This window comes from Bacteroides gallinarum DSM 18171 = JCM 13658 (genome assembly GCF_000374365.1).
In the GTDB taxonomy this organism is placed as follows: domain Bacteria; phylum Bacteroidota; class Bacteroidia; order Bacteroidales; family Bacteroidaceae; genus Bacteroides; species Bacteroides gallinarum.
Genome location: NZ_KB894148.1, coordinates 1 through 42,907 on the forward strand (window position 1 = coordinate 1; position 42,907 = coordinate 42,907).

The window sequence follows — 42,907 nt, forward strand, 5'->3', positions numbered from 1 at the left end:
CAGAAGGTTCCGGCATGTGGGAGAAGACAAGGTGACAATGGACTTTGCCTTCTTTGCCATAGCTTTTAATATCAAAAAGATGTGTGCAAAAATGCGAAAAGCAGGAAAGGGACTTATTACATTTGCTAAATCTATGCTTATTGGGCTGTTTATAAACCGCTACAAGTGGAAGATGGCAACTTCTTACCAAATGAATGAGAAAAAAGCAGCATAAGCAAAAGAAAAGATAGTAGGACTATAAATCATAAAAAAAGGTTGTGCCAACGTTTTGACACAACCCCTTGCTTATTGTTTATTATCTGTATCCTTATCGGAATCATTTCACTTCCTCAAAATCCGCATCCTGTACATTATCGCCATGCTTGCCATTATTCTGAGCACCGCCTTGCTGTCCGGCATTCATGTCGGGACCAGCCTGTGCACCACCTTGAGCACCGCTTTGGGCATACATTTCAGCGCTTGCAGCCTGGAAGGCAGTATTCAGTTCGGCCATTGCAGCATCGACCGCAGCCAAATCCTGCGCCTTGTGAGCATCTTTCAGTTTCTGCAGGGCGGCTTCAATCGGCGCCTTCTTGTCGGCGGGCAGTTTATCGCCTAACTCCTTCAACTGGTTCTCGGTAGTGAAAATCATCGAGTCGGCCTGGTTCAGCTTATCAACTTTTTCACGTTCTTTCTTATCGGCTTCGGCATTAGCTTCGGCTTCCGCTTTCATCTTTTCGATTTCCTCCTTGCTCAAACCGCTGGAAGCCTCGATACGGATAGCCTGCTCCTTGCCGGTAGCCTTATCCTTGGCAGATACTTTCAGGATACCGTTGGCATCGATGTCGAATGTTACTTCAATCTGGGGAACACCGCGGCGTGCCGGAGCGATACCCGTCAAGTTGAACTGGCCGATTGACTTGTTCTGCGCAGCCATAGGGCGCTCGCCCTGCAACACATGGATAGTAACCTCCGTCTGGTTGTCGGCAGCAGTAGAGAACACCTCGCTCTTCTTGCAAGGAATAGTCGTGTTGGCGTCAATCAGCTTAGTCATCACACCACCCATAGTCTCGATACCCATAGACAGCGGAGTAACATCCAGCAATACAACACCCTTGATTTCGTCCGTCAAGACAGCGCCCTGCACAGCAGCGCCTACAGCTACCACCTCATCCGGATTTACACCCTTGGAAGGCACTTTGCCGAAGAAGTCTTCAACCAGTTTCTGCACAGCAGGTATACGGGAAGAACCACCTACGAGGATTACCTCGTCGATATCTGCATTGTTCAGGCCGGCATCGCTCATGGCCTTCTTACAAGGTTCGAGACAAGCCTGAATCAAATTGTGAGCCAAAGCCTCGAACTTGGCGCGCGTCAGCGTCTTTACCAAGTGCTTGGGCACACCGCCCACCGGCATGATGTACGGCAAGTTGATTTCAGTGCTGGTAGAAGAAGACAATTCGATTTTCGCCTTCTCGGCAGCCTCTTTCAGACGCTGCATAGCCATCGGGTCTTGAGTAAGGTCGGCTCCCTCGTCGTTCTTGAACTCCTGAACCAGCCAGTCGATGATTACCTGGTCGAAGTCGTCACCGCCCAAGTGGGTATCGCCGTTCGTAGACAATACCTCGAACACGCCACCGCCGAATTCAAGGATAGAAATATCGAATGTACCGCCACCGAGGTCGAATACGGCAACCTTCATATCTTTATGCGCCTTGTCGATACCATAAGCCAGCGCTGCGGCAGTAGGCTCGTTCACGATACGCTTTACCTCCAGGCCGGCAATCTGTCCGGCTTCTTTGGTAGCCTGGCGTTGAGAGTCGGAGAAGTAAGCCGGAACGGTGATAACGGCTTCCGTCACTTCCTGTCCCAGATAATCCTCGGCAGTCTTTTTCATCTTCTGCAGAATCATCGCAGAGATTTCCTGCGGAGTATAAAGACGTCCGTCGATATCCACACGCGGAGTATTGTTGTCGCCCTTTACTACCTTATAAGGTACGCGAAGAATTTCCTTTTGCACCTGGTCCCAGTTCTCGCCCATGAAACGTTTGATAGAGAATACCGTCCTGGTAGGGTTCGTGATAGCCTGACGCTTGGCAGGGTCGCCGATTTTACGCTCGCCGCCGTCCACAAAAGCCACTACCGAAGGAGTTGTGCGCTTGCCTTCGCTGTTTGCAATTACTACAGGTTCATTACCTTCGAACACTGATACGCAAGAGTTCGTTGTTCCTAAGTCAATACCAATAATTTTTCCCATGATTGTTATCTTTTTTATTTGTTATTATTCTGATTTCACTGTCCGCCTTGCAGGCAGACGCCAATAAAAAGACAAACGGCGTGCCAAATTGTTCAAAGGGGCAGCAGATTTATGAATGTGACAGTTTGTCTGTCAGTTTGTCAGAGCCTAATCATTTTTTTCTGTCGGAAATTACCATTTGTTAATTCCTATCCCGCCCAAAAGCCCTACTTTTGCCGGCTGAAAAGAAGATTGCCGCAGCGTGACGGAAATTATCCGCAGTTGCAGCACCCGTTTTCCTGCCTTGCAAGGACAGTATGTCCGACACCCGGGTGTCAGACATACCAACACCCGGATGTGGAGCATGCCGACATCCGGATGTGAGACGTGCCGACACCCGGGTGTCGGACATAGTGCAACAGCCAACACGGTTTTTCCGTATCGCACCGCAGCATCTTCTTCGTACTATCAAGTAGAAACAATAAATTAAGAAACAGAAGATTATGGAAAAGATGAGAGACAGCATCGACTTCAAGAACATGGACATTGCGGCACTGTTCCGCAAACTACTGCTCCCTACCGTACTGGGAATGATATTTTCCGCACTGTTCGTCATTACCGACGGTATCTTTGTGGGAAAAGGTATCGGCAGTGACGCCCTTGCTGCCGTCAATATCGTAGCGCCGTTATGGCTGTTTTCGACCGGCATCGGACTGATGTTCGGCGTGGGGGCATCCGTGGTTGCTTCTATCCATTTGTCACACAATAAGCCCAAGGTGGCACGTATCAACATTACCCAATCGGTAGTGGTATCCTCGCTATTGCTGATGTGCACTTCTACCCTATTCTGCCTATTTGCGCCGCAGGTGGTACATCTGTTGGGCGGCTCGGAACGGCTCGAGCCTCTGGCGGTAGAGTACATGCTTTGGTTCGTACCCTTCTCCGCCTTTACCGCACTGCTCAATTCGGGCATGTTTTTCCTGCGGCTGGACGGCTCGCCCAACTTCGCCATGCTGTGCAATATCGTTGCTGCCGTCCTGAACATCATACTCGACTATCTGTTCATCTTCCCTTTCGGCTGGGGTATGTTCGGTGCTGCTTTTGCAAGCGCCATAGGTACGATGACTGGTGCGCTGATGATTGTCGTTTACCTGTTGCGGCGCAACTGCGCACTGCGTTTCTATCCGGTGAAGCTCAGCCGCAACAGCATGAAACTGCTAAGACGTAATGTGGGTTATATGTGCCGGTTAGGTTCGTCTGCCTTCCTGTGCGAAGTGGCTATTGCCTGCATGATGTTCGTCGGCAACCTCGTATTTATCCGTTACCTGAAGGAGGACGGCGTGGCGGCATTCAGCATTGCCTGCTATTTCTTCCCGATTATATTCATGGTGTACAATGCCATTGCACAGTCGGCACAGCCCATTATCAGCTTCAATTACGGGCTCAACGAAACCATGCGTGTACGCCGCGCCTACCTGCTTGCCCTGAAAACCGCTATCGGCTGCGGAGCGTGCTTTGCCCTGGTTACGATATGTTGCAGCCGGGAAATCGTTGCCTTGTTCATAGACCGGAGTTATCCTGCCTACGACATTGCGGTGAAAGGATTACCGCTATATGCAACCGGCTTCGTATTTTTCGCAATCAACATCGTCTCTATCGGGTATTTCCAGAGTGTGGAGCGTGCCAGGTATGCCACGTTCATCACCCTGCTGCGCGGTTTTATCCTGTTGACGATTTGCTTCTTCGGACTCCCACTGTTGCTGGGCAACCCGGGAATCTGGCTTGCCACGCCGTTGGCGGAGCTGCTGACCGCTCTTTTCATACTCATTATTTATATGAACAGGAAAAGAAAGGAGAGGGAAAATTCCCTATCTTTGCAGCATGGAAATCATGCTAAAGAAATTTTGCAGGAAGTATAAGCTGCCTGAGAAAAGTTTATTCGAAATATTGTCCCACATGGAGGAGGTCGCTTTTTCCAAAGGGGAGCTCGTTATCAAGAAGGGGGAAAGAAACTCCAACTTCTACCTTATAAAGAAAGGTATATGGCGGGCATGCTACCTGGCGGACGGAACGGAGAATTCCCTACGGTTCGTCGGTCCCGGCGAAGCTGCTTTCTCCTCGTGGGGCTATGTGGACGGAAAGCCGTCGCAAATCAACCTCGAATCCGTAAACGACAGCGTGGCTTACTGCATAAGCAAGGCGAAGCTGGAAGCGCTGTTTTCGCACTCTATCGAAATGGCGAACTTCGGCAGAAAGATTTTTGAACGTGAAATTTTGTCAGTAGACACCTCGACGCTGGCTTACGGCGCACCGCCTACTGCCAAAGAGCGTTATCTGACCTTAATGGAGGAAAATCCGGAACTGCTACAAGATGTACCGCTGAAATACCTGGCTTCGTATCTGTACATCACTCCACAGTCATTGAGCCGGATACGTGCCGGATTGAGAAAAAAGAGGTAAAAAAGAGTTCACTACAAGAATACACGGATTAACACGAATTGATAATTCTCATTGTAGGGTCGATTATTTCCCCTCTATACCGGTTCGCTTCAATCTGCACCTCGGCGGTAAACGATAAGAGGAATAATTTAGCATAGTAAGAAAAAATCCGCGTTAATCCGTGTAGTCCGTAGTGAAACTTATTTCTTCACCAACACCATTACCAGGTTATTATCCGCATCGTAGAAGCCCATGCCGCCGCCTGCCAATTTACCAAAGGAGCGGACGGAGTTCAACGCTTTCAGTACCTTGCCTTCCACTTCCAAATCCGGACATGCCATCATAGTGCTGATAACACGTTTAAAGGAAATCGACGTGGGGTTGGCGTCGTCTACCTCGAAAGAGCCGTTAATGATATTGCATCCGGCATTACCGTGCATGCGCTTTTCGGCAATATCGAACTCGATAGCGGGCTGTTTCTCCATTCCCGACGGAATAGCTTCTCCACCGGCCTCGCTAATCATCCACCGGCCATTCAAGTCGGACAACTTAACAGCGGCTTCCTTCTTTTGCAACACGATAACCGGGCGGTTGGAGGCTCCGCACAGAGCCATATTCTCCTTGCCCAACGCTTTATACCTCTTTACTTGTCCCAATGCAGCCAGCACATTTTTCTCGACCGTCATATCGGGACACATCATACGCGTGCTTCCCAACGCACCAAGCTCTATATGGCCGGGCTTGGCATTGACATCGAACGAGCCCATGAGCCGGTTGCAACCGCTGTTTCCATATACTCTCCCCTCCTTCGTGTCGAAGCCGATGAAAGGGAACTCCTGCCCCGGAGCCGGTACGACGGCACTGCCGTTTATTTCAATAATATTCCACTCGCCGCCCAAAGAAGAGAGGGAGACGGTATTCTTAGTCGAAGCACAAGATGACATGCCCCATAAGGTAGCTGCCATACAAAGGGAAACAAATACTTTTTTCATTGCTATTTTTGTTTAAGTTAATTTTTACGGAACAAAGATATGTAAAATAACCCAAAAGCAAACCGTTTGTTTAGAATTAGCAATACTTTCCCTAAAGTATTTAGCAGGATTTTAATGTTTATCTAAGAATTAAGCCTTATATTTGCTCATCGAAAAAAGATAATCATATTTAAAACTTTTGCAAGTAGAAGAAATGGGTAAAGTTCTTATTATCGGTGCAGGCGGTGTAGGTACCGTTGTTGCGCACAAAGTGGCTCAAAATCCGGATGTGTTCACAGAAATCATGATTGCCAGCCGCACTAAATCCAAATGTGACGCCGTTGTAAAGGCTATCGGTAACCCTAACATCCGAACCGCCCGGGTAGATGCAGACAACGTGGACGAGCTGGTGGCACTCTTCAACAGTTTCAAACCCGAAATCGTTATCAACGTGGCACTGCCCTACCAAGACCTCACCATTATGGAGGCCTGCCTGAAAAGCGGTGTGAACTACCTGGATACTGCCAATTACGAACCGAAAGATGTCGCTCACTTCGAATATAGCTGGCAATGGGCATACAAGAAACGTTTCGAAGATGCCGGACTGACGGCTATCCTGGGCTGCGGTTTCGACCCGGGCGTAAGCGGTATATATACTGCCTATGCTGCCAAGCATCACTTCGACGAAATCCAATACCTGGATATAGTGGACTGCAACGCGGGAAATCACCACAAGGCGTTTGCAACCAATTTCAACCCGGAAATCAATATCCGCGAAATAACCCAGAACGGACGTTATTACGAAAACGGCGAATGGATTACTACCCGCCCGCTGGAAATACACAAGGCTCTTACGTATCCCAACATCGGCCCGCGCGATTCTTACCTGCTCTATCACGAGGAATTGGAATCCCTGGTAAAGAATTTCCCCACTATCAAGCGCGCACGTTTCTGGATGACCTTCGGACAGGAATACCTGACGCACCTGCGTGTTATCCAGAACATCGGCATGGCACGCATCGACGAGGTGGAATACAACGGCATGAAGATTGTTCCGCTGCAATTCCTGAAAGCCGTACTTCCCAACCCGCAGGATTTGGGCGAGAATTACGAAGGCGAAACCTCTATCGGCTGCCGTATCCGAGGCCTGAAAGACGGCAAGGAGCACACCTATTATATATATAATAATTGCAGCCACCAGGCAGCCTACAAGGAAACGGGTATGCAGGGCGTAAGCTACACCACCGGCGTGCCAGCCATGATTGGCGCCATGATGTTCCTCAAAGGCTTGTGGAAGAAGCCGGGAGTATGGAACGTAGAGGAGTTCGACCCCGACCCGTTCATGGAACAACTCAACAAGCAGGGATTGCCGTGGCATGAGATAATGAACGGAGAACTGGAAGTTTAGAGGGTTTCAGATTGATGATTTCAAATTTATCGGATAGTGTTTTGGGGAGAGGAGATAGTTATTAGAGGGATTCGTAAATCTAATATTTAACATCTAAAATCCTACATCCGATATCCAACATCCGATATCCGATTTCTTGAAATCTAAATCATAAATCCAATATCTAAAATCCAACGTTCAACATCTGAAATCATAAATCCGAAATCGACATTCGATATTCGTTATTCGATATTCGACATTCTAAAATTATTAATCAATTTTATCGTGAATATAGGAGATAAAGCACCCGAAATATTGGGTATTAATGAAAAAGGCGAAGAAATCCGCCTGAGCGATTATAAAGGGAAGAAAGTAGTTCTTTATTTTTATCCTAAAGACGCTACTTCCGGTTGTACGGCACAAGCCTGCAATTTGCGTGACAATTACGCCGAGCTGCGTAAAGCTGGTTACGAGGTTATCGGTGTCAGTGTAGACAATGAGAAGTCCCACCAGAAATTTATCGAGAAAAACAACCTGCCTTTCACGCTGATTGCCGATACGGACAAAAAGCTGGTAGAGCAATTCGGCGTATGGGGCGAAAAAAGCATGTACGGACGTAAATATATGGGGACTTTCCGCACTACCTTTATCATCGACGAAGAGGGAGTGATTGAGCGCATCATCACACCGAAGGAGGTAAAGACCAAAGACCACGCCGCACAAATCCTGTAAAGGACATCGACGGATGCCAGGCACGGAACGCATGCACAAGGCCGCTCTTTAGCGCAATCGCCGCAGCAGAAAACGGTATTGCATAACCCGTACCCGTACAACCGGCATCCGACAGTATAAACAAACTTATAACTTTCCAAAATGGCAAAGAAAGACGAACTTAATTTTGAAAACGGAAATAATATGGCAGCAAGCGAAAAACTGAAGGCACTACAAGCTGCCATGGATAAGATAGAAAAGAGTTTCGGCAAAGGTTCTATCATGAAAATGGGAGACGAAATCGTCGAACAAGTAGAAGTAATCCCCACCGGCTCTATCGGTCTGAACGTAGCATTGGGTGTAGGCGGTTATCCCCGCGGACGTATCATCGAAATCTACGGCCCCGAATCTTCCGGTAAGACGACACTGGCAATCCACGCCATTGCCGAGGCGCAAAAGGCGGGCGGCATCGCAGCATTCATCGATGCCGAGCATGCTTTCGACCGCTTCTACGCAGCCAAGCTCGGCGTAGATGTAGACAACCTCCTGATTTCGCAGCCCGACAATGGCGAGCAGGCACTGGAAATCGCAGAACAACTGATTCGCTCCTCCGCTATCGACATCATCGTAGTGGACTCCGTAGCTGCACTGACCCCGAAAGCGGAAATCGAAGGCGATATGGGCGACAACAAGGTGGGCTTGCAGGCACGCCTCATGTCCCAGGCTTTGCGCAAGCTGACGGCCGCCGTAAGTAAAACCCGTACCACCTGTATCTTCATCAACCAGCTACGCGAGAAAATCGGCGTCATGTTCGGCAATCCCGAAACGACTACCGGTGGCAACGCATTGAAGTTCTACGCCTCCGTCCGCCTCGACATCCGCGGCAGTCAGGCTATCAAGAACGGTGACGAAGTTATCGGCAAGCAGACCAAAGTGAAAGTAGTGAAGAACAAAGTAGCTCCCCCCTTCCGCAGGGCAGAGTTCGACATCATGTTCGGCGAAGGCATCTCACGTGCTGGAGAAATCATCGACCTGGGTGCAGACTTGGGCATCATCAAGAAAAGCGGTTCCTGGTTCAGCTACAACGACACCAAGATTGCACAAGGTCGCGATGCCGCCAAACAAGTCATCCTCGACAATCCGGAACTGGCAGAGGAACTGGAAGGGCTTATCTTTGCAGAGCTGAGGAAAGACAAATAATCTGTGTATCTTACAATTATTTTGGAGAGCGCAAATACGTAACAGATAAAATTAAAACTGTGCCAGCAAAGGAATAAATCACCAACCTTACTGGCACAGTTTTTATTTAAAAATATTTAAAACAGGACAACTCATACATATACCATAGAACATAACATTTAGCTATCCTATTTCTTAGGTCGATACCCCCCAGTACTGTACAAAAACAGTCTTACTGCTCATATCTTACCTATATAAACACGGTCATCACTATCATCATAACTTGATTTATGTACGAAAATGTACTCTGTCTGTACTATTATAGAGGAAACCTTTGCTTTAATATTTATAATTTTGCGACCAGATATTAAAAAACATAAGATAATCTTATTTTAATAATATGAAAAAAAATCATTCCATAAGCTTTAAAAGAGCGAGTTCTCTTTTACTACTTTTACTGCTTTCGCTGACAGCCCTACAAGCACAAATCAAAATTACAGGTACGATTACCGATGAAACTAAAGAAACGGTTATCGGCGCTAACATTACCGTTAAAGGGACTACCATTGGTACCATTAGCGATATCAACGGTAAATATTCGATTGAAGTACCCAATCAAAAAGCAATCCTCGTATTTTCATTTATCGGTTATACCACACGTGAAATTCCGGTAGGAAAGAATAAAGTGATTGATGTCGTAATGAAAGAAGACGGCGTAATGCTGAATGAAGTAGTAGCTATCGGTTACGGTAGTGCCAAGAAAGGCGACCTTGCCGGTTCTGTAGCTAAAGTAGATATGGAAGAACTCAACAAAACTCCAGTAGCCTCATTCGACCAAGCATTAGGAGGACGTGTTGCCGGTGTACAAGTAGTAAGCGGTGACGGACGGCCAGGCGCAGCAGCAAACATCGTTATTCGTGGTAGTAATACGGTTTCCGATAGTTCTGACGGCTCTCCGCTGTATGTCATCGATGGTTTTGCCACTGATGATCCCAATGCTGCTGCCTACAATCCGAGCGATATCGAATCTATGGATATCTTAAAAGATGCCTCGGCCACAGCTATCTACGGTGCACGTGGAGCCAACGGTGTAATCATAATCACCACCAAGCGCGGTAAAGAGAGCGCTCCGCGTGTAACATACGACGGTTACTTCACTTGGCAAGAAGAACCCCAATTCCTGGACATCATGAACGGTAAGCAGTTCATGCAACTACAAACTGAGATGTTGACTGAAAAAGAGCTGAACGACACCTACTTCGGTTATAGTGAAGCATTGGGACGTAAACGTACATTGGCCGATTACGACCACATACCTTATTATAACTGGCAAGACGAAGTATATCGGGGCGCTCCTATGACAAGCCATAATGTATCTCTTTCCGGTGGTAGTAAAAACACCCGTTATAGCTCAAGCATTTCTTACTATAACCAGCAAGGCGTTATCATCAACTCTTCTTACGAGAGCTTAAAGGCACGTCTCACTCTCGACCAGAACATCAGCAAATCCATAAAGTTCGGAGCAACGATGAATTTTGCCAATAACCTGTCCAAAGGTTCGGCTCCCTCACAGTCCGGCGGCGGTACATCTCAATATTACCTCTACCAAGTGCTCGCTTACCGTCCGGTTACCTATAATGAGAAAGACGACCTGATTAACAACATGGTAGACGAAAGCGGAAACTATCCGTACAACCCCATGAAAACCGTACAGAACTCATACGACCAAACCCGTACGCGCCAACTGAACCTGAATACTTATCTGACTTGGGATATTATCAAGAACCTGACATTCAAAGCCACTTTCAACTATACGTGGAGACAAGATGTACGCCGGACATTCTACAACTCGGATACCTATCAGGGAGACCCCAAATACTCCGCAAGCGGTGTAAACGGTAATTTCTCCGACAAAGACCGTAACAGTTGGTCTAACGAATATACGTTGAGTTACAAACGCCGTTTCGGCGAACACAACCTGACAGGGCTTCTCGGAGCTTCTCTTTCCAGCGACCGCACTACGGTAATGGGAGCCGGCTCGGGACTTATCACATGGGAAAGCCTCGGTTTCTGGGGATTGGATAGCGGTACTCCCCGCTCCATTACTACCACCAGCGTTGAAAGCAAGCTCATGTCTTACTTCGCACGTTTCAACTACGATTGGAAGTCACGCTATATACTGATTGCTACTATCCGCGCCGACGGTTCGTCACGCTTCCCTTACAATAAATGGGGTTATTTCCCTTCGGCATCGTTTGCATGGCGTCTTTCCGATGAGCCGTTCATGAATTTGGAAGACACATTCGTATCCAACCTGAAATTACGTGTAGGTTGGGGAGCTACCGGTAACAACAATACCTACAACGACTATGCCTCTTCCGTACTCTATGCTACCAATCAGAACTATGCATTCAACAATATGCTCACTTCCGCTATCTACAACAGCCAGATAGGTAACAGAAACCTGAAATGGGAAACTACCTACCAAACGAATATCGGTTTGGACTTCGGTTTCTTCAACAACCGCATCAACGGTGAAATCGATATCTACAACAAAGATACAAAAGACTTGTTGCTCTACGCCGAAGTACCCGGTTCGCTCGGTTTCTCTTCCGTACAACAAAATATCGGAAGTATCAACAACCGCGGTCTCGAATTTTCTATCAATACCGTAAACTTCGTCGGCGGCAAAGGTAAGTTCAAATGGACTACCAACTTCAATATCTCTTTCAACAAGAGCAAAGTTACAGGACTTTCCGACGGACAGGAAAGCCGTTACAGTAGCGTGATAACCACTAACAACTATATTTGTAAGGTAGGACATCCGCTATCCGAAATGTACGGCTATGTATACGACGGTGTCTATCAGTACGAAGACTTCAACGAAGTAGCTCCCGGACAATATGTATTGAAACCTGAAATACCCAATAACACAGAAGTTCGCAGCAACATCCAGCCCGGTAGCGTCAAATTGAAAGACTTGAACGGCGACGGCAAGGTTACGGCTGAAGACCAAACCATTATCGGTCACGGTCTGCCCATACATACCGGCGGTTTCACCAATAACTTCGAGTGGAAAGGTTTCGACTTAAGCGTATTCTTCCAATGGTCTTACGGTAACGACGTTATCAACTATAACCGTACCCGCCTGGAATCACTCAGCAGCAAGCACACTAATCAGCTTGTTTCTGCCGCCAATCACTGGACACCGCGTACGGTTAATCCGGACGGCAGTATTACGGAAGGTAACTACACCAACTATCTGTGTGCCCCCAACCGTAGCCTAACCAACATCAATACCGACCGTGAAATAGAAGATGCTTCATTCCTGCGGTTAAAGAATATACAGTTGGGATATAGTTTCCCCACCAAAATGTTGAAGAACCTGAAGATACGTTCGCTCCGTGTATATGTATCCGCACAGAACGTTTGGACATGGACCAAATATACCGGTTACGACCCCGAAGTATCTACCCGTAACTCGGCTATGACACGCGGTTTCGACTATTCCTCCTACCCTCGCACCCGTTCCTATACATTCGGCGTGAAGTTAGGTTTGTAATATGATATTCAGAAGTAACTAAAAAGATATAAACACCATGAAAAAGTTGATATATATATTGCTAAGTGCCGGACTCTGCACCTCATGCAATTTCCTCGACACTGAGATTTACGACAATCCCGATGCGGAGACTATCTACCAGGATGAAACCTCTTGTATGTCCGGATTAGCCGGCGTATACGACGTATTGGGTTATGCAGGAACTTACGGGCAATACTTGTGGGGCGACCTCGACTCCGGTACAGACATTCTCGTTTACAACCGTAGTTACGGTAAAGATAACCTCCAACCCAATCTTTATACGCACAACAATACGGACAGTTATATCAAGGACTGCTGGCTTGCCCTCTACGACGGTATTAACCGCGCCAACGATTTCATCGACCTCATCAACCAGCGTACGGACGAACAGTGCGGAAGTGCCAAAAACAAGAAAATGTATATTGCCGAAGCTCGCGCACTGCGTGCACTCTATTACATGAACCTCGTTGCCTATTGGGGTGAAGTGCCATTGCGCCTGACCCCTACCCGCGACCTCACTACACAACTCCTTGAAAAATCTCCGCAAGAAGCTATATACGCACAAATCATCCGCGACCTGAAAGCAGCAGAAAGCGGCTGTCTTCCCGCTGACGAATTGAATGCTCCGGGACGTATCTCACGTACTACCGTACAGGCATTACTGGCACGTGCCTATATCTGGCAGTCCGGCTACCCCGTTTATGCCGATACTTGGGAAGAAGCACGTACCTATGCCAAAAAAGTTATAGACAGCGGTTTGCATCGCCTTTACGGAGAGAATGATGCCAATCATCAAGGCTATCGTGACCTCTTCATCAATATGTGTTCCAACCGTTATGACCTTGAAGCACGCGAAAGCATGTTTGAAGTAGAATTCTACGGCAATGGTATGGACCGCAGTAACGAGTGCGGCAAGGTAGGCTTGTACATCGGTATATCACAAGGTGTCACTACCGACCAAGACGTGCCCTACGCATACGCTTGGTATGACGCCACTAAGATACTATACCGCCTTTACGAAAACGGCGGACAGAACGATGTAGGTAAAGATGTGGGCGACCAACGCCGCTGGTGGAATTTTGCCGACTATACATACAAGACCAACGACAAAACCGGCAAGGTAGAAAAAAATTACCTGACAGACGCCAACCTCAAAAGCGCCAACCTGTATGGCCGTACCGGTAATCCCGGTAAGTGGCGTGCCGAATACGACCCCGTACGTCCTTGGGCACGTAACAATTCGTCTATCAACTTCCCTATCATGCGCTTCTCCGACGTACTGCTGATGTTTGCCGAAGCAGACAATGAGCTGAATGGGCCCACACAAGAAGGTATAGACGCTATCAACCGTGTACGCAAGCGTGCCAACGCCACAGAAATAAGCCTGTCACAAGCAGGCGTAACCGATAACCAGGAGAATCTACGCCAGTTCCTCTTCGAGGAGGAAACCCGCGAACTCTGTTTCGAAGTACCCCGTCATATGGAACTGCGTCGTCGCGGCGAAGCCTTCTATTTCGACCGTATCCGCCTGCTCGCCGACCAGAGTGCCCCCGAAGGCCAGCCCAGCGCCACTGTAGGTTACGAACGCAGCGATGTACGTTCTGTACCGGCCTATAATATTTCCGAGCGCAACTTGTACCTGCCTATACCGCAGTGTGAGCTTAACACCAACACTATCTGTAAGCAAAACGAACGTTGGTAATCGATTATAGTACATAATAGAAACGATAAATAACAGTTCATAACGATATGAAAACAAATAATAATCCCACTTCCGGCAAACGCTTTGCGCAATTGCTTGCGTTATGCCTGCTCGCTACTTTCTCCTCATGCGACCGCGACGGAGCCGAAAGTGTAGAATTCGGCGTAAGCATACAAAATCCCGATGCAGTGTACGCCGGTCAGCCTGTCACTTTCGAGTTCGACGGTAACCCAGACTACATATCTTTCTACTCCGGTGAGAAGAACGACCGATATGCTAACCACAACCGTACCACCCTACCCGAAGTAGATAGTCTCGGCCTTTCCTATGCAGCCAAGATGCAATATGCCGAAAATTACGATTACAAAGACGACCGCATCCTACGCGTCATGATTTCCGAAACTTACGACGGTTCGGGCGAAATCAATCCCGAAGAATGGCACGACATCACCGACCCCGACCCGGCTGTCAATGAAGAATATTTGGAAAGTCCCATTCTGACAAGTGGAACCACTATAGACTTGCCCTATGCAGCAGTCAACTTAAGTCAATATAAAGACAAAGATTTCTATCTTGCTTTCCGTTACCTGGCAGAACCTCATACGGGAGTAAAGAGCAAAGGAAATCTTCGTCCGGACAACGGAAAGGCATATAGCTACGACAACCGTCCCCGCATCGATATCACCGAACTGAAACTCGTAAAGCGCGAACCGGACAAAAACCTGATTGAAGTAGAAGACATGCTCACCGAATTTGCATTCAGAATGAACTTCGTTAATTCCAAAGTAGAAAACAACTTCACTATCAGCAACTACCGACTGATGTTCCAACCGCAAGAATACGTCGCAACAGACGGGAAAGCCACTGTCGATGAATCTCAGGACTATGACATGGATGTATGGATGATAAGCCAGAAGTTATCGGCACATAGCGTAGAGCCCGACCGCGGTACTCCTATCAAGGGAACAAACGCCCGTCTCGGCATCTATCAGCACACTTATGATGAACCGGGCACCTATACTGCTACTTTCATCGTTACCAATGCCAATAAATGGAATTCGGAACAGATAGTACGTGAAATAACTGTTGAAGTGAAACCCGCACAATAATTCAAACAAGCGTTTTTATTAACCACTAAAAATAATTACCATTATGAAAAAGATTATTTTAAGCGTTTTCGGTATGCTGGTCATGGCAGCCGGACTGCAAGCACAAGAATTGATAAAGGACAATGAATTCGACAACGCCGACCTCACTACAGAATATGGCAGCAAAGACAATGTAACATTCGGTACATGGTGCGCCGTAAATAATGAAACAGCAGCTTCTTTCCGTATCATCAACGACAAGCAGCGCGGCAAAGTATTGGAGTTTTCCGTAGACCCCAAACTGACTACCTGGTACAAATCGTTCGTGGCACAACGTTACGAAGGCAGTGTAGAACCGGGCATGTATAAATTAGGCTTCTGGGCTAAGTCCGAAGACATGGGACAAGTAAAAGTATTCATCCGCCTGCGCGATGCCAACGGCAAAGACCTGCAACGCTTCTTTGTGTGCACACAAAGCCAGCCTAAGAAAGCAGACCGTAAATTCTACGGCGGTTTCGGCAAAGCCAACCCTTCGGGTAAATGGACTTACTATACACTCGACTTCAACTTCGGTAAAGTAAGCAACACCATTTATCAATTCAGCATGAACGATACGGAAGATGCTACCCCTACTGATTTGACGAATTTTTCTATCTGCTTCCAAAACAGCGCATCCGAACCGTCAAGCATCTTGATAGACGGCGTATCGCTGAAAAAAATAGAAGAATAACACGCAATCAAATAAAGAAACGGTATCCGTTATGATAAAAAACAAACTCATATATCTCTTTCTTGCAGGAACATTGTTGACAGCCTGTAGTGATGACGAGGCGCCGGTCATAGACCCTAGAGCATATCCGCTCGTCATCGAAGCAAAGGTGTACACCAGTTATGACCCCGAGCAAGAAGGAACTACTTGGACCAAACCCGAAGACAAAATCGGCGTGTACGTACTGAAAGGCGGAAGCAGCGAAGTGGTAAGCCCGCACGCTAATCTCAGCTACAGTCCTACGCCGTCTTCGTACGACGATTATTTCCAGCCCGACCAAGTAGACGCTATACCCTACTTCCCGGCAACAGGTGAGGATGTGTGGGATGTAGCTATTTACTATCCTCGTCAGGAAACATTCGATACCGAAGGCATGGTTCCTCTGAAATTGGACAAACAGGGAGACTTGAAAGCTTCTACCCTGCTCTACGCACGCGCCAACTCACTCACCAAAGAGAATACGGTGGCTTCCATGCGCCTTGCTCCTGCCCTGAGCCGTTTGGTATTTTACTTCCGTGCAGACGGAGATATAACAGCGGAACAACTCAATAATGTAACGGTAGACCTTAACGGTTTGCCTACCGCCGGCAACTTCAATGTAACAGACGGGAGTTTCAGTGCCGATGCAGAAAGTGTAGCCCAATTCCGTATGCGTACTTCTTCGTCTACAGATGTTACAGTGGCACGTACCACAGAAGCATTTGTTATGCCTCTCGGCAGTACGCAAGGATATGTAGCCACTATCACGGCAAATCTGTTACCTGATGCACTGAAGAAGAAAACTTATTCTATCGATAGCAGTATAGGCCGGTTGGAACGTGGAATGCAGTATATATTCGATGTCACTGTCAGCACCGACGGCTATACAATCGAAAGTTCCTCCTCACCTATTGCAGGTTGGGAAGAAGGAGATAAAATCAGTGGTGAAGGTGAAGAAGCACAGTCTTAGTTAATCTAAAATAATATTTAATCAACTATCAAAAACCATTTTAATGATATGAGAACCTTAAAACATTTGGCAATATGCCTCACAGCGGCATTCATTGCTACTGGTTGCAATCAAGAAAATAATGAACCGCAAACAACAGTAAAGAAAGGTACACCTGCAGAGTTTACAATGACCATAAACGGGGGCTCAAATACACGTACTGTAACTACTAACGACGATGAAAAGCGTACAATCTCTTGGAGAACAGGCGATGAAGTCGGTATTTTTGCCGTAGGAACTGATGGCACACAAAGTAATTGTAAATACACCTATGATGGTACTGAATGGAAAGCTACGGGCATAGGTGATGCTATTACATTGGAAAATGGAGAAACCTATAGCTTCTATGCTTATTATCCTTATGCTAAAGACATAACAACTGTAGCTAGCGCTAATTTGAACGTATTACCAGACCAGTCAGTAACTCAGGAGGGTGAGAACAGCAACTATGATTTGAGCGATGTACTTCTTTCCAAGATTGAAATGCAGAGTTATAACGGTGAAAAAATCCTATTGGATTATACTCATGCTTATGCAATGGTAGAAGTACTTATAGCCGGCGACCAAGTAGGTGTAGACGGCCCTACAAAGGTGATATTGAAGAATGTTGTGACTGATGCCACAATCAACTTAACCAATCAAACAATCACCAAAGCCTCTGCTACACAGGATGTAATTATGGCTCGCATAGATGAACAAGGAAGCAGCAATAACACCTTCTTATATCGTGCCATTGTTCCCGAACAAACAATATCCAAAGGCAATACCTTGCTGGAAGTATATGGTGTAAACGGAGGCAAGAATTATGCATTCAAAACTCCTGATAACACAGATATTACCTACACACAAGGTAAATACTTCAGAATGGAAGTAGCGATAGGCACAGTAGAAGCTGGCATTAAATTTCCAGGTGGAAGTATTACACCATGGGAACCGAGTGATGCTATAGAAATCCCTGGTGAGGAGATAAAAGTTCAACTGATTAAGGAATTTACAGGTAATGATTTAACAGTGGCTGCGAAAGTTGATAACTTGACAGAAGAAGGTTGGTATGCCTTTCAGAATAAAGCTGATAACGGAGGAGTTATCAGTGTTGAAGAGCTTAGCGAACCTACAATAAATTGGAACAAGAGTTTGAAACTCATTTTTACATCTACATACTCTCCCAAGGTAACTAACAGCTATTATATATCTGCTATAAACTACACCCATATGGGACCTATTGATATAGAGTCCACAAATGGAATTTACAAAATAACATACAAAGCTAAAGGAACTGTTGAGGCATCAGCAGAAACAGCGCCGAAATGTAATATAGCTTGCGTATCAGGAGATGAAAGAGCCTTTGGTGTAAGCACATCAGTAGCCACAATTACAGGAGATACTCCCAAAAGTACAATGGCAGGACAAAATTTGACAGCGAACTGGCCTGAGCAGGAATATACAGTTTATGTTAATTTCTCGAAAGTTAATTGGGATAGTAAAAGTCAGAAAACAACGTATAGTAGTTCGACTGAACTCAATACCGACAGTGAAGCAAAAGACCTTTCCAAAGTCCACTTAAGGTTCTATACAACAACTAATGCAACCAATGAAAATCCGCAGACAATCAGTACTCTTGAAATAACCGATGTCACAATGGAACCGTATAGTGTTGAGTAAGCTAACAGATTTCTATTCACCAAAAGTATAATAGAACATAAGCATAATTCAACCTTAATCAAATCTCTATCCAAGAGCTATAGCTCTTAACCAAAATCCCTTGTCCTTCCCCCGCGGCAAGGGATTTTTAGCTTCAATTTTTTTGTCTGTATATCCAAAGATACTTATTCTCATCCTCAAACAAAAAAATTCCTATGAGAATAATTCTGTTTCAATATACAGCAAAAACGAGCCATAACCATAGCAAAACAGAGTGGCACTTTAGCTCTGTAAAGTGCCACTCTGCAAAGCTAAAGTAGAGCTTTACAAAATCTGGATTTCTATGAACAATAATTCTCTTTTTTCTGTATCTTTTTGTACCCTATATGTCCCTTAATATGATGAATTTAGCAACAAAAATTAAAAGACCGATATTATGAAGAATTTTCTTGGCTTATTATTTCTTCTGTTCCTGGCGGAACAGCCCTATGCTCAGGCATCAGAAGCAAGCGGCGGCAACATTCCAACTACCGTTACCTACCAATCCGGCAGTACCTCCGATACCTCTATCGAAGACTTACTGAGATTACGTAAAAAATATCCTTTGAAACCGGCAAAAGCTACTAAGGCAGAAGTACAGCGTGCTATCGACTTCATGAAAACCTTTGATACTGCCAAAATGGAAACAGTGAAGATTGAAGATACCCGCAAACTCGCCGCTGCCATACGTGCACTGGCATACGCTGCACAAGAGAACCTGCCCGAAGGCTCCGAATTTTCGCCCTACCTGGATAGAGTGCTGAACGACGGAGTAATAGAACGTATCCCCGCATTTCCATACAACTCGTACACAGACGTACGTGTTGTTCCCGTCGATTTTCTTTCCGCCCTGCCCGTCTGTACTCCCGAACAACGGGGACGACTGATTGAATCGGTAAAAGGACTAATGGAGTTTTATAAACTCAACCAGAAAGACGCTATCCTGAAACGTACCGTCAACTCCGACTATCTGTATAACGTGCTTCCGCACCTATTTGTATGCGCACTCCATAATCCGGATAATGCACAAGCAGCGGAAGACCTGCGTTCATTCTCACGTTACCTCTCGGCATGCACGCAATATGTACCCGGTGAAAAAGACGTTCTGAAACCCGACGGTACAGGTTTCCACCACAAAACACACTACAACGGTTATATGTACTCCTACTGCACATGGGTAGAATATATGGGACGGTTGAAAGGCACTGCTTTCCGTATCACCCGCGACGCCTACCAACGCATGAGCAAGGCAATCGTAAGCGTATACCTTATGGCTACATCTTCCGCATCCGATGCAGAGCATTTCTATGCCAACAGCCTCGCGGGACGCCACCCGCTCTACGGACTGGATGTGAACTTTTCTAAAGCTCTTTTCCGCGAACTGGTAGAGATTGGCGGAGACATAGAGGGCAAAGCGTTCGACCCGGAACTTGCCGCCTATTACAACGCCTTCTTCAAAACCGACCATTACAAAGGCGTCGCTCCCCGGAAACTGGACGGCTTTTATCAATTCAACTACAGCCCGGCCGGTATATATCGTCAGGCAAATTGGGTAGCCACCATGCGCTGCCCCACTACCCGCTTCTGGGGTGGCGAAATCTATAACAAGACAAACCGTTTCGGGCGTTACCAATCGCACGGTACATTGGAAGTATTGTACGAGGGGGCTTTAGAGACTTCCGGCTATCCTTACAAGAATAAGAAAAGCGCCGAAAAAGGCGGCTGGGACTGGAATGTAATACCCGGTGCCACCACCGTACACTACACCGACTGGAAATCAATGTTACCAAACGGCAACAACGCCGACCGCTTCGACCAATGGTCGCATACCACCAACTTTGCAGGCGCACTGGCGTGGGGTGACTGCGGTTTGTTTGCCGCTGCCTTCGACCAGGACGACAAATGGGGCAGCCAACGTTTCGTACCTACGCACCTCTCTTTCTGCAAATCCGTCTTCGCTATCGACGGCATGTTGTTCAGTATGGGTAGCGGTGTAAGCGCACAGGGTGAATACCCTGAGGAATGGATTACAGCCACCAATTTGTTCCAAAGCGTTACGGGTAACAAAGCCTCAACGATAGTCAATGGCAAACCATTAGCCGAAGGCGACTCGCTGAGCATCCCCTCCTCCAAAGATACTTGGATTGTAAACCCGTGTTCCACCGGCTACTTCATCCCTGCCGGAAACGACCCGCTTATCGTACGCTACGGCAAACAGACCACTCCCTCCTCTTTCGGCCTTACCGAGCAGGGCATGGGAACGATGACAGCCGCCAAAGCCTACCTTATGCACGGTGCGAAACCTGCACAGAAAAAATACCAATTCCTTGTAGTGCCTGCCACCACGCCCGAACGCATGCGTACCGATGCCAAGCACTTTGTACGCAAAGGCGGTATCTTCGAGGTAAAACAGCAGCAAGACTCATTGCACATCGTGAAGCACACACCCTCGCATACAACTGCATACGCCTTGTTTGCTCCCGCCACAGGACTGAATGAAGGTGCACTGCTCGCCTCAGACACAGAGTTGCTGCTATTGGAGCGCATGACCGGCAAACGGCTTTCAATCGCCGTCTGCAACCCCGACCTGCGCCCGAAGCCCGACAAATACTACGGTTGGGTATCTACCCCCACCACTGCCACACTGACTTTCCACGGCACATGGACTTTGGATGAGACAAGCGCCGCGGAAGCCCTATCCGTAACCCATACCGACGGGCAAACCCGGGTAACAGTAGTGCTGGAAGAAGGTTTCCCCCGTTACCTCAACTTTATCGAAAAGAAATAAAAACCAAATCCAACGCATAAGTATGAGAAAAATGAATATCAGACAAATTCTACTTCCCGCCATTTGCAGCCTGCTGCTTCCGCTGCAATCGTGCGACGACGATGCCGACAAACAGGCACAAGCCGAGTACATGAAAGAACAGGTGGCCGCTTTTGAGGGTACGGTCGACCGGCTGAACGCCTCTATTCTTTGTTACCAAAGTCTGCTTTCCGGTGAAATTCCCGTAGGTATCACTCCTATGGAAACAGGTTATAAAGTGGAACTTTCCGGTGGCAATGCCTACAACATCGGTGCCGGCGAAGCGGTGGATGCTTTCTTCCCCCTTATCACAATCTCCGAAAAGGGCAACTGGACTTATAGCTTCGACGGCAGTAACTATCTCGATTTTACCGACCCGTCGGGCAAAACATTGAATGCCTACTCGCTGGAAGATATAGAGGCAGCCTACCGTTCTCCTCAATTGCAGATTGACAACGAAGGCTTCTGGAAAATGACCTGCGACGGCGGTACTACTTACGCCTATCTGTCCGACGCCTCACGCAGCCGTATCGCTGCATTCGGCGGTAAAGGTGCAGGAGTAAGCTCGCTCTTCAGCGACATCGTTTACAACGAAACTGCCGGTAAGCTATCCCTCACTTTGGGAGTAGACAAAGAAGTAAAGGATTTCCCCGTTATCAGCGACTTCTATCTCAAAGTAAAAGGTAGCGAAGCAGAAGACGGACTTACATTCTTCCTCAACGAAGAACGCAAATATGAAGTGGAAACAAGCGAAGTAGTGAAAACCAGAATAAAAGCTCCCGACGGCTGGACGGTGGCACTGGAAGATAATGAATTATCAATCAAGGCTCCGGCTACAGCGTCTGCCGCAAAGACACATAATATCAACATTATCATTACTTCTTCCAAGCAATATCAACGTACAGTGACGCTGGAAGCCAAGTTACTGAACACGACTTTCGATGCCGATTATTGCAACGTGTGGAAAGAGTTTGTATCCGGTTCGGAGGATAATGTATTGCTCGACTTTTCCTACGCGGGATACATGCACGGGGAAGTAGCGCCACCGGAAATGGAGGAACTGATAGCTCGCGGGTATAAAGTGTTTGATGTAACCGATTACGGAGCTATACCTGGTGACGACAAGTCAGACCGGGAAGCATTCTTAAAGGCTTTGGAAGCGGCAGGGGCAAAACGTTCTGTCAGCGGAAACACCACCCGGATGCAAGTAAATGGAGACGCTCCCCTAAACGCCATTATCTACTTCCCGAAAGGAGAATATATTTTACAGACCGAAGAGGAAGCAGACAAGACTATCAGCCTTACTATGGGCGGTTTCGTTATCAAAGGAGCAGGTAGAAATCTTACTACGCTCAAGATGAACGCCAGAAACACAATGGCTACTCCGGGCGATATGTGGACGTGCCCCACGATGATTGAAATAAAGAACTATTCCGGTGTTAACATGAAATCCGATATTACCGAAGTTACTGCCGATACTCCCAAAGGCGGGTTCGAGGTGACCGTGGGTAGTACTTCCAAAATCAAGGCAGGTGACTGGATATGCCTCTACGTGAAAAACAATGACCCGGAATTCGTTGCCAAAGAAATCGCACCCCACCCTATCAGCGACTTGGACGCTGCGACTTCAATCGTGAAAAATGGAGCAGAGATATACGATTTACATCAAGTGGCTTCTGTCAATGGCAATAAAGTTACCTTCAAAGAGCCTATCATGCACGAAGTAGAAGCCCGATACAATTGGGTTATCAAAGAATACAAACATTATGAAAATGTAGGGGTGGAAGACATCGCTTTTGAAGGAAAGGCGGAAGAGAGATTCCAGCACCATGAAAGTAGCAGCAATGGAGGTTCTTATGACAGCGAATACAAACTTATAGACTTAGTACGCCTTACCGATTCATGGATGCGTCGCGTTAACTTTGTCAGTGTCAGTGAAGCAGCCTCTTTGGTAAGTTGCGCCAATGTATCGGCTTATGATATCGAAATCAGTGGCAATCGCGGACACTCTGCCGTGCGTTCCAATTCTTCTTCACGCGTCTTTATAGGTAAAGTGTACGACCATAGTAGCGGTTATCGAATTCCTAAAGCCGGACAATTGGCCGAGTGGATGGAGAATGCCGGACAGTATCACGGCTGCGGCGTTTCCAAGCCAAGCATGGGAGCTGTTATCTGGAATGTACAATGGGGAGACGATGCTTGCTACGAAGCTCACGCATCACAACCGCGTGCTACACTGATAGACCGCTGTACAGGTGCTTTCATCCCCAGCCGTCAGGGCGGAGATAAATTGGAAGTTCCCAATCATTTGGGTGACCTAATCATCTGGAACATGAATGCTACCCGTACAGGCTATGAAAGCAATTGGAACAATCAGTTTGTATGGTGGGATAAGAGTTCTCCTTGGAGTAAAACAGTACCGCCCGTTATCGTCGGTTTCCACGGCGCCTCTATCGATTTTGCCGAAACATTTATCAGCGACGTTCCACAAAACAAACGCATCGAAAGCCAAGGCAGCCGCGTAGAGCCTTATTCTCTCTACGAAGCGCAACTCCGCCGCCGTTTAGGTTACGTACCTACCTAGCTTACGTCATTGAAATAATAAATCCTTTTAAGGTAACATCAGAAGAGGCTAACTATCATTGTTAGCCTCTTTTGTTATCTACCCCATTCAAAAAAAGTAATATCCTCATAAGATGAAACGGTTTGTTCCACGATATAAGATTATTCATTTCATAGGACGAAATCAAAGCCCCCCCTGCAGAACAGTAAGTAGTAAAAGGTGAAGGGCTAAAGAGATAAAACGCAAATACCCCTTTCGTATCCTGTTTTGCATCAATAAAGAAACAGGAAGAACGAAAGGGGTAAACAAAATACCTAAAGAAAACCTATTATTTCTTCAACCGGAACTCTACCGGCCGGCCGTGTTGGCAGGTAACGGTTATTTCCGTCGTATCTCCTACCGGCTGTATCTTTACCTTTTCATTGGGAGCCGCCAAACTCCAGTTACCTTTCAGATGTATGGTTTTGAAAGAAGGAGCGCTGGGTTCGGGCGTGGTATATGTTTTTTCCTTGATATGCAGGTCGGGGTCACAAACACTGACCACCAGCGTTCCGTTCTCTGCCGTACGACGCATAACCATTGTCTCGGGAGCAATATCCGCTACAACTTCATCTTCCGGCAAGCTGACAGCCTCGAAAGCAGCGTATCCCGTTACGCCCGAAGCACAGTCAAAAACGATGTGCGCCTGCTGGTCGCGGCGAAGAATGGAGTAACCGAGGTCTTTCTGTGCTGCGGCAAGCTCCTCGGCAGTCGGCTGAATGAGGACGCTATAAGCATAGGTGGCATCCTTAGGCGCCAGGTCATGCACGATAGTACAGCTCATTTCCACGCATCGGATATTCTCTTTTTCAGATTTAATCTTGCCAAATCTTCCGGTTTCAGCTCCAGCTCCACCAGAATTTTAGCGGTAGCGACCTTGTATGCAGGTTCTTGCACATCACAATTTGTCTGTTCACCGCGCAAAGAGTATAGCATGGCGAAATCATAATTCAATGCCCGCGAAACATTGTACAGCGTATCTGTATCGATGCTTTTCCGTGTCAGCATATAATCGACGCTTTGAGGCCTAACACCAAGTCTTCTTGCGAGTTCAGCCTTAGTAATCTGATTATCAGCCATGACATTCCTGATAATTTCACCAATATATATATTACTCTTTTCCATTTCAGTGAAGGTACAAATTAATTAGCCATGCTAAAACTACTTGAATAATAATTTATCTGATTGTCTGTTCAATTTAAGTCATAATTTATTTGTTTTATCAATTAAATTATGATATTTTTGCCACGTATTTACATAAATAAAGATAATACACATATAATGCTATGACATTGACAATCTATATTCTCATTGCAATTCCGATTTGCGTATTGGCCATTATTCTATGGACATACTTCGACTACCGGAAATATAAACGGGAACATCATCTCATTATTTTACTATTCCTCCTTTATCCGGCATTATCGCATGCACAATATACGGACAAGGAGCGTTGCCGTATCTCATTCAAATCGTACGAAAATTATCAAGGGAAATTGGAATGCACCAAGGAAAACATGCTGTACCGTTTTATCCCGAGTAGCAGTGCATGGGAAGTCATTATCAGGAACAATACCGATGAGGATGTATGGATAAACTGGGAAAAGGCCGGCTTCATAGTCAACGGAAAGGCATCCGGCGTAAGCCTATCCCCTTTTACGGCCGATACCCTCTCTACGGAAATCATCAGAAACGACGGCGAACTGAGCCGGACAATCACCGCGTCCAACCTAATTGCAGAGACAGAAATCAAGAAAATATACAGCAGGAAGCATCTTAAAAAAGGCAGGAAAACATCCGTCACTATCGTTCTCCCGGTAACTATCGGAAACAGGCCGCAGTTTTTCCATATGTTCAACTTTATAGTAACACAAGCTAACTAACTATGACTTTTCAATATATTATCAATCACCTGGATAAACCGCATAAGTGGTTTACCGTATTAACTGGTCCGCACGCCGAACTGAGCACTAAACAAGATTTGGAACGGAAAGGAGTTATCGCCTATGTTCCGTTGACCTCAGTTCGGCGTCGTTGGGCAGGGCGGATAAAAGAAATACACATCCCGGCGGTAACGAGATGTGTATTCGTATATGCAACTGATGAAGAAATCCGGAGGGTACAGGAGCGATATGCCGTCCTCCCTCCCCGAACTGCTGCGGCTTTATATCAGAACCAATAGATATAGCCTAACGTACTGACACTGATAGCTACCCACAGCAATATACCTTGTATGAGCGGCTTGATACCCACCGCTTTCAAAACATCGCGCGACAGGGAAGCCCCGATAAAGAACAGGGTTATCGTTAACGTTTTGCGGGCAATGCTATTGATACCCTCACCTATTAAAGCACCGGTTTCGGAAAGGTTCAACACGTAGGTATTGACAATCATTGCCAGCACAAAGAAGAAAATAAACCAGGGAATGCTGATTTTCTGCCCTTTGCTCTTGAAAATAAACGAAGTGGCGATTGCCAAGGGGATAATCCAGAGTGCACGGGTCAGCTTGATAGTAGTGGCAACCTGCAACGCTTCCTCACCGTAAGCCGCACCTGCGCCCACCACCGAACTGGTATCGTGGATAGCAATGGCAGCCCATGTGCCGAATTCATGCTGGCTCATATTCAGCGCATGGCCGATTATAGGAAATATGAACAAGGCTATTGCGTTCAAGATAAAAATCGTACCCAAAGCCACCGACATCTCACTGTCTTTCGCCCTCAGCACAGGACCTACCGCCGCAATGGCGCTACCCCCGCAAATGGCCGTACCGGAACTAATCAGATAAGAAGTATCGCGGTCTACCTTCAGGAACTTACGGCCGATGACCCAACCGATAAGCAAAGTCCCCACCACAGAGATAATCGTAAACTCCATACCCTCCTTGCCGGAAGCGAGCGATGCCTGCAAATTCATACCGAACCCAAGACCTACCACCGAGTACTGCAACAAGTATTTGGATGTCTTTTTATTGAACTTGGGATGCGCCTGCCCGCACAGCAAGGCAAATGCCAAACCGAGAAACAAAGCCACCGGAGGAGTGACCCATGCGGAGTAAGCGTGCATTCCCGGGATATAATCCAGAAATAAGAAAAAAGAGAGAATGACGAGAAGCGATACGTAAATAACTTTGTTGTTGTTCTGCAAGAAAGGCATATTGATGCTCTTTGCCGATACCCGAGTTGAAGCCATACTTTATTTGTTTTTATTATTAAAATTAAAAATTCATTGCCGGACACACAGACTTGCACGGATTACATCATACATAGCGAGATTTCGTACAAGCTGCAATAAAAAACAAATCCCTATTGTTTCCGGGCGCAAAGGTAGGCTTCTTTTCCCAATCGCGCCAATCGTTTCTGCTTATGTGCTATAACTTATTATTATGATGTATGGCAAACTGCATGAATACTTGCGCCAGGCCGCTCTCCTGTCCCTGCGGCTGTGCGAAGCTGAAATCGCGCAACATGGGCATCCCCTTGATTTCGACTACACGCAACTGTCCTGAATACAATTCGTGCGTAATGGAACGGACGGAAACGATGCCCAGGCAATCCGTATGTTCCAGAAACAGCTTGATACTCTCGGTACTTCCCAGATACATCAAGACCTGCAAAGAAGATAACTTTATATTATGCTGCTGCAAGGCACGTTCGAAAACGTCCAATGTACCCGAACCCCTTTCGCGGAGCACCAACGGCAAGTGCAGCAGTTCTTCGGGAGTAATCTCCTCGCCCACGGCAAGCTTGCTGCCCGTACGAATCACCGCCACCAGCTCGTCTTCCAGGAAAGTAGTATATTTGATATTGGGCAAACGGAATACTCCCTCTACAAACCCCAGGTCGATGCGGTGTTCCTGCAAGGCATCTTCTATCTCCCTGGAATTGCCGTTCAGCAACGACAGATTGACTTGCGGAAACTTCCCGATAAAGCTGGCAAGCAAAGGCGGCAATACATATTGGGCAATGGTAGTGCTGGCTCCCAGCTTCAAGACACCGGTATATTCATTGTGCAGCAAGTGCATTTCGTATTCCAGCCGTTTATAATCTTCCAGAATCCGTTCGCAATGCTCCAACAGCAGTTTTCCTGATTCCGTCAGCGAAATCCTGCTTCCCTGGCGGTCGAACAGACGTGTTTGATAGGCGGCTTCCAACTCTTGTATATGCTTGGTTATGGCAGGCTGGCTGACAAACAACTCCTGCGAAGCTTTTGTAAAGCTCAGGTTCTCCGCAACCGACTGGAATACCTTTAAACGAAAATCACTCATGGCACATCGAATCAAGGAAGGTCAACCATTCTGCAAATCTTCACTCCTGATGCCCAGCACCGACATCAGCGGATACCCCAGCATCTCCCAGCGGCAAGCTACCGGAACGGGCGGTTCGTCCATACGGAAACAGACGATATCCTTTGCATCTTCCTCCCGCCCGTCGTTTTCGGGCATAAACTCCTTCAGTACTTCTTCGACCTCCTCACCGTATTCTTCATTAAAAGGTACGACGAGCAGCTTCTTCACCTCGGCGGAGTTCAGGACTATCCGCAGCAAATCGATATACAACTCCCCACGGGACACAAAACCCTCCGAGGGCACTGCCATAAAACAGAATTCACCCAAAGACCCCTTGAAAGCCACCCCGTCCAACTCGCTTTTCAAATCGGACGGCAGGCAATGCTCCAGCTTTCCGGAGTGCTCATCATATACCAGGAGCACCTGCACATCGTTATCGCCCTCCTTCATCCCGGCATCCATTGCCAGGTACATGGTAAAGAGCGCCAAGTCCACCGTTTGCAGCGAGCGTCCCAACAGCGGTTCGAAATACTTCTTCAAGTCGTTTATAACGAAGTTCAGGTAAGCGGCATCTATCACCATTACCGTTCCGGCAAGTTTTATCTGGGCATTTTCCATAATCACATCCTTTATTGAGGGAGTAAAGGTACAAAAAGTTTTGCAGATAAATGCTATTTGTCACAAATCAGTCATTTTGACATTCGTTTTATTCCGTTAACTGAAATTTTGTCTCATTCCTGCCATTGGCAAATCTTTTGCGCCCCTTGAAACGTTATGGATTTAATAAAAAAAGAAAGGAGAACAAGATATGAACTTTAACAACTTTACTATCAAAGCGCAGGAGGCTGTACAGGAAGCCGTGAACCTGACGCAAGCGCGGGGACAACAAGCTATCGAACCCGTGCACTTGCTTCAGAGCGTGATGAAGGTGGGCGAGAATGTAACCAACTTCATCTTCCAGAAGTTAGGCATGAACGGGCAGCAAATCGCACTCGTGCTCGACAGGCAGATTGATTCGCTACCGAAAGTTTCGGGCGGAGAACCCTACCTGAGCCGCGAGACTAACGAGGTTTTCCAGAAAGCTATCCAGTACTCCAAGGAAATGGGAGACGAGTTCGTTTCGCTGGAACCGCTCCTGCTGGGTATCCTGAACGTGAAAAGTACCGCTTCCACTATCCTCAAGGATGCCGGAATGACGGAAAAAGAGTTGCGTAATGCAATCAACGAGCTGAGAAAAGGCGAAAAGGTGACTTCGCAATCCAGCGAGGACACCTACCAGTCATTGGAGAAGTATGCAATCAACCTGAACGAAGCAGCCCGAAGCGGCAAGTTAGACCCCGTGATAGGGCGCGACGAAGAAATCCGCCGGGTACTGCAAATCCTGAGCCGCCGTACCAAGAACAACCCTATACTGATAGGCGAGCCGGGAACCGGTAAAACAGCGATTGTAGAAGGCCTTGCCCACCGTATATTACGGGGCGACGTACCCGAGAACCTGAAAAACAAACAGGTCTACTCGCTGGATATGGGCGCACTGGTTGCGGGAGCCAAATACAAAGGCGAGTTCGAGGAACGCCTGAAAGCCGTTATCAACGAAGTGAAGAAGTCGGAAGGAGACATCATCCTGTTTATCGACGAAATCCACACGCTGGTAGGCGCCGGCAAGGGCGAAGGCGCCATGGATGCCGCCAACATCCTGAAACCGGCACTGGCACGTGGTGAGCTGAGAAGCATCGGCGCCACCACCCTCGACGAGTATCAGAAATATTTCGAGAAAGACAAGGCGCTGGAACGCCGTTTCCAAATCGTCATGGTGAACGAACCGGATACGCTGAGCACCATTTCCATTCTCCGCGGCTTGAAGGAGCGCTACGAAAACCACCACCACGTACGGATTAAGGACGATGCTATCATTGCCGCCGTAGAGCTGAGCAACCGATACATCACCGACCGTTTCCTGCCGGACAAGGCTATCGACCTCATGGACGAGGCTGCCGCCAAACTGCGTATGGAGGTAGATTCCGTACCGGAAGAGCTGGATGAGATTTCACGTAAAATCAAGCAGTTGGAGATTGAGCGCGAAGCTATCAAGCGCGAAAACGACCGTCCCAAGCTGGAGCAAATCGGTAAGGAACTTGCTGAGCTCAAAGAGCAGGAAAAGTCGTACAAGGCAAAATGGCAAAGCGAAAAGACGCTGGTCAACAAGATTCAGCAGAACAAAGTCGAAATAGAAAACCTGAAGTTCGAAGCCGACAAAGCGGAACGCGAGGGCGATTACGGCAAAGTGGCCGAAATACGTTACGGCAAACTACAGGCGTTGAACCGGGAAATTGAAGAAACGCAGCAGAAACTGCACGAAATGCAGGGCGACACGGCAATGATTAAAGAGGAAGTCGATGCCGAGGACATCGCCGATGTAGTTTCCCGCTGGACAGGCATACCGGTAAGCAAGATGCTGCAAAGCGAAAAGGACAAGCTGCTGCACCTGGAGGACGAGTTGCACCAACGTGTTATCGGCCAGGACGAAGCCATTGAAGCCGTAGCCGACGCCGTACGCCGCAGCCGTGCAGGATTGCAAGACCCGAAGCGGCCTATCGGTTCGTTCCTGTTCCTCGGTACTACCGGTGTAGGTAAGACGGAACTTGCCAAGGCGCTCGCCGAATTCCTGTTCGACGACGAAACGATGATGACGCGTATCGACATGAGCGAGTACCAGGAGAAGCACAGCGTCTCCCGCCTGGTCGGAGCGCCTCCGGGATACGTGGGTTATGATGAAGGCGGCCAGTTGACGGAAGCCGTACGCCGGAAACCCTACTCTGTCGTACTGTTCGACGAAATCGAGAAAGCGCATCCGGATGTATTCAACATCCTGCTGCAAGTACTGGACGACGGACGTTTGACAGACAATAAAGGACGTACCGTAAACTTCAAGAACACCATTATCATCATGACTTCCAATATGGGCAGCGGCTACATTCAAAACCAAATGGAAAAGCTGAACGCTTCCAACAAAGCGGAGATTGTGGAGGAAACCAAGAAAGAAGTAATGAATATGCTGAAAAAGACGATTCGTCCGGAGTTCCTGAACCGTATCGACGAAACAATCATGTTCCTGCCGTTGACCGAAAAGGAAATCAAACAGATTGTCGTGCTCCAGATTAAGAGCGTGCAGAAGATGCTTTCTGGAAACGGAGTGGAACTGGTATTGACCGATGCCGCCATAAACTTCCTTGCCGGTGCGGGATACGACCCCGAATTCGGCGCCCGTCCGGTAAAGCGTGCTATCCAGCACTATTTGCTGAACGACCTGTCCAAGAAGCTATTGGCACAAGAAGTAGACCGCAGCAAACCGATTACGGTAGATGCCGATACCACCAAAGACGGGCTGGTATTCAGCAACTAAAAGAAAGGGGATTATCGGGTTAACTTCGTAATTGCAGGAAGTTAACCAAACAGATGACAAGGAGTTAACTAAGTTACTCATACTTAGTTAACTCCTTGTGTTGTATGATGTTAACTTGAAAATAGCATACAAGCAACAGGTAAACAATATCCTATAATCATGCACAGATAATATATTTATTTGTAATAACCAAGACCCGTTCTGGCAGCAGGTCTTGGTTATCACAATTCAATCACGCCGTGCAGTGACCTTTCCTGTTTCATCCACATATACCTCATACTCGCCTCCGCCTTTCCAGGCCTCCGCTTCGTAGGCAATTCCCTTTTCCGTTTCAATCACGTCCGCCCATTCGTGGGTATCCGGCTCATAACCTGCCTGACGGATTAAAGCTGCGATGTCGTCCGGCAGCGGAGCTTCCCATTCGGTGCACACCCACTCGCCACGGCGGAAACTCACCTCCTTCTTCACCTTGTCGTGCATGATTTCTATCTCGACCAGCCCGTCGTCGTCGTCGCGTCCGGTGATAACCGCCCCGGCATATTTCTCATGGATGAACTTTTCATAATCGCTGCCTACCGAAACACCTCCCTGGATATTATCCTCCGGCAAAGAGGGACGCTGGATAACCTGATACGTTTCCGCTTCGACAAATACCTTGTAGTCGCGGTCACCCCTGCCTTCCATTTCCACGCAGTAATAAGTAGCCGAAGCGGTCTTGAACATTTTCACCTCTTCCACCACCGCATCCGGATGTTCCGCCTTTGCCGCACCGGTAACCTGTTCCGGAACCAGTTTCAGCGTCCGGTGTTCGTACTCCGTGGTGGTCTGGAGCCATTGCGAAGCATCCGAAAACAGCACCTCGTGCTTCAACCCGTCTGCAATCACTTCCACTTCGATGCGTCCGTCTTCACGGTCGAAATCCACTATACGCGCTTCCGCTCCCAGGTTTTCCTTTACCCACCTCTCGATATCGCCGGAAGGTATCTGCGGGAAATAGTCGTGGTAATCTCCGTCCTCCGCATCCAGGAACCCATGCACCAGAATGCCGTCTTCCGTATAATAAAGGTCTGCCTCCTGCTCTCCCTTTTCCGCTTCAATCACGTAAAGCGTCTCGCTGCCCGTGCGGGTCAGCTTGTCTACATCGTCCACATGCCAGTCATTATAAGCGCTTGCATTGAAAGCCTCCTGCACCGGTTGCGGAAGTTGTTCAAACCGGACATCGGTTTCTTTCATCCCGCAATAACCGTCCCGGGCATACCACACTGTTTCCCCGCTCCGGGTAAGGTTTGCCACCAGATAGTCCCCTTTCACTTCCCAGGTAGCCGGCTCGTCTCCATATTCTTTCTCAAAAGCCGCCAGTACTTCCTGCGGTACGTTTCCGTTGAAGCCGCCGTCAGGATTGTTGTCGTCGTTGTCGCATGACACGAAGAAAAGCATTCCGCTTACCAGAAGCGTCCAAAATGATAAAAACTTCCTCATATTCGTTACTCATTTTAATGTTCCGGTACAAACATACGCCCTAATTCTGGAAAGAATCTGAAAAACAAGAATTCAAAAAGCAACCTTAGCTGCCGAATCCTACCGAAAGCCGGTTGCCGGGCTGAAATAAATGCCTGCCTTATACGGACATGCCTGTCTGGAAACCGCCTTCTCCCATTGCACGGCCGGACTTACCCCAAGAGCCGCTTTACCATTCCGAAGTATTTGAAAGGCGCATATTTCACCGGCAAGTCCGGCCATACAGGTGTCGTGAGCACAGACCGTTCATTGCTGAAAGCCAGAAAGCTGTACCGCCCGTGGTACTTGCCCATGCCGCTGTTGCCGACCCCGCCGAAAGGCAAATTATGGTTGGAGACATGCATCAGGGTATCGTTTATGCAGGCGCCTCCGGAAGTAGAGCGACGCAAGATTTCCGCCGCCCGCTTGCTTTTTCCGAAATAATAAAAAGCCAGCGGTTTCTCGTGCCCGTTGACATAAGCCAGCACCTCGTCCATTTTCCTGAAAGTCATAACCGGCAACAACGGGCCGAATATCTCTTCCTGCATGATAGGGTCGTCGGGGGTCACACCGTCAATCACGGTCGGCGCTATATACCGTTCCCCGTCATCCACCTCGCCGCCTATCACCACCGTCCCCGCCTGCATAAGCGATTTCAACCTTTCCACGGCCTGCCGGTTCACGATACGGGGAAAATACGGGCTGTGCTGCGGGTTCTCGCCGAAGAAACGCTTCAATACCAGTCTTATCTGCCCGAAAAGCCGCTCTTTCACATCTTCATGCACGAACAGATAATCGGGGGCGATACAAGTTTGTCCGGCGTTAACGGTTTTCCCCCACATGATACGCCGCGCCGCTATTTCCAGATTGGCATCCTTGTCTACGATACAAGGGCTTTTCCCTCCCAATTCCAAAACCACGGGCGTAAGATTCCGGGCGGCGGCAGTCATCACCACCTTCCCGAACGACGGGCTGCCCGTAAAGAATATGAAATCGAAGCGCTGTTCAAGCAAATGCCGGTTCACTTCCCGATGCCCGTGCGTCATGCACACATAATGCTCAGGAAAGGTTTCCCTTACCAGTTCATCCATAACCTGTGCGATATGAGGCGTGTTGGGCGACGATTTCAGAACCGCACAGCATCCGGCGGAAATGGCTCCCACCAACGGGTTCATCAACAGTTGGAACGGGTAGTTCCATGGAGCGATAATAAGCGCCACACCCAAAGGTTCGTACAATATCCTGCTCCTGGAAGGAAAGAGGAACATGGGAGAAGGCACACGCCGCCCCTTGCTCCAGCGTTTCAAGTGGCGGATATGATTATTGATTTCACCCAGTACCATGCTGGTTTCCGTTAGGTAAGCCTCTTCGGACGACTTGTGCAAATCGAACCATAACGCCTCGGCAATGCGCTGCTCATACTTCGACACGGCTGCCCGGAAGCGTTTCAACTGTCCGATACGGAATGCGATATCTTTCGTTTGATGTGTCGCAAAAAATGCCCGCTGTTTCGCAAGCAAGGCCTCTATTCTTTCTTTTGATGTCTCGTTCATTATCTTATTGGTTAACTGTTACCGGAAATTGAAAAATCTATTTCATACATTATTCCTTTTGCAAAAATAGCAGTAATTCTGAAAACGCCCGCATCCCTCTTTTGTTTATGTCCGATATACTTACATACCCGAATTTTAAGACGGGCAAGTAAGAAACCGGAAATATCAAATGGACAATTCTAAATCAATACGACCCATGGATGTCAAAGCGAGGTCGCCCGGCTGCCTCTCAGAAGTGGCACACACAGCCTTCAGGGAAGGTATGGAGGGGGATAGCTGGCTAAAAAGGAAGGGTAACGACTTAGGTAGCCTCACTCGTTACTTCAGGTAGCCTCACCCGTTACCTTAGGCTGCCTCAGTCGTTACCTTAAGTTACCCCGATAATATGTAAAGGAAGGTTACAGGTAAGAAGATAATCTATTGCGGGCATTGCCAACCGTTACAAATCAATGATAATCGATATATAAAAAAGAGGAGGCATGTGCGGTGATATGGTAACCGACATGCGTCCTCTTTCTTTGTCTATATAAAGCCCCGGTATTTTTAATGAAAATATTGTTTTCAAGAAGATAGATATACTTTTATTTGCATATCTTCGTATCCGGGCTCAGTATGTTATTAACTTCACCTATGCAGGTTTACAAGGGGTATCAATGATTCTATACGAAAGCGGTCATTGATAATCAACAATTTAAAGTTAAAAGGCATACTCCGTTTCGAACCTTCCCCCTCCTCTATTTGTCGTCCTCTGGAAACTATTATTCCGCTTTTCCTTCTTCCGCTTCTTCTTTCGTTTCTTCGGCGGCAGTATCTTCGAAGTCGGTCATACCGCTTGCTACCAGCAGGTTATACCAGGAAATCAGTTTCTTGATATCCGATACATATACGCGGTCGCGGTCGAAAGTCGGCAGCACTTCCGCCAAATAAGCTTGAAGTTCTTTTGCAGGGGCTTTTTTCACATCCAATGTCACAGCGGCGCCATTCTCCTTTTTCTTCATCGAAAGGAGCACGTCTTTCAAGGGAACTTCTCCTTCGTCCGTGTACATGGCGATATCGCCCAAAGAGATAATCTTTTCATTGCCGTAGGCAGGGAAACGCTTTTTATCGACAAGCGATTCTACAATCAACATATTCTTTCCCTGGGAAATGAGTTTATACAATCCCGGCTTACCGGAAATAGACAAAATAGTCTTCAACATAGTATATTCTGTTTTTGTAATTAGTAGTTATTTTTTCGGTGGGCAAAGATAGGTATTATTTTGAGACAGGAAAGTGATTAAAGCTAAAACCTGCGGAATTAACGGTGTTTCATCATCATTCACTATCACAAAATCCGCCTGCCGGCGCTTTTCTTCATCGCTCATCTGGCTGCGGATGCGCTTTTCTATCTGTTCGCGCGAGGAGGCGTCCCGTTTCATGGCGCGCCGTATCCGCACTTCTTCGGGAGCATATACCATAACCACCACATCTACCTCGCCGGCAAAACCGGCTTCTATCAGAATGGCGGACTCGATGCCTGCCATTGAACAGGCTGCATGCCGCCGGGTCCATTGCCTGAAATCTTCTTTCACACGCGGATGAATAATCGCGTTGACTTGCCGGGCATGTTCAGGATTGCCGAAAAGATAAGAGGCAAGCAGGGGTTTGTTCAATGCTCCACCGGCATATACCTCCTCGCCCAGCAAAGCAACCAGCTCGCGGCGGATGCAAAGGTCGGTCGCCATAAGGCGCTTGGTTTCCGTATCGGATATGTAGACAGGAATTCCCATTGCCCCGAGCAGTCGCGACACAACGCTTTTCCCGCTGCCGATGCCACCGGTTATACCTATCTTAACGGTCATACGAAGGAGAGATTTGTTCTATGAGAAAATCGACTTGCTCGGGATTAAAACGCACCTGGCTCACGCCTTCCGGGAGGTTCTTCAACTTTACCGTGTACTTGTCCGACCCCAGCCGCAATAATTCCTCATAGGAAATATCGATATGAAAATCGTCTGCATTTACCTGGCGGAAACGGCTAAGCCCTACCTGGAAAGTTACCTGAACCTTAGACGGAAAAGCACGCAGCACCTTCCCTGCCGGGAAACCGACGCCCTGCAACGGCACTTCCACCGTTTTTTCCGTATAAATATCTACCGGAAGCATCATCCCGACGGAAGCCGGCACGAACTTCACTCCTTTTGGGGTGAGCAACGATACCTGCCGCCTCAGCGTATCGGAGATATTTTCCTGCTTGACTTGCTGCGTATAGGCAGCGGTTATCGTATCCAGCACTCCCGCCGGAGCATATGCCAAAACCGAATCCGGGGTAAAGACCGTATCCGACAGATAGTACTGGCGACCGGCACCGACTGTTCCTGATAATCTTACAGGAACCAGCTTAGACGCCCCCGTAGCATAAATATATTCCAACGTATCCGGCTTCATAGAGAGCAGATGCGTGGAAACATTCAACTGGCCGAGCACTTTTTTCTCGAACTGGGAAGCATAAACGCGCACATGGTTACCCTTACCCTTATAATCGGAAAAATCGAGCGTAACCGGGTAGAAACTTTTTCCCAGCATATAATTGAGCAGCACAGTCCCTTTATCCTTCACCTTGATATGCAGCTCCGAAGCGGGTTCCGAGGTAATCACCGTATTATTGGGCACGCCGCGCAAACGCACCGGGATAGAGAATTCCGCCTCATAATCGTTGTTCAGCGTTTGCAACAGCCAGAAACCGCCGGCAACAAGGAAGAAAAACAAAAAAACAAAGAACTCCCTGCTCTTATCGCTGAGCAGGAAGTCCTTTGTTTTCCTGGTTGCATTTAAATAAATACGTTTTATGTTCCTACGCTCGAACATAGGCTCACATCTATTTATTTAGAAGCCTGGCTGCTGTTAGCATCGGCAGCTGCGGCAAAAATAGAATTCTTGTCAATGTGGATTTTAACGTTGGAAGCGATTTCGAGTACTACATCATTATCGTTAATTTCCTTGATGACTCCATGAATGCCACCGGCAGTAATAACCTTCTGGTTTACTTGAAGGGATTTACGAAAATTCGCAATTTCTTTTTGCTTTTTATTTTGTGGACGAATCATAAAGAAATACATGATAACAAACATGGCTATCAGTAAAATCCACATCATGCTTCCGTCCGGACCTGCTGCAGAAGCCTGCAGTAAGAATACAGTCATTAAATTCATAAATATTCCGTTTTAGTTTTTATTATTCAACAAAGGTATCAGTTTTTCGACAACTTCCCTTCTTTTTTTAATTCCTTAACTATTCCGTCCAATGTTCCATTGACAAAGCTACCGCTCTTTGCAGTACTGTACACCTTGGCAATGTCTACATACTCATTTAACGAAACGCTGACCGGAATGTTCGGGAAACTCAAAATTTCTGCCAGTGCGCACTGCATAATGACTACATCCATGAAAGCAACCCGGTCTAAATCCCAGTTACGCGTATTTTCGCTGATAAGGTGGCGGTAATAATCGCAATTCAGGATAGTACGGCGGAACAGACGGCGGGCGAACTCCTGGTCTTCGTCGTCCTTGAATTCGGGCAACAGAGGCTGACTGGCACCATTCTTCTCCTCGAAACGCTTAATCGTTTTCAATACGAACGTATCGACGATTTCCTTGTCATCATTCCAGTAAAGGCTTTGGTCTTCGAGCAACGCATCGAGTTCTTCGTTATTGAAAACAAACGTCTTATAAAGTTTGCGCCACAATTCGCGGTCTTCCTCATAGGTGCTCTCCGAAGCGGCCATATATTCCTTATATATATCGGAAGCCGTTATCTTCTCGAACAGCCCCTTGACAAAGTCCTCGTCATTAGCCCAGGTGCGTTTTTGGTTGGAGATGAAATCCATTAGCTGTTTGTTTACTTCCAATTGGGAGATGAATTTGTTTTCCACGAATTTCGTGTTCGGATACAATTCCTCGGCTGTGGGAGCCAATTTTGCTTTTGCCGCATCAAGACGCTTTTGTGCGTAGTTCGTCAATGCTATCATCAGCATGAGCAGGTAATTATAGAGGTCGTACGCTTTGGAAAGGCTAAAGAACAACTCTTTTTCCGCAGCATCTAGATTTTTACTGCCATTCTGGTAATAAGCGTATACAATCTGTATAATCTTAAGACGAATAAGAACTCTGTTTATCATAACTAAAGTAAATACTGGTGTTTTAACGAGGGGCAAAAGTAGATATTTTTAATGAGTTTACATAAATAAATCACATTTTTTAATGCAGATAATCATTATCCGGGCTTTTTCTTTTGACAGTTTAAAAAAAATCGTCAATTTTGAGCCCGATTACAACAAGATAGCTAAAATATGGAAGAGTTTAAGAAGAAAAGCGGACTGGACGCGAATGACAAAGAGATTGTATTCTCCCAATCCATTAAAGCAGGTAAGCGTATCTACTATTTAGACGTTAAGAAGAACAGAAAGGATGAAATGTTTCTCGCCATTACCGAAAGTAAAAAAGTGGTAATGGGCGAAGGGGACGACTCGCAAGTGAGTTTCGAGAAGCATAAAATCTTTTTGTACAAGGAGGATTTCGAGAAGTTCATGAACGGCCTGCAACAAGCTATTGGCTTTATCCAGGAGCAGCAGGGCTGCTACACGCGCCGCAGCGACAACGAGGAATTGCCCGGCAACGAACAGCCGGCGGCAGCGGAACAGGAAGAAAAAGAGTCTCCGCTCGAGGGAGAAATAAAAATAGATATCGATTTTTAAAGGGCAACCTTTTGATAATTCAAAAAGAAGCCGTACTTTTGCACCGCTTTTTTGCAACATCGTGTGGTGAACCACATCGTGTGATGGTGAATTAAGCAATAATCTACTTAATTTAGAGTAACACAAAAAATTCAAGAAATGAAATCAATTGAAGTAAAAGGAACTGCAAGAACCATTGCAGAACGTTCTTCGGAACAGGCAAGAGCTTTGAAAGCTATTCGTAAAAACAACGGTGTACCCTGCGTACTCTACGGAGCAGGCGAAAACGTACATTTCACCGTACCGGTAGAGGGTTTGCGCAACCTGGTTTATACTCCGAACATCTATGTGGTAGACCTGATTATCGACGGCAAGAAAGTAAATGCTATCTTGAAAGATATCCAATTCCACCCGGTAAAGGATACCATTCTGCACGTTGACTTCTATCAGATTGACGAAGCCAAGCCTATCGTTATGGAAGTTCCCGTACAAATGGAAGGCCTGGCAGAAGGTGTGAAAGCCGGTGGTAAGCTGACCCTGCAAATGCGTAAGCTGAAAGTCAGAGCTTTGTACAACGCTATTCCCGAAAAGCTGGTTATCAACGTATCTCACCTGGGATTGGGTAAGACAGTGAAAGTAGGCGAACTGAGCTATGAAGGCCTGGAACTGCTGAATGCCAAAGAAGCCGTTGTATGTGCCGTTAAGCTGACCCGTGCGGCAAGAGGTGCTGCGGCAGCTGCTGCAAACAACTAATCGGCGCTTCTTTTACAAGAAGGCAAGATATTCCGGAACGCGGATTAACGCAGGCGACGCAGATTTCATATCCGCGTACCAACTGCGATAATCCGCGTTCCTCCTTTTATCCGAGTGAGCACTAAAGTAAACGTATAGAGTAATGAAATATTTAATTGTCGGTTTAGGCAATATCGGTCCCGAATATCACGAAACCCGCCATAACATAGGTTTCATGGTGGTGGATGCCTTGGCAAAAGCTGCCGGAGCTACTTTTCGCGACGGGCGTTACGGTTTCACCGCTACGCTGTCGGTCAAAGGACGGCAAATGGTGTTGCTGAAACCCTCCACCTTTATGAACTCGAGCGGAAATGCCGTACGCTACTGGATGCAGAAAGAAAACATTCCATTAGAAAATGTGCTGATAGTAGTAGACGACCTGGCACTGCCTTTCGGAACCTTGCGGTTGAAGGGTAAAGGAAGCGATGCCGGGCACAACGGCCTGAAACATATTGCGGCTACATTAGGTATGCAGAACTATGCCCGCCTGCGTTTCGGCATCGGCAACAATTTTCCCCGCGGCGGGCAAGTGGATTTCGTATTGGGGCATTTTACGGCCGAAGACTGGAAAACCATGGACGAGCGTCTGGAGACTGCCGGCGAAATCGTTAAAAGTTTCTGCCTTGCCGGTATCGACATTACAATGAATCAGTTTAATAAGAGATGAGTGAAGCGAGAATAGACAAATGGATGTGGGCTGTACGTATATTCAAGACGCGTACAATTGCTGCCGAGGCCTGCAAGAAAGGCCGTATCAGTATCAACGGTGCATTGGCAAAGGCTGCCCGGACGGTAAAACCGGGGGATGTGATACAGGTGCGCAAACCTCCGGTAACCTATTCTTTCAAAGTATTGCAGCCTATCGAAAAGCGTGTAGGCGCCAAGCTCGTTCCCGAGGTCATGGAAAACGTAACCACTCCCGACCAGTACGAATTATTGGAAATGAGTAAAATCAGCGGTTTTATCAACCGTGCCAAAGGGACGGGACGTCCCACCAAGAAAGACCGCCGTGAGCTGGAGGACTTTACCGCGCCGGAATTCATGGACGACTTTGATTTCGATTTCGACTTTGAAGAAGAATAATATATAAGTATGAGCGAGAAAATAATAAAATGGGGATTTATCGGCTGCGGAGAAGTAACCAAATACAAAAGCGGCCCCGCCTTTCAGAAAATAGAGCATTCCGAGGTAGTGGCCGTAATGAGCCGGGACGGTTCCAAAGCCCAGGCTTATGCCAAGGAAAGAGGTATAGCCAAGTGGTACGACGATGCCCAGGAGTTGATTAATGACGACGAGGTGAATGCCGTATATATCGCTACCCCGCCCTCCTCGCATGCCACATATGCCATAATGTCCATGAAAGCGGGCAAGCCCGTGTATATAGAGAAGCCCATGGCGGTTACTTACGAGGAGTGCTGCCGCATCAACCGTATTTCCCAAGAAACCGGTGTACCTTGTTTCGTGGCTTATTACCGCCGTTACCTTCCCTATTTCCTGAAAGTAAAGTCATTGGTGGAAGAAGGTGCTATCGGGAATATCATCAACATACAAATCCGTTTTGCCCAGCCTCCCCGCGACCTGGATTACAACAAGGAGAACCTGCCGTGGCGAGTACAGCCCGATATTGCCGGCGGCGGCTATTTTTACGACTTGGCGCCGCACCAGATAGATATTCTGCAAGACATATTCGGCTATATCCTCGAAGCCAACGGATATAAGAGCAACCGCGGCGGATTATACCAGGCGGAAGATACTCTCAGCGCTTGTTTCCAGTTTGACAGCGGACTGGTAGGCAGCGGTTCGTGGTGTTTCGTAGCCCATGAATCCGCCCGGGAAGACCGCATCGAGATTATCGGGGATAAAGGTATGATATGTTTCTCCGTATTCACTTACGACCCCATAGCGTTGCACACTGAGAGAGGGAGGGAAGAAATCCCTGTCGAGAACCCCGTTTATGTCCAGCAGCCGCTTATCCAGGCGGTCGTAGACCACTTGCTCGGCAAATCGGTTTGTAGCTGCGACGGCGAAAGCGCCACACTGACGAACTGGGTAATGGATAAGATACTGAATAAGATATGATATGAAAAGATTTATGATTTGCCCACGCGGCATGGCGGCGCGCAGCCAAATCATAAATCTATAATCACTAATCTTTAAAGTTCTTTCTTCACTGCCTCTATCAGTTCCCGGTATTCGGCATCCGTCAGGTACACTTTTCCCGGATTCATCTGGAAAGTACCGCCGTAATCGGGACCGTCCACATATTTAGGGATATTCAGTAAATGTCCCTAAAAATCAAGATGGCATATGAAGATGATAGAGCATACTCACTTCATATGCCATTTTTATAGTCCTATTCCTGTAATTTCTCACACAATCTTACCCTACAAGACATGACGCTCGGGAAGAAGTCTGAAGACATCTTCTGCCTCTGCCTGTAAAATCATATCATGCCGCTTTCACCGTCCTGTTCCTGATCTTGTCTATCATCAGTACGGCATTTGCCGTATGTATTCCAAAGAAAATCCACAGGATTTCCGTCT

36 protein-coding genes and 1 pseudogene are annotated in these 42,907 nt (G+C 47.3%); 22 read left to right on the plus strand and 15 right to left on the minus strand.

Annotated elements, in window-relative coordinates; genetic code table 11:
- Nucleotides 1–214: transposase (locus C233_RS22785; RefSeq protein ID WP_018668584.1), on the plus strand; the 214-nt coding region annotated here is incomplete at its 5' end.
- A gap of 102 nt (nt 215–316) precedes the next feature.
- Here the strand turns inward: C233_RS22785 and dnaK are convergent.
- Nucleotides 317–2,236, minus strand: a complete 1,920-nt coding sequence (gene dnaK / locus C233_RS0116050; RefSeq protein ID WP_018668585.1) for a molecular chaperone DnaK — start codon at nt 2,234–2,236, stop codon at nt 317–319.
- 482 nt (nt 2,237–2,718) lie between these two features.
- On the opposite strand from dnaK, the gene C233_RS0116055 reads away from it, so the two are divergent.
- Both C233_RS0116055 and C233_RS0116060 read left to right on the plus strand, forming a co-directional pair.
- Nucleotides 2,719–4,134: an MATE family efflux transporter gene (locus C233_RS0116055; protein ID WP_018668586.1), complete on the plus strand. Its 1,416-nt coding sequence runs from the start codon at nt 2,719–2,721 to the stop codon at nt 4,132–4,134.
- A complete protein-coding gene (locus C233_RS0116060) occupies nt 4,097–4,675 on the plus strand; it encodes a Crp/Fnr family transcriptional regulator (protein WP_025069008.1) in 579 nt (192 codons plus the stop codon). Before C233_RS0116055 ends, C233_RS0116060 begins: the two co-directional genes overlap by 38 nt.
- A gap of 179 nt (nt 4,676–4,854) precedes the next feature.
- Here C233_RS0116060 and C233_RS0116065 read toward each other — a convergent pair whose 3' ends face one another.
- The gene (locus tag C233_RS0116065) at nt 4,855–5,646 is read right to left on the minus strand and encodes an META domain-containing protein (RefSeq protein WP_025069007.1); all 792 of its coding nucleotides are present in this window, start codon (nt 5,644–5,646) and stop codon (nt 4,855–4,857) included.
- 193 nt (nt 5,647–5,839) lie between these two features.
- Between C233_RS0116065 and C233_RS0116070 the strand changes: the two genes are divergently transcribed.
- The 11 genes from C233_RS0116070 (at nt 5,840) to C233_RS0116125 (ending at nt 24,102) form a co-directional block, all read left to right on the plus strand.
- A complete protein-coding gene (locus C233_RS0116070) occupies nt 5,840–7,033 on the plus strand; it encodes a saccharopine dehydrogenase family protein (RefSeq protein WP_018668589.1) in 1,194 nt (397 codons plus the stop codon).
- A 261-nt stretch (nt 7,034–7,294) separates the two neighbouring features.
- Complete coding sequence (gene bcp, locus C233_RS0116075; RefSeq protein ID WP_026314891.1) at nt 7,295–7,744, plus strand: thioredoxin-dependent thiol peroxidase; 450 nt, start codon at nt 7,295–7,297, stop codon at nt 7,742–7,744.
- 141 nt (nt 7,745–7,885) lie between these two features.
- A complete protein-coding gene (gene recA / locus C233_RS0116080) occupies nt 7,886–8,923 on the plus strand; it encodes a recombinase RecA (protein WP_018668591.1) in 1,038 nt (345 codons plus the stop codon).
- 379 nt (nt 8,924–9,302) lie between these two features.
- Nucleotides 9,303–12,464 (plus strand): SusC/RagA family TonB-linked outer membrane protein, encoded by a 3,162-nt coding sequence (locus C233_RS0116085; protein WP_018668592.1) that lies wholly within the window; start codon nt 9,303–9,305, stop codon nt 12,462–12,464.
- A gap of 37 nt (nt 12,465–12,501) precedes the next feature.
- A complete protein-coding gene (locus tag C233_RS0116090) occupies nt 12,502–14,187 on the plus strand; it encodes a RagB/SusD family nutrient uptake outer membrane protein (RefSeq protein WP_018668593.1) in 1,686 nt (561 codons plus the stop codon).
- 47 nt (nt 14,188–14,234) lie between these two features.
- Nucleotides 14,235–15,296, plus strand: coding sequence for a DUF5017 domain-containing protein (locus C233_RS0116095; RefSeq protein WP_018668594.1), 1,062 nt, complete (start codon nt 14,235–14,237; stop codon nt 15,294–15,296).
- Between the two features lie 43 nt (nt 15,297–15,339).
- Complete coding sequence (locus C233_RS0116100; protein WP_018668595.1) at nt 15,340–16,005, plus strand: DUF4627 domain-containing protein; 666 nt, start codon at nt 15,340–15,342, stop codon at nt 16,003–16,005.
- A gap of 31 nt (nt 16,006–16,036) precedes the next feature.
- Entirely contained in the window at nt 16,037–16,993 is a 957-nt protein-coding gene (locus tag C233_RS0116105) for a fimbrillin family protein (protein WP_018668596.1), read from the plus strand.
- A 48-nt stretch (nt 16,994–17,041) separates the two neighbouring features.
- Nucleotides 17,042–18,694, plus strand: coding sequence for a fimbrillin family protein (locus tag C233_RS0116110; protein ID WP_018668597.1), 1,653 nt, complete (start codon nt 17,042–17,044; stop codon nt 18,692–18,694).
- Between the two features lie 415 nt (nt 18,695–19,109).
- The gene (locus C233_RS0116120) at nt 19,110–21,500 is read left to right on the plus strand and encodes a polysaccharide lyase family 8 super-sandwich domain-containing protein (protein WP_018668598.1); all 2,391 of its coding nucleotides are present in this window, start codon (nt 19,110–19,112) and stop codon (nt 21,498–21,500) included.
- A 22-nt stretch (nt 21,501–21,522) separates the two neighbouring features.
- Entirely contained in the window at nt 21,523–24,102 is a 2,580-nt protein-coding gene (locus C233_RS0116125; RefSeq protein WP_026314892.1) for a DUF4955 domain-containing protein, read from the plus strand.
- 307 nt (nt 24,103–24,409) lie between these two features.
- Here C233_RS0116125 and C233_RS0116130 read toward each other — a convergent pair whose 3' ends face one another.
- Both C233_RS0116130 and C233_RS0116135 read right to left on the minus strand, forming a co-directional pair.
- A complete protein-coding gene (locus tag C233_RS0116130; protein ID WP_018668600.1) occupies nt 24,410–24,904 on the minus strand; it encodes a polysaccharide lyase beta-sandwich domain-containing protein in 495 nt (164 codons plus the stop codon).
- A complete protein-coding gene (locus C233_RS0116135) occupies nt 24,901–25,245 on the minus strand; it encodes a helix-turn-helix domain-containing protein (protein ID WP_018668601.1) in 345 nt (114 codons plus the stop codon). The genes C233_RS0116130 and C233_RS0116135 overlap by 4 nt, the downstream gene beginning before the upstream one ends.
- Nucleotides 25,246–25,406: 161 nt before the next feature.
- Here C233_RS0116135 and C233_RS0116140 point away from each other — a divergent pair, with 161 nt between their 5' ends.
- Together C233_RS0116140 and C233_RS0116145 are read left to right on the plus strand one after the other, a co-directional pair.
- The gene (locus C233_RS0116140) at nt 25,407–26,003 is read left to right on the plus strand and encodes a hypothetical protein (RefSeq protein ID WP_018668602.1); all 597 of its coding nucleotides are present in this window, start codon (nt 25,407–25,409) and stop codon (nt 26,001–26,003) included.
- Between the two features lie 2 nt (nt 26,004–26,005).
- Nucleotides 26,006–26,302 (plus strand): UpxY family transcription antiterminator, encoded by a 297-nt coding sequence (locus C233_RS0116145; protein ID WP_025069002.1) that lies wholly within the window; start codon nt 26,006–26,008, stop codon nt 26,300–26,302.
- On the opposite strand, the gene C233_RS0116150 is transcribed toward C233_RS0116145, so the two are convergent.
- From C233_RS0116150 to C233_RS0116160, 3 genes are all read right to left on the minus strand, one after another.
- On the minus strand, nt 26,290–27,312 hold the full coding sequence (locus tag C233_RS0116150) for a YeiH family protein (RefSeq protein WP_018668603.1): 1,023 nt from the start codon (nt 27,310–27,312) through the stop codon (nt 26,290–26,292). The two genes, C233_RS0116145 and C233_RS0116150, sit on opposite strands and share 13 nt — an antisense overlap.
- A 178-nt stretch (nt 27,313–27,490) precedes the next feature.
- Entirely contained in the window at nt 27,491–28,387 is an 897-nt protein-coding gene (locus C233_RS0116155) for a LysR family transcriptional regulator (protein WP_018668604.1), read from the minus strand.
- Nucleotides 28,388–28,408: 21 nt separating this feature from the next.
- Nucleotides 28,409–29,026: a DUF6621 family protein gene (locus C233_RS0116160; RefSeq protein WP_018668605.1), complete on the minus strand. Its 618-nt coding sequence runs from the start codon at nt 29,024–29,026 to the stop codon at nt 28,409–28,411.
- 190 nt (nt 29,027–29,216) lie between these two features.
- Here C233_RS0116160 and clpB point away from each other — a divergent pair, with 190 nt between their 5' ends.
- Nucleotides 29,217–31,811 carry an ATP-dependent chaperone ClpB gene (gene clpB, locus C233_RS0116165; protein ID WP_018668606.1) on the plus strand — a complete coding sequence of 865 codons (2,595 nt, stop codon included), beginning with the start codon at nt 29,217–29,219 and terminating at the stop codon, nt 31,809–31,811.
- A 228-nt stretch (nt 31,812–32,039) separates the two neighbouring features.
- On the opposite strand, the gene C233_RS23270 is transcribed toward clpB, so the two are convergent.
- From C233_RS23270 to nusB, 7 genes are all read right to left on the minus strand, one after another.
- Complete coding sequence (locus C233_RS23270; RefSeq protein ID WP_018668607.1) at nt 32,040–33,290, minus strand: PepSY-like domain-containing protein; 1,251 nt, start codon at nt 33,288–33,290, stop codon at nt 32,040–32,042.
- Nucleotides 33,291–33,481: 191 nt separating this feature from the next.
- A complete protein-coding gene (locus C233_RS0116175) occupies nt 33,482–34,861 on the minus strand; it encodes an aldehyde dehydrogenase (RefSeq protein WP_018668608.1) in 1,380 nt (459 codons plus the stop codon).
- A gap of 758 nt (nt 34,862–35,619) precedes the next feature.
- Nucleotides 35,620–36,060: a DUF5606 family protein gene (locus tag C233_RS0116180; RefSeq protein ID WP_018668610.1), complete on the minus strand. Its 441-nt coding sequence runs from the start codon at nt 36,058–36,060 to the stop codon at nt 35,620–35,622.
- A gap of 27 nt (nt 36,061–36,087) precedes the next feature.
- The gene (gene coaE, locus C233_RS0116185; RefSeq protein WP_018668611.1) at nt 36,088–36,702 is read right to left on the minus strand and encodes a dephospho-CoA kinase; all 615 of its coding nucleotides are present in this window, start codon (nt 36,700–36,702) and stop codon (nt 36,088–36,090) included.
- A complete protein-coding gene (locus C233_RS0116190) occupies nt 36,692–37,708 on the minus strand; it encodes a CdaR family protein (RefSeq protein ID WP_018668612.1) in 1,017 nt (338 codons plus the stop codon). The genes coaE and C233_RS0116190 overlap by 11 nt, the downstream gene beginning before the upstream one ends.
- Nucleotides 37,709–37,722: 14 nt before the next feature.
- Entirely contained in the window at nt 37,723–38,052 is a 330-nt protein-coding gene (gene yajC, locus C233_RS0116195; RefSeq protein WP_018668613.1) for a preprotein translocase subunit YajC, read from the minus strand.
- A gap of 38 nt (nt 38,053–38,090) precedes the next feature.
- A complete protein-coding gene (gene nusB, locus C233_RS0116200; protein WP_018668614.1) occupies nt 38,091–39,017 on the minus strand; it encodes a transcription antitermination factor NusB in 927 nt (308 codons plus the stop codon).
- 171 nt (nt 39,018–39,188) lie between these two features.
- On the opposite strand from nusB, the gene C233_RS0116205 reads away from it, so the two are divergent.
- The 5 genes from C233_RS0116205 to C233_RS0116225 all read left to right on the plus strand — a co-directional run bounded on the left by C233_RS0116205 (nt 39,189) and on the right by C233_RS0116225 (nt 42,443).
- On the plus strand, nt 39,189–39,593 hold the full coding sequence (locus C233_RS0116205; protein WP_018668615.1) for a PUR family DNA/RNA-binding protein: 405 nt from the start codon (nt 39,189–39,191) through the stop codon (nt 39,591–39,593).
- 138 nt (nt 39,594–39,731) lie between these two features.
- Nucleotides 39,732–40,325 (plus strand): 50S ribosomal protein L25/general stress protein Ctc, encoded by a 594-nt coding sequence (locus tag C233_RS0116210; protein WP_018668616.1) that lies wholly within the window; start codon nt 39,732–39,734, stop codon nt 40,323–40,325.
- A gap of 142 nt (nt 40,326–40,467) precedes the next feature.
- The gene (gene pth, locus C233_RS0116215) at nt 40,468–41,031 is read left to right on the plus strand and encodes an aminoacyl-tRNA hydrolase (protein ID WP_018668617.1); all 564 of its coding nucleotides are present in this window, start codon (nt 40,468–40,470) and stop codon (nt 41,029–41,031) included.
- On the plus strand, nt 41,028–41,447 hold the full coding sequence (locus C233_RS0116220; protein WP_018668618.1) for an RNA-binding S4 domain-containing protein: 420 nt from the start codon (nt 41,028–41,030) through the stop codon (nt 41,445–41,447). Before pth ends, C233_RS0116220 begins: the two co-directional genes overlap by 4 nt.
- A gap of 9 nt (nt 41,448–41,456) precedes the next feature.
- Nucleotides 41,457–42,443, plus strand: a complete 987-nt coding sequence (locus tag C233_RS0116225; RefSeq protein ID WP_018668619.1) for a Gfo/Idh/MocA family protein — start codon at nt 41,457–41,459, stop codon at nt 42,441–42,443.
- A gap of 74 nt (nt 42,444–42,517) precedes the next feature.
- Here C233_RS0116225 and C233_RS0116230 read toward each other — a convergent pair.
- A pseudogene (locus C233_RS0116230) lies at nt 42,518–42,649 on the minus strand (HIT family protein); the annotation flags it as partial.
- Between the last annotated feature and the right edge of the window lie 258 nt (nt 42,650–42,907).

Excerpts from the sequence above, each read along its gene's own strand:
- C233_RS0116130 (WP_018668600.1), bottom strand. The coding sequence starts at position 24,904 with ATGAGCTGTACTATCGTGCATGACCTGGCGCCTAAGGATGCCACCTAT.
- pth (WP_018668617.1), top strand. The coding sequence starts at position 40,468 with ATGAAATATTTAATTGTCGGTTTAGGCAATATCGGTCCCGAATATCAC.
- C233_RS0116070 (WP_018668589.1), top strand. The coding sequence starts at position 5,840 with ATGGGTAAAGTTCTTATTATCGGTGCAGGCGGTGTAGGTACCGTTGTT.
- nusB (WP_018668614.1), bottom strand. The coding sequence starts at position 39,017 with ATGATAAACAGAGTTCTTATTCGTCTTAAGATTATACAGATTGTATAC.
- C233_RS0116145 (WP_025069002.1), top strand. The coding sequence starts at position 26,006 with ATGACTTTTCAATATATTATCAATCACCTGGATAAACCGCATAAGTGG.
- C233_RS0116105 (WP_018668596.1), top strand. The coding sequence starts at position 16,037 with ATGATAAAAAACAAACTCATATATCTCTTTCTTGCAGGAACATTGTTG.
- C233_RS0116150 (WP_018668603.1), bottom strand. The coding sequence starts at position 27,312 with ATGGCTTCAACTCGGGTATCGGCAAAGAGCATCAATATGCCTTTCTTG.
- C233_RS0116100 (WP_018668595.1), top strand. The coding sequence starts at position 15,340 with ATGAAAAAGATTATTTTAAGCGTTTTCGGTATGCTGGTCATGGCAGCC.
- C233_RS0116140 (WP_018668602.1), top strand. The coding sequence starts at position 25,407 with ATGACATTGACAATCTATATTCTCATTGCAATTCCGATTTGCGTATTG.
- C233_RS0116205 (WP_018668615.1), top strand. The coding sequence starts at position 39,189 with ATGGAAGAGTTTAAGAAGAAAAGCGGACTGGACGCGAATGACAAAGAG.
- C233_RS0116065 (WP_025069007.1), bottom strand. The coding sequence starts at position 5,646 with ATGAAAAAAGTATTTGTTTCCCTTTGTATGGCAGCTACCTTATGGGGC.
- C233_RS0116175 (WP_018668608.1), bottom strand. The coding sequence starts at position 34,861 with ATGAACGAGACATCAAAAGAAAGAATAGAGGCCTTGCTTGCGAAACAG.
- C233_RS0116190 (WP_018668612.1), bottom strand. The coding sequence starts at position 37,708 with ATGTTCGAGCGTAGGAACATAAAACGTATTTATTTAAATGCAACCAGG.
- clpB (WP_018668606.1), top strand. The coding sequence starts at position 29,217 with ATGAACTTTAACAACTTTACTATCAAAGCGCAGGAGGCTGTACAGGAA.
- C233_RS0116055 (WP_018668586.1), top strand. The coding sequence starts at position 2,719 with ATGGAAAAGATGAGAGACAGCATCGACTTCAAGAACATGGACATTGCG.
- dnaK (WP_018668585.1), bottom strand. The coding sequence starts at position 2,236 with ATGGGAAAAATTATTGGTATTGACTTAGGAACAACGAACTCTTGCGTA.
- C233_RS0116210 (WP_018668616.1), top strand. The coding sequence starts at position 39,732 with ATGAAATCAATTGAAGTAAAAGGAACTGCAAGAACCATTGCAGAACGT.
- C233_RS0116125 (WP_026314892.1), top strand. The coding sequence starts at position 21,523 with ATGAGAAAAATGAATATCAGACAAATTCTACTTCCCGCCATTTGCAGC.
- yajC (WP_018668613.1), bottom strand. The coding sequence starts at position 38,052 with ATGAATTTAATGACTGTATTCTTACTGCAGGCTTCTGCAGCAGGTCCG.
- C233_RS0116160 (WP_018668605.1), bottom strand. The coding sequence starts at position 29,026 with ATGGAAAATGCCCAGATAAAACTTGCCGGAACGGTAATGGTGATAGAT.
- recA (WP_018668591.1), top strand. The coding sequence starts at position 7,886 with ATGGCAAAGAAAGACGAACTTAATTTTGAAAACGGAAATAATATGGCA.
- C233_RS0116225 (WP_018668619.1), top strand. The coding sequence starts at position 41,457 with ATGAGCGAGAAAATAATAAAATGGGGATTTATCGGCTGCGGAGAAGTA.
- C233_RS23270 (WP_018668607.1), bottom strand. The coding sequence starts at position 33,290 with ATGAGGAAGTTTTTATCATTTTGGACGCTTCTGGTAAGCGGAATGCTT.
- C233_RS0116110 (WP_018668597.1), top strand. The coding sequence starts at position 17,042 with ATGAGAACCTTAAAACATTTGGCAATATGCCTCACAGCGGCATTCATT.
- C233_RS0116135 (WP_018668601.1), bottom strand. The coding sequence starts at position 25,245 with ATGGAAAAGAGTAATATATATATTGGTGAAATTATCAGGAATGTCATG.
- C233_RS0116060 (WP_025069008.1), top strand. The coding sequence starts at position 4,097 with ATGGAAATCATGCTAAAGAAATTTTGCAGGAAGTATAAGCTGCCTGAG.
- C233_RS0116090 (WP_018668593.1), top strand. The coding sequence starts at position 12,502 with ATGAAAAAGTTGATATATATATTGCTAAGTGCCGGACTCTGCACCTCA.
- C233_RS0116120 (WP_018668598.1), top strand. The coding sequence starts at position 19,110 with ATGAAGAATTTTCTTGGCTTATTATTTCTTCTGTTCCTGGCGGAACAG.
- C233_RS0116220 (WP_018668618.1), top strand. The coding sequence starts at position 41,028 with ATGAGTGAAGCGAGAATAGACAAATGGATGTGGGCTGTACGTATATTC.
- C233_RS0116085 (WP_018668592.1), top strand. The coding sequence starts at position 9,303 with ATGAAAAAAAATCATTCCATAAGCTTTAAAAGAGCGAGTTCTCTTTTA.
- coaE (WP_018668611.1), bottom strand. The coding sequence starts at position 36,702 with ATGACCGTTAAGATAGGTATAACCGGTGGCATCGGCAGCGGGAAAAGC.
- C233_RS0116180 (WP_018668610.1), bottom strand. The coding sequence starts at position 36,060 with ATGTTGAAGACTATTTTGTCTATTTCCGGTAAGCCGGGATTGTATAAA.
- C233_RS0116155 (WP_018668604.1), bottom strand. The coding sequence starts at position 28,387 with ATGAGTGATTTTCGTTTAAAGGTATTCCAGTCGGTTGCGGAGAACCTG.
- C233_RS0116095 (WP_018668594.1), top strand. The coding sequence starts at position 14,235 with ATGAAAACAAATAATAATCCCACTTCCGGCAAACGCTTTGCGCAATTG.